Here is a 55,459-nt window from a genome sequence, read left to right as displayed (position 1 = left end):
TCGGCCGGCGACCCGACGGCGAGCGACCCGGCCTCTCCCGCGGCGCCGGGATCCGGGAAGGGCAACTCCGGGAAGGGACGGGGGGCCGGCAAGGGGGGAAGGTAGGCGGGGACGCTCGCCGACTCCTGCCCGGCGGCCGAAAACCAACCCTTGTCCGAGGTCGACGCGAGCCGCCCCCCGCCGGCACGTCCGTGATCGCTCAGGGCAGCGTCCAGATCTGGGTGGTGACGACGTAGAAGACCGCGACCCAGAACGCCATCAGCACGGCGACGACGCCGAGGCCGACGAGGTTGGTCCGCGCCGCCGGCTCGTCCGGTGGGGGCCGCAGCCACCGCCCCAGGAGCCGGTTCACGTAGTGCGGCATGGTGAGGAAGCTCATCAGGAAGCTCGACAACAGGTTGCCCACGAGCAGCCCGAGCCAGAACGGCATGCCCAGCGGCGACAGGGCCAGCGTCAGCAGCACGACGGTCGGGTACAGGCCGACCCAGACCGCGACGGACGTCTTCGTCTCCGAGGGCGGCGGAGATTCCCTGCCGCTCTCGTCGAAGGCGAACCAGCTGCCGAACGAGTTGTCGATCGTGTGGAGTCTGAAGTCGTTGAACTTCGCGCCTTCGGAGAGCAGCTCCTGCCGCCTCGATGACGTCAGCCAGGCGTCGAGGTGCTCGGCGCTGTCGAATCGGTACATGGTGGTCCAGTCGGCCTGGACCCCCTCGACCGGACGGAACAGCTCGGTCCCGCGGAATCCCTCGAACTTCCCCTCCTCCTGGCTCATACGACGCTGCCAGGCGAGGAACTCGTCCACCTGGCCGGGATCGACGCGGTGGGTGATCACGACCGTCACCAGCGGATCCGTCGGCCGGCCGCCGCCGGTGACGACCTGCTGCGTGCCGGGGCCGTCCAGATAGGTGTCGCCGACCTCCAGGAGGCGCTGTCTGGTCGCGCTGTCGATCCACGTCTGAAGGTGGGCCACCGAGTCGAACCGGTAGACGACGACCCATTCGGGTTGCAGGTCCGTCGGCCGGGACACCTCGACGCCGAGATACCCGGCGTAGTCGGCGGCGGCGGCGTTGACGTCCTCCTGCCATGACTCGTATTCCTGTTCGAGTCCGGGCAGTACCTTCTGGCCGATGATCGCCGTCGCCGCCGCGCCCTCGTGCTGTTCGGTGCTCATGAGCCCGGGCCCGTCGACACCGACTGCTTCTCGACGAGCCGGCTGTAGATCCGCTCCGGAGTCAGCGGCAGCGAGCGGAAGCGGACGCCGGTGGCGTCATGCAGGGCGTTCGCCAGCGCCGGGGCCACCGGGTTGATGCAGCACTCCGCCATTCCCTTCGACCGCAGGGGGCCGACGGAATCCGTCGAGGCCACCAGAAGCACGTCGGTGCGCGGAACGTCGGCGTAGGTGGGGATGCGGTAGTTGCGCAGGTTCGGGTTCACCATGACGCCGTCCGCGTCGACGTGGTGGTTCTCGGTCAGCGCGAACCCGATGCCCTGGGCGACCCCGCCCTCCACCTGTCCGCGCACCTGAGCGGGGTTGACGATCGCGCCGGCGTCGGCCGCCTGGACGCTGTGCAGGATGCGGATCTCGCCCGTCACCCGGTGCACGGCGATCCGGAAGCCCTGGGTGTTGGAGGTGACGCTGCGGGGCGAGCCGTAGGCCTTGCGGGCGGCGGTGAACCGGATTCCGCGCGCCCGGGCCGATGCGACCAGCTCGGCCAGCGGCACCCGCCGGTCGCCGCAGAGGACGTCCTCCTCGCCCATCGAGCACAGCACGGGATGGACGCCCGTGTACGCGGCGGCGTACTCCAGGATGCGGTCGCGTACGGCGTCGGCCGCCCGGAGCACCGCGTTGCCCGACACGAACAGCCCCGCACTCGCGAAGGCGCCCGTGTCGAAGCCCGTGCGGTCGGTGTCGGACTGCACCAGCCGGATGCGCGCCGGTGTCGTACCGAGCTGGCCGGCCGCGATCTGGACGTGTGCGGTCGACGTGCCCTCGCCGAACTCGACCGTGCCGACGGCCAGTTCGTACACGAGGTCGTCGCCGAGCGTGACGTAGGCCTCGGAGATGTGCTCGGTCGGCGGCGCTGTCTCATGCAGGGAACTCGCCACGCCGGTCCCGACGAGCCACTCGGGGCCGGGGGGAGCCTGGCCCGCGGTCCGGGCCAGGGCCTCGCCCACCCGGTCGATGCACTTCGCGAGGGAGTCCTCGGTGAACGACACGTCGTCGGGGCCGTCGTGCAGGGCGACGAGCGGGTCGCCCGGGCGCACGATGTTCCGGCGGCGCAGCTCGAGCGGATCGAGGTGCAGGGCGCGCGCCAGCTCGTCCATCGCCGACTCCACGGCGAACGCCGGCTGGGTCATCCCGTAGCCGCGCAGCGCGCCGCTCGGAACGGTGTTGGTGTAGACGGAGTACGCGTCGTACTTCTTGTGGGGGCAGCGGTAGATCATGACGGCCGCGCCGCCCGCGTACAGCGTCTCGCCGCCGTGGTTGCCGTAGGCGCCCGTGTTCGACACATTGCGGACCTGGAACGCCGTGAGGGTGCCGTCGGCCTTCGCGCCGAGCTTGACCGTCAGCGTCATCGGGTGCCGTGGCGAGGCCGTGGTGAACTCCTCCTCGCGGGTGTACTCGAAGCAGACGGGACGCCCGGTGTCCAGAGCGGCGAGCGCGGCGAGGTCCTCCGAGATCACCTCCTGCTTGCCGCCGAAGCCGCCGCCCACGCGCTTGCAGAACACCCGAAGCTGGTCGGGGCGCAGGGCGAACAGATAGGCGAGTTTGACCTTCGCGATCGACGGGGACTGCGAGCTGGTGCGGACGTTGAGGCGCCCGTTCTCCAGCCAGGCGATCGAGCCGTGCGTCTCCAGATGCGCGTGCTGTACCCGGGGCGAGGAGTACGTGCCCTCGTGGATCACGTCGGCCTCGGCGAACCCCGCGTCCACGTCGCCGATGTGCGAGTGGACCTCCAGCAGCACGTTGTGGACGGGGTCCCGGACGAACGGATCGTCCGTGCGGTGGAGTTGTGGCGCCCCCTCTGCCATCGCGGCTTCGGCGTCGAACACGGCCGGCAGCACCTCGTACTCCACGACGACCTTCCGGCAGCCCTCCTCCGCCGCCCCGACCGTGTCGGCCAGCACCGCGACGACGCGCTGTCCGACGAAGCGGACCGTGTCGTCGAGGATGAAGGTGTCGTCGGGGTCGACGAGATGGTCGGTGTGGATCGCGGTGGTGAAGCGTTTGCGCGGCACGTCCTGCCAGGTGTAGACGCGCCGCACGCCGGGGACCGCCAGGGCGGCGCTCTTGTCCACGGACACGATCCGGGCGTGCGCGTGCGGCGAGTGCAGCACCTTGAGGTGCAGCATGCCGTCGAGGCGGGTGTCCATCGTGAACTCGGCGCGGCCGGTCACCACATCGTCGGCCGCGGGCGCGCCGACGCTTGTCCCGACGGCCTTTCCCGGCGCGGCGCCCTCGACGCCCACGACGCCCCGCACGGCGTCCTCGATCGCCCGATAGCCGGTGCAGCGGCAGAGGTTGCCTTTCAGCGACCGGGGCAGGTCCGCCCGCTGCGCGGCGGTGAACGTCGCCGACGTCATGATCATCCCGGCGGTGCAGAAACCGCACTGGAACCCCGGGGCGTCGCGGAACCCGCGTTGCACCGGATGCAGGTCGCCGGGTGCTCCGAGGCCCTCGATCGTCGTGACCTCGTGGTCGTCCGCGCGGAAGGCGGGGGTGATGCAGCTGTGCACGGGGTCGCCGTCCAGCCACACCGTGCAGGCGCCGCAGTCGCCCGCGTCGCAGCCCTTCTTGACGCCGTAGTGGCCGAGCGAGCGCAGGAAGGTGCGCAGACACTGCCCGGGCGCCGGTTCTTCTGAGAAGCTCCTGCCGTTCACCAGGAAACTCATGTCAGGTCCCCAACCTTGAGTTCGCGACGAATCTCTTCGGCGAAGTGCCTTGTCAGGTGGCGACGGTGGTCGGGGGTCCCGTTGGGATCGGCGAACCAGAGGCCGGGCGGGACGGCGTCGACGCGCCGGCGCAGGGTGCGGGCGTCGGGCGCGCTGTCGAAGGCGAAGCGCACCGGGCGGGTGGTGCCGGCCGTGACCGTGAGCAGCAGGTCGTTGCTGCCCGGTGTCCGGGTGCCGATGAGGAACACCGTCGAACGGCCGAGCCGGGTCAGCGCGAAGCGGCGGTGTGCGCTGCGCTTGCGCAGTGCGTGGGCCGGGATGCCGACGCGGCGCAGGATCTCCCCGGGAGCGAGCGCGTTGCGGTGGTCCCCGGTGACGAAGTCGACGGCGTCCACGATGCGCGTCGACCCGTCGGGAGCCCAGAGTTCGTAGCGGGCCTCCAGCGCGACCGTCAGTGTGATCATCGGGCCGGCGGGCAGGGACATGCAGATGTTGCCGCCGACGGTGGCCGAGTTCCAGACCTTGAAGGAGGACAGGAAGGCCTCGCAGCTCGCCGTGATGAGGGGGCCCGCGATCCAGTCGCGCGGGGGCGCGTAGGCGTACAGGTCGCGGACGGTGCAGGTGGCGCCGATCTCCAGGCCCGCGTCGGTGGCGACCAGGGGTTCCCAGCCCAGCGCGGTCAGATCGACCAGTCGGCGCAGCTGAGGCTGCTCGGTGGAGAAGAGCCACGTTCCGCCGGCGAGCCAGGCGTCGCCCTCGCGCCAGTCCCGGCCCGGTCTGTCGGACGACGGGTGCCGGACGACTTCGGTGATCGTGTTCAGGTCCATGTTCGGGAGCCGATCTCTGAACTGCGCCCTTCTCCAGCGTAGTCCCGGCGGCCGAAAACCGACTCTTGATCTCACCCCCTACGGCACTAACAATGCGCATGACAAAACCGTGCATGACAAGTCAGTGGCGACCGGAAGATCTCCGGTCGCCTTGTCGTAAGAGGGGACCCCCCACATGAGAAAGCCTCTCGTCGCCGCGTTCTTCGCCCTGGCCATCGCCGGGGCGGGCGCGGCACCCGCGGTCGCCGCGCCGATGACCACCTCGCCCGCGGTCCAGACCTCCGCGATCTCGGCCGAGGCGGACACCAAGGCCGCCGCGCCGACGCTCCAGGCCGTCACCCTCGCCGGGACCGTGGCGCTCAGCAACTGTTCCGGCTCGGTCATCCGCTTCCCGAACTCGCTGGCCACCGACCCGGCGCTGGTGCTCTCCAACGGCCACTGCCTGACGACCGGCTTCCCGGAGCCGGGCGAGGTGCTCGTCAACCAGGCGTCCAGCCGCACCTTCGGCCTGCTCAACGCCTCCGGCACCCGCGTCGCGACCCTCAGGGCCAGCAAGCTCGCCTACGGGACGATGACCGACACGGACGTCTCGATCTACCAGCTCACCAGCACCTACGCGGCGATCCAGAGCTCCTACGGAATCTCCGCGCTGACCGTGCAGGACACCCACCCGACCGCCGGCACCGCCATCACCGTGGCCTCCGGCTACTGGAAGACGCTCTACAACTGCAGCATCGACGGGTTCGCGTACCGCCTGAAGGAGGGCGACTGGACCTGGAAGGACTCGGTCCGTTACACCTCCGCCTGCCAGACCATCGGCGGCACCTCCGGCTCGCCGGTGATCGACCAGGCCACCGGCAAGGTCGTCGCCGTCAACAACACCGGCAACGAGGACGGTGAGACCTGCACGCTGAACAACCCGTGCGAGGTCGACGCGAGCGGCAACATCACCGTCCGCGAGGGCATCAACTACGCCCAGGAGATCTACCAGATCCCGGCCTGCTTCACGACCGGCAACCAGCTCGACCTGAACGCGAGCGCCTGCACCCTGCCCAAGCCGTAACGCGGGGCTGCTCTTCACGGGCGGGGCGTTCCGTCACACGGGACTGCGACGGACCGCCCGCCCCGCCAGCGCGTCCGTGCGGCGGCCGTTCTCGATGACGAACCGGCCGTCGACGAGGACGTGCGGGATGCCCGTCGGCAGGGTGCGCGGCTGCTCGAAGGTGGAGCCCGCCGCGACCGTCGCCGGGTCGAAGAGGACCAGGTCGGCGCGGTAGCCCTCGCGGACCAGGCCCCGGTCGGGCAGCCGCAGCCGGGCCGCCGGGCGCGAGGTGAGACGGGCGACGCAGTCCTCCAGGGACAGGACGCCCAACTCCCGTACGTACCGGCCGAGATACCGCGGGAATGTGCCGTACGCCCGTGGGTGCGGCTTCGCGCCCTGGAGGATGCCGTCCGAGCCGCCCGTGTGGACGCGGTGCCGCATGATCGTCCGGACGTTCTCCTCGTGGCCCACGTGCTGGAGGACCGAGGGGGCGAGCCGGTCGTCGAGGAGCAGCCGACGGGCCGTCGTCCAGGGCGTCTCGCCGCGCGCGGCCGCCGACTCCCGGACGGTACGGCCGACGTACTCCCCGAGCGCCGGGTCGCCCACGCCCGAGATCTCGATCGTCTCCCAGTCCACCGGCACCCCGTGACAGCCGTCCGCGCCGACGACCTCCATGTGGTGGCGGACGCGCTCGGCGGTGTCCTCGTCGGCGAGCCGCTTCAGGACCTCCGCCGGGCCGCCCTCGCTCGCCCAACTCGGCAGCAGGGCCGCGAGAGTCGTGCTGCCGGGGGTGTAGGGGTAGGTGTCGAGGCTGATGTCGGCGCCCGCGTCCAACGCCTCGTCCAGCAGGGCCAGCAGCTCGGGCGCCCGGCCCTTGTTCTCGCCGAAGTTCATGGTGGCGTGGGCGAGATGGAGCGGGCAGCCCGCCTTGCGGGTCAGCTCGACCATCTCCGCGTACGCCTCCAGCGCACCGGCGCCGTAACTGCGGTGGTGGGGGCAGTAGTAGCCGCCGTAGGACGCCACCACCCGGCACAGTTCGGTGAGTTCGGCGTCCTGCGCGTACATGCCGGGCGTGTACGTCAGTCCGGACGACAGTCCGACCGCGCCCTGCTCCAGCCCCTCCGCGACCAGTTGCCGCATCCGGTCCAGTTCCCGGGGCGTGGCCGGGCGGTCCTCCCAGCCGACGGCGAGGGCGCGGACCGTGCCCTGCGGGATCAGGTAGGCGGCGTTGACGGCGATCCCGCGGTCCAGCCGGTCCAGGTACTCGCCCACCGACCGCCAGTCGAAGTCGACGTCGTCGCCGGAGCCGTTCCAGCCGGCTATGGCCGAGCGGACCTCTGCCAGCGTCCGGTCGTCGACCGGGGCGTACGACAGGCCGTCCTGGCCCAGGACCTCCAGGGTCACGCCCTGCGCGGCCTTCGCGCTGTGGTCGGGGTCGCGCAGGAGCGCGAGGTCGCTGTGCGCGTGCATGTCGATGAAGCCGGGGGAGAGGACGAGCCCCTCCGCGTCCAACTCCCGGCGTGCCTTGGGGCGTTGACACCCTGCCGCGGCCGCCTCCTGCACGATTGCCGTGATCCGGCCGCCGTCCACGACCACATCGGCGCGGTACGAGGGCGCGCCCGAGCCGTCGACGACGTCCGCGTCCCGGACGACGAGTTCTTCCATGACCGGCCTCCAGCGGTGAGAAGTGCGACTAGAAGAACGTGCGGAGGTAGTCGACGACCGTGCCGTCCGCCTCGGCCAGCGGGATCAGCGGCCACTTGTCGAAGGACGTGCACGGGTGGGACAGGCCCAGGCCGACCCAGTCGCCGACCTCGACGTCCGCCTCGGCGGTGGTGCGCAGCCAGGCGTGCTGGTCGGACAGCCCGGTCACCGAGACGCCGGTCGCGGGGCGTTCCGTGCCGTCGCGGCGGATCGCCTGGGCGAAGGGCAGGTCGAGGTCGTAGGCGGCGTCCCGCTTGCCCGCGTTGAGGAACGCCTGCTCGGGGGAGGGGCGGGAGACGACCTGGGCCCACAGCCGGAACGCGGGCTCCAGCGCGCCCTCCTCGGGCACCCGGTTGAACGGTGTGAGCTTGCGGTAGTGGCCGTCGTCGTGCGAGACGTACGCACCCGAGCGCAGCAACTTCAGGACGGGCAGGGAGAGTTCGGGGATCTCGGCGAAGACGTCGGCGACCGCGTCGAACCAGGCGCTGCCGCCCGCGCTGACCACGATCTCCTCGAGGCCCGCGAACCGTCCCGCCTTGTCGAAGTCGACGGCGAGGGCGACCAGGCGGCGCAGCCACGCGTGCACCCGCTCCGGGTCGGCCTGCGGGACCTCGCCCTCGTAGCCCGCGACCCCGGCCAGCCGCAGCGTCGTCGTGGCCGCCACCGCGTCCGCGACCGTCGCGCATTCCGCCTCCGTGCGCACGCCGGTGCGGGCGCCCTCGCCCGCCGCCAGTTCGACGACGACGTCCAGCGGGCGGCCCGCGCCGCGCAGGGCGGTGTCCATCAGCTCGACCCCGCGCACCGAGTCGACGTAACAGACGAAGCGGAAGCCGGCGTCGGCGTCGAGCTGCGCGGAGATCCAGCGCAGGGCGGCCGGGTCCACCAGCTCGTTGGCGAGGAAGACCCGCTGGACGCCGTACGCCCGGGCCACCCGCACCTGGTGCGGGACGGCGAGGGTGATGCCCCAGGCGCCGCGGTCGGTCTGGCGCCGGAAGAGCTGCGGGGCCATGGAGGTCTTGCCGTGCGGGGCGAAGGCGAGCCCGTGCCGCGTCGCGTAGGTCTCCAGAAGGTCGAGGTTGTGCTCCAGGCGCTCGGCGGAGAGGGCCAGCACCGGGGTCGCGAAGCCGCCGGTGAAGAGGTTGCGGCGCTGGGCGGCCAGCTCGCCGACGGTGAGGCCGTCGGCGTCCGGCGGGAGGCCCTTGAAGCGGTGGTCGACCCGTTCCTCGGCCAGTCGGGCCAGCGCCTCGAGTCCCTCGGTGCTCATGGAACCTCCCTGATCAGGAGCGTTGCGATATCTGCAACGTCCATTGCGTATGTCGCTTACTGCTGTCTAACATCTCCGCCAACACCGGGTCAACGAAAGCCTCCCCCAGCCTTCGGCCGGGGGGACCCCCATCTCGCTTCGCTCGCCCGCACCGACACAGGAGCCACGACGATCGTGACCGCCACCGGACCCCGCAGGGCCCCCGACGCTTCTGACGTCGTGGACGTCGTGGACGCGGTGGACGTCGTAGACGTGGTCGCGCTCGGCGAGTCCATGGTCACCTTCCTGCCCACCCGGCCGGGCCGCCTCGCCGACGTGCCGTCCTTCGACCGGGCCATCGGCGGCGCGGAGTCCAACGTGGCCTGCGCGCTGGCGGCCGCCGGACACCCGGTGCGCTGGGTCAGCCGGGTCGGCGCGGACGGCTTCGGCGACCACCTCGTCGAGGCCATCGGCTCCTACGGCGTCGACATCGCCTCCGTACGGCGCGATCCCGCCCGCCCGACCGGCGTCTACTTCCGCACCGCCGGCGACCGGGCCACCGACGCGCACGAGGTCGCCTACTACCGCGCCGGGTCCGCCGCCTCCGCGATGTCCGTCGACACCGTCGACCTCGACGCCGTGCGCGCAGGCCGCGTGCTGCACCTGACCGGCATCACCGCGGCCCTCTCCGACGACTGCCTGGGCCTGCTCCGGGAACTGACGGCCCACCGCCCCGGACGCCCGCTGATCTCCTTCGACGTCAACCACCGCGCCGGCCTCTGGCGCACCGCCGACGGCGCCCGCGTGCTCCTGGAACTCGCCCGCGCCGCCGACCTCGTCTTCGTCGGGGAGGACGAGGCGGAGGAGACCTGGGGCATCACGGGCGGCCCGGCGGCGATCAGAGAGACCCTGCCGGAACCGCGCGTACTGGTGGTCAAACAGGGGGCGCGGGGCGCGACGACGTTCGAGGACGACGGCGGCGGCGACGGCGGTGGCGGCGCTCGAGTCGGCGGGGCTCCGCCCGCGCCCGGCCGTGGCGGTCGCGGCGGGCGCGGCGCGTTCGGGCCCGGTCGGGCCGACCGGCTCCGCCTCGTGCCCGCTCTGCCCACGGGGGCCGGGCGGTCGACGGTCACCTTCGTGCCCGCCCCGGCCGTTCAGGTCAGCGCGGCGGTGGGGGCCGGGGACGCCTTCGCCGCCGGGTTTCTCTCCGCGACGCTGCGCGGGCTGCCGGCGCGGGCGCGGTTGCGGCACGGGCATCTCATGGCCGCCGCCGCCCTCACCGCCCCCGGCGACCTCGCCGTGCCCCCGACGCGCGAGCACGCGGACCGGCTGGCCGACCTCGACGACCCGTCGTGGGAGACACTTCGACTCGGCCCCGGCTGGACACAGGCCGCGGCCCCGGAGGAGGTACACACCCCATGAGCCAGACCGTCGACCGCGCCCTGAGCATCCTGCCGCTGCTCGCCGAAGGCCCCGCCGACCTGGGACAGGTCGCCGACCGCCTCGGCGTGCACAAATCGACGGCCCTGCGGCTGCTGCGCACCCTGCACGAACACGGCCTCGTCTACCGCCAGTCCGACCAGCGCTACCGCCTCGGCGCGCGCCTCTTCGCCCTCGCCCAGGAGGCGATGGAGAACCTCGACATCCGCGAGATCGCCCACCCCCACCTCGTCCGCCTGAACGAGACCTGCGGGCACACCGTCCACCTCGCCGTGTACGAGGAGGGCGAGGTCCTCTACATCGACAAGGTGGAGAGCCGCTACCCGGTGCGCATGTACTCGCGGATCGGCAAACCCGTCGCCATCACGGTCGCCGCCGTCGCCAAACTGCTCCTCGCCGACCTGCCCGAGCCTGAGCGGCGCGCGGTCGCCGAGAAGCTCGAATACCCCCTCTACACGGCCCGTTCGACCCCCAACGCCCCGGCTTTCGTGCGGGAGTTGGAGAAGGTGCGCGAGCAGGGCTGGGCCACCGACCTCGGCGGCCACGAGGAGTCCATCAACTGTGTCGCCGCGCCGATCAGGGGCTCGGACGGCCGGGTGGTCGCCGCGATGTCGGTCTCCGCGCCGAACGTCGTCGTCACCGCCGACGAACTCCTCACCCTGCTTCCGCTGGTCCGCCGCGCGGCGGACGCCATCAGCGGGGAGTACTCCGGAAGAACGCCCGTCAAGGACAGCCAGTGATGGACAGCCAGTGATGGACAGCCAGTGAAGGACAGCCAGTGACCGAGAAGATCGCCCTCACCCCCAAGACCCACACCACCCCGCCCGCGAAGTTCTCGCACGGCGTGCGCAAGGGCAACATCCTCCAGGTCGCGGGCCAGGTCGGCTTCCTGCCCGCCGAGGAGGGCAAGCCCCCCACGCCCGCCGGTCCCAGCCTGCGCGAGCAGACCCTCCAGACCCTCGCCAACGTCAAGGCGATCCTCGAGGAGGGCGGCGCGAGCTGGGACGACGTGATGATGATCCGCGTCTATCTGACCGACGTCGACCACTTCGCCGAGATGAACGGCATCTACAACGCCTACTTCGAGGAGCAGGGCCTCACCGCGCCTCCGGCCGCCCGCACGACGGTCTACGTCGGCCTCCCCGCCGGGCTCCTCATCGAGATCGACGCACTCGCCGTCCTCGGCTGACACCCGCCCCCCGGATTCCCGCACGACGTGAACGGCACGGCACCCCACGGGGTGCCGTGCCGCGCTCCCCCCTGCCCGAAAGCTGTATGCGCCCACGCAGAGGACCCCCATGTCCCTTCCGCTCGCCGCCTCCGCCCCAGCCGAGACCCCACCTCACACCGGAGGCCTGCTTCTTCTCATCGACGGCACCGCGGGCCTCCTGACGGTCGCCGCCATCGGCATCGCGCTCCTCCTCTTCCTGATCATCAAGGTCCGGCTTCAGCCCTTCGTGGCGCTCCTGGCCGTCTCCATAACCGTCGGCCTGCTCGCGGGACTCTCGGTCACCGAACTCTTCGGCACGGTCCAGCGCTCGGACGCCGTGTCCACGATCGAGTCCGGGATGGGCGGCATCCTGGGCCATGTCGCGATCATCATCGGCCTCGGCACCATGCTCGGGGCGATCCTCGAAGTCAGCGGCGGGGCCGAGGTGTTGGCGTCCCGGCTGCTCGGTCTCTTCGGGGAGAAGCGCGAACCCCTCGCCATGGGCCTCACCGGCCTGATCTTCGGCATCCCGGTCTTCTTCGACGTCGGCATCTTCGTCCTCGCGCCGATCGTGTACGCGGCGGCGAAGCGCTCCGGCAAGTCGATCCTGCTCTACTGCCTCCCGCTGCTCGCCGGCCTGTCGATGACCCACGCGTTCCTGCCCCCGCACCCGGGCCCGGTGGCCGCGGCCGGCCTGCTCCACGTGGACCTCGGCTGGGTCATCCTGATGGGCGTCGTCTGCGGCATCCCGGCGGTGCTCGCCGCGTGGGCGTTCTCCGCCTGGGTCGGCAAGCGCCTCTTCGTCGCCGTGCCGCAGGACATGGTGGAGGCCGCCGCCGAGGCCAGGCTCGCGGTGGTCGACGAGCAGCGCGAGCAGGGTGTGGAGCCGCGGGAGGACCCGGTGCCGCTGGGCACGGTCCTCGGCATCATCGGCACCCCGCTGGTGCTGATCCTCGCCGCGACGTTCTCCTCGATCGCCCTGGACCCCTCCACGGGCCGCTCGGTCATCGAGTTCTTCGGCCACCCCTTCGTGGCCCTCACGATCGCCCTGTTCCTGGCGTACTACCTGTTGGGCATCCGGCGCGGCTGGTCCCGCAAGTCCCTGGAGACGGTGTCCACGGCCTCGTTGAAGCCGGTCGGCAACATCCTGCTGGTGGTCGGCGCGGGCGGGATCTTCGGCGCGGTCCTGAAGGCGAGCGGGGTGGCACAGGCGCTTTCGGACACCTTCAACGACGTCGGCCTCCCGGTGATCGTGCTCTCCTACCTGATCTCGGTGGTCCTGCGGGTCGCCCAGGGCTCGGCGACGGTCGCGATCGTGACGACGGCGGGCATCGTCGCCCCCCTCCTCGCCGGGGGCGACCACTCACAGGCCTTCGTCGCCCTGGTCATCATGGCCATCTCGGCGGGCTCCATCTTCGCCTCGCACGTCAACGACGGCGGCTTCTGGATGGTGGCCAAGTACTTCGGGATCAGCGAGCGCGACACTCTCAAGACGTGGACCGTGCTGGAGACGGTGCTGTCGGTCGTCGGGTTCGTGATGGCGGCCGGATTGAGCCTCTTCGTGTAGGTCTCCGGTAACGAAGTAGGGGCTGGCTGTGTCCGGCACAGGATCTTCGACCATACTGCCCGCTGTGGAGCAGCGCATAGGTTCGAGCAGCCAGCCCCTGGAGGGCGCCGGATTCGACCCGGCATTCATCCCCGGGCTCACGTCGCCCGTGACCGCGGAGCCGGAGGACGTGAAGCCGGCCGAGGACGACGGGGACGAGGGAGTCGAGGCGGACGCCGACGCCGTCGAGCCCGAGGCCGAGGAGTCGGAGCCGGACGCGTCCGACGACTCCGACGCGTCCGACGACTCGGAGGAGTCCGTCGAGGGTCCCGTCTTCGAGGCGTCCGACCGCCGGGCGCGGATCGCCGCCGACGCCAAGGGCGTCCGGCTCCGCCTCGACGAGGAGGAGTGCGAGTTCCGCTGGGACGAGATCGGCGCGATCGAGACGGAGTCGCCGCGCTTCGGCAAGCGGTTCACCATCACCGTGCACACCCCTGACCGCCGCTGGTACCCGATCGAGATCGAGGCGACGGCCAGGGCCCGCTTCAGCGAGTGGGAAAAGCAGTTGGACGACGTCCTCGACGCCTACTTCGAAGAAGGCGACGCCGAGGACGAAGCGGTCGAGGACGAAGCGGTCGAGGTCAAGGACGCCGACTAACTGCAGTACTGGGTCGCCTTGCCGATCGACCTGTACATGCAGTCCGCGTTCTCGAGAAGCTGCAACACAGCGTCCCGGTTACGGGAGGTCTCCCGCTCGATGACCTCGTCGGGCGGGTAGAACCCACCTCCCGCGCTGGACGACGGGTACATCTCGAAGGTGTACGAGAAGATCTTCTGCGTACCCCAGAGGTAGTCGTCGATCGACCCGTCCGTGATGTACAGGTCGCTGGCCTGCTCGGCGGTGTACCCGTTGCTCGCGGCCATCTTCTGTCCGACGGCCTTGAACGCGGCGTTGTCGTCCACGGTCATCCCGGTCGCCGTGTCGGCTGTGGTGTATCCGAACGGCCACAGCACCAGCTGGCTGTAGGTGTGGAAGTCGATCCCGGCGGTGATCTGCTGCTTCCCGCCGACGATCCGGCTGCGCACGAAGTCGGCGACGACCTTCACCTCGGGGGCGGACTCGGCGGACGTGCCCCGGTAGGTCTCGGAGGACGTGGACCCCGAGGAGCCGCCGCAGCAGCCGAACTTGTAGTTCCAGTTCCGGTTGAGGTCCGTGCCGACGTACGAGGAACCGGAGTTGGGCTGCCGGTTCTTGCGCCAGGAGCGGTAGGAGCCGGTGGCGACGTCGTACTCGCCGCCGTCCGGGTTGAGGTCGGGGACGATCCAGATCTCGCGGCCGTCGACCATGTTGGTGACGCGCGAGTCGGAGCCGTAGCCGGCGCCCAGCTCGCGGATCAGGTACAGGGCCATCTCCACGGTGAGGTGCTCGCGGGCGTGCTGGTGGTGGGTGAACAGCACCTCCGGCTCGGCCTCGTCGGTGGCCACGTTGTCGCTGATCTTGATGGCCACGATGTCCCGGCCCTGGTACGACTTGCCGATGACCCGCTTGCTCATGATGCCGGGGTAGGCGGCGATGCGCTGGTCGATCTCCGTCGTCATCTCGGCGTAGTTGTGGTAGCGCGAGTCGGCGGAGGGGAAGTCGAAGAGCCGTACCTCGCCCTCGGCGACCCGGTTCGGCGCCGAGCCCAGAGGTGAGACCTCGTACCCCTGAGAGCGCAGCTTCTTGATCTGCTCCGCGCGGCCGGAGACCACGACGCTCTCCTCGTCGGCCTCGTCGACGCTCACGCCGGACGCGGCGATCGCGGTGCGCAGTTGCGGGGTGCTGTGGGCGAGGTGGATCTCGTACTGGCGGATGTCGTCGGCGGAGGGCGCGGCTTTCGGGGCGCTGCCCGCGGCCGCGTCGGTGACCGTCGCCGAGACCGGCGCCGCGAGGGCGAGGGCCAGCAGGGCGGCGAGCACGGCGGTCCGCCTGCCGCTTCGGGCCCCGGTCGCGCCGGGACTGCCTGAGCCTGAGCCGCGAATGCGAAGTCGCATGAACGCTCCTGGTGGGGAGTCGGGTTGTGGGGGGCTGTGCGCTTGCTGTGCGGCGGTGCGGGTGCCGCTCATCGTCGATGTATGGCATGAGCAGGTCAAGAGACGACAAAGCGTCTGGGTGGCTGGAATCATGTGGAATCGGCGCCCGACCGGCCGCGCAGTGTAGTCGTGGCGACGACTCCCGAAGCGATCCCACGCGAAGTGCACCCACGCGGGTGAGGCGAGTGTGCATATATGTACGCCTCGGGGAAAGCTGGGGATTCGCGACGACGACCAAGGACTGTTCATGGGCGGATCAGCGCCGCGCAGGGACGGTCACCTGCCGGTGGAGACGACCAGCTTCGTCGACCGGCGGAGCGAACTGGCGGCGGGCCGCGAGCTGTTGGCCAGGGCCCGACTGGTCACCCTGACCGGCCCCGGCGGCGTCGGCAAGACCCGGCTGGCCGGCCGGATCGCGACCCGCGTGGAACGGGCCTTCCCCGACGGCGTCCGCTTCGTGCACCTCTCCGGCCTGCACGACCCGACCCTGGTCCCGCTCGCCGTGGCCGACGCGCTCGACCTGCACGACCACTCGGAACGCCCCGCGCTGGACGCCCTGGTGGAGCAGCTCACGGACCGCCGGGTGCTCCTGGTCATGGACAACTGCGAACACCTGCTGGCCTCCTGCGCGAAACTGGCCGGCGCCCTGCTGCGGGGCACGACCGGCGTCCGCGTCCTCGCCACCAGCCGCCACCGTCTCGGCCTGACCGAGGAACACCTGATGGACGTACGACCGCTGCCGGTCCCGGACCCGGACGGCGACCTCACCGTCGCCGACGGCTACCCCGCCCTCGCCCTCTTCGCCGACCGGGCCGCCGCGGTCGCCCCCGGCTTCCGCCTCACCGCGGCCAACCGCGCCTCGGTGGCCCGCCTCTGCCGACGCCTGGACGGCCTCCCCCTCGCCATCGAACTCGCCGCGGTCCGCATGCGCGTCCTGGACCTCCCCCAGCTCCTGACCCGCCTGGACGACCGCTACCGCCTCCTCACCACCGGCAGCCCCACGGTCCCGCCCCGCCACCAGACCCTGCGCGCGGCCATCGACTGGAGCTACGAACTCTGCGACGCAACTGAACAACTGACCTGGTCCCGGCTGTCCGTCCTCCCCGGCACCTTCGACCTGGAGACGGCCGAGGCGGTGTGCGCGGGGGAGGGACACCTGGAAGGCGGTGACGTCCTGGACGCCGTCGCCGGTCTGCTCGACAAGTCCGTCCTGTGCCGGGAGACCGGCCCGACGGGCGGCGCACGCTACCGCCTCCTCGACACCCTCCGGCAGTACGGCCTGGAGCGCCTGCGGGAACGCCCAGGCGAGGAGCACCGGGCCCTGGTCCGGCACCGGGACCGGATGCAGCGACAGGCCGCCGCCGCCGAGCGCGACTGGTTCGGCCCCGCGCAGCCGGACATCGTCGCCCACCTGCGCGCCGACCAGGACAACCTGCGCAGCGCCCTCGACTTCAGCCTCACCACCCCCGGCGAGTCCCACGCGGGCCTGCGGCTCGCCGGCACCCTCTGGTTCCACTGGCACGCCTGCGGAGCCCCCCGGGAGGGCCGCTACTGGCTGGACCGCGCCCTGGAGGCCAACCCCGACCCCACCCCCGAACGCGCCCGCGCCCTGTGGGTGGCGGGCCTCCTCGCCGGCTGCCCGGAGGACCTCACCCGGGGCCGCCGCCGCGCGCAGCAGGCCCGCGAGCTGGCCGAGACCCTCGGCGACCAGGCGGAAGCGGCCCACGCCGACTACGTCGTGGGCGTCATCCGGCTCTTCAGCGACGACCTCACCGGCGCGCTCGACCACTTCCGCGTCGGCGCCGCCCGCGGCCGGGTCCCCGGCCAGCACCTCAGCCTCGTCGGCCTCGACCGGGTCGAACTGGCCTGCGCCCTCGCCTACCTGGGCCGCGCCGACGAGGCCATCGAGGTCTGCGAGGCGACCCGGCGGCTGTGCGCGGAGCACGGGGAGCGGTGGGTGCTGTCGTACGTGGAGCGCATCCTCGCCCTGGCCCACAGCGTGCGCGGCGACTGGGAGCGGGCCCAGCGGCACGGCAGGGAGGCGATACGCCTCAAGCACGCGGTCCACGACGTGCTGGGCATGGGCCTCACGCTCGACCTGCTGGCCCGGATCGCCACGGCCCGCGGCGCCCACGAACACGCGGCGGTCCTCCTCGGCGGCGCCGACCGCGCCTGGGCGGACGTCGACCGCGACCGCTGGGGCTCGGCCTGCCTCAACTCCACCCGGCGCGGCAGCGAGGAGCGCGTGCGGGCGGCGATCGGACGCGCCGCGTTCCGCCGGGCGTACGAACGCGGGGCCGCCCTCACGCTCGGGGACGTGGTCGCCCTCGAACTGGAGGAGACGGCGCCCGTGCCGGCCCCCGCCGAGGACCCGCCCGCCGCCCCCGGCGTCCGGCTCACCCGCCGGGAGGCCCAGGTCGCCGAACTCGTCGCCGAGGGGCTCGCCAACCAGCAGATCGCCGACCGGCTGGTGATCGCCCGCCGCACCGCCGAAGGGCACGTCGAACGCATCCTCAGCAAGCTCGGCTTCAGCAACCGCAGCCAGATCGCCTCCTGGGTGACCGCCCAACGCTGACACCCAGGCGAGTCGCCTCCACCCGACCGCTCGACCGATGGGGACCCATGACCGCTCAGCCCGCCGCCACCCCGGGGACTTTCGACCACCGCATGTCCGTCTCCGCCACGGACGAGGGGTTCGTCGCCGCCGTCCTCCCCTTCCTCGCCGAGGGCCTGGCCGCCGCCGAGGAGCCGCCGCCCGTCGCCATCGTCGCCCCCGACAAACTGGACCTCCTGCGCGACGCCCTCGGCGCGGACGCCGCGCACGTCGGCCTCGTCCCGCACACCGACTGGTACACCGGCTCGGCCGCCAACGCCATCGCACGGGCGGCCGGCCACCTCGCCGCGCACGCCGGTCCCGGCGGCCGGCTCCACCTCCTGATGGAGCCGGTGTGGAACGGCCGGGCCGGCCGCTCCCCGCGCGAGAGCGCCGAGTGGATCCGCTACGAGGCCCTCGCCAACCTCCTCTTCGCGCCGACGGCGACCACCGCGATGTGCGTGTACGACACCCGTACCGCGGGCTCCGTCCTCATCGAGGCGGCCCGTCGCGCCCACCCCGACAGCGGCGTCTACGCGGACCCCCTGCGGGTGGCCGCGGAGCTGGACGCCGTGCCGCTGCCCCCGACCCCCGCCGACGCCCACCGCCTCGCCGACCCCGCCCCGGACGCCGTCCGCTCCTGGGCGGCCGGCCGTGGACTGGGCGCGGCGGACGCGGAGTTGTTCGCCACGGCCGTCGCGGAGGCGGCCTCCCTCGGACCGGTCACCGGGGCCCTGCTGTGGGGCGAGGCGCCCGGCTGCGTCTGCGAACTGCTCCTGGCCCGCCGCCTCGACGACCCCCTGGCCGGCTTCGTCCCGCCGCCGTCGCCCGAGGCGGCGCCCGGCCAGGGCCTGTGGTTCGCCCGCCAGGTGTGCGCCTACGTCGACGTCCGGGACGCCTACGCGGGCGCCGACGGCCGGCTCGACGCCGTCGTAGGCACGACCGTACGACTGCAGTACGCGTAGGCGTGGTCCGGGCCGCTCGACGGGTACGGAATCGGGTAGTCCTCCCCGTACGTGGACGGCCCGGGGGAGGACATCCTGAACCCATGCTGCGACTTTCCGGGGGAACCGGCCCCCTCCCGGACCCCCACCCCCAGTACGCCGCCTACCCCCAGCCGCCGATAGGGGCAGGCCATTCGAGCGTCGAGTACGAGCCCCGGCCCTCCGCCGTCCGCGAGGCCCGCGCCCAGGTGCGCAGGCAGCTGGAGGGCTGGGGGCTGGCGGACCGTGCGGAGTTGGTGGACACGGCCGAGCTGCTCGTCAGCGAACTCGCCACCAACGCCCTGCTGCACTGCGCGAGCAGCTTCCGCCTCACGCTGAGCGCCGCGCACGGCGTCCTGCGCTGCGAGGTGACCGACGCCGGCCGCCGCGTCCCGCAGGTGCTGCAGGCGGGCGGTGCGGAGAGCGGCCGGGGGATGTTCCTGGTGGACGCGCTCGCCCGGCGCTGGAGCTGCCACCAGGACGGGGCGGGCAAGACCGTCTGGTTCGAACTCGGCACCTGCGGCGGCGACGGCTGCGAGCGGCGCGAGGCGGCGAGCCGGCAGGTGGTTTGAGGGGGGTGTGATCACATCGGGTGGAGATCGCGCACGCCCCCTTGCCGGACCGGCGTCTTTGGGCTTTCTTGACCTTCATGGCGGACACCACGGGAAACCCCACGGACACCGAGGCTCCATCCGACATCGACAACTCCTCCCACAACTCCTCCCACAACCCCTCCCCCCGCAAGGCGAGTTGGAAGTACATCGGCCCGGGCATCGTCGTCGCCGCGACCGGCGTCGGCGCCGGCGACCTGGTCGCCACCCTCATCGCGGGCAGCAACTTCGGCTACACCCTCCTCTGGGCGGCGATCGTCGGCTGCCTGGTCAAGATCTCCCTCGCCGAGGCGGCCGGCCGCTGGCACCTCTCCACCGGCCGCACCCTCTTCGACGGCTGGGCGAGCCTCGGCCGCTGGACGACGTGGTTCTTCGTCGTCTACGTGGTCGTCTGGGGCTTCGTCTACGGCGCGGCGGCGATGTCGTCGAGCGCGCTGCCGCTCCAGGCGCTGTTCCCGGACGTGATGGACCTCAAGGCGTGGGCCGTCGCCTGCGGGCTGGTGGGCCTGGTGTTCGTCTGGTTCAACAAGTACGCCGTCTTCGAGAAGGTCATGACCGTCCTGGTGGGCGTCATGTTCGTGGTGACGGTGTATCTGGCGATCCGCGTCACCCCGAACCTGGGCGACGCCTTCGCGGGCCTGCTGCCGGTCCTGCCGGACGAGAAGGACTCCGTCCTCAACACCCTCGGCCTGATCGGCGGCGTCGGCGGCACCATCACGCTCGCCGCGTACGGCTACTGGGTCAACGCCAAGGGCTGGACGAACACCGGCTGGATGAAGGTCATGCGGCTCGACAACCGGGTCGCGTACATCACCACCGGCATCTTCGTCGTCGCCATGCTCTTCGTCGGCGCGGAGCTGCTGCACTCCGCGAACGTGGCGATCGCGAGCGGCGACAAGGGGCTCATCCAGCTGAGCGACATCCTGGCGGCGGAGTACGGCACGGCGACGGCCAAGTTCTTCCTCATCGGCTTCTTCGCCACCTCCTTCACCTCCCTGATCGGCGTCTGGCACGGCGTGAGTCTGATGTTCGCCGACTTCGTGGCCCGCTTCCGCGGCCAGGGCGGCGCGGGCGGGAAGGAGGTCGCCTCCGGCGAGCGGGAGCGCTCCTGGCCGTTCCGGGCGTACCTGCTCTGGCTGACGTTCCCGCCGATCGTGCTGCTCTTCCAGGGCGAGCCGTTCCGCCTGATCATCCTGTACGGCGTGCTCGGCGCGGCCTTCCTGCCGTTCCTGGCGGGCACCCTGCTGTGGCTGCTCAACTCCTCCCGCACACCGCGCGAGTGGCGCAACGGGCCGCTGAGCAACGCGATGCTGGCGCTGGCGGGGCTGTTGTTCCTGGTGCTGTGCCTGAAGCAGATCTGGGACCAGCCGTGGTCGGAGTTCTTCTGACGCGCCCCCGCACCCGCAGAACTGCTTGAGAAACTCAAGCTTGATTAAGTCAAGCTTGAGTTTGGCAATCACCTCTCCTAAGGGCTGTCCCGTAATCCCTGGTGGATCAGCGCGCGGCGTCAGATGCGGTGCATCGCAAGGCGGAGGCACGTCCGCATACTGGATGTATTCGGGCGTTCCGACAACGCGGCGAGGTGCCGTAGCTGTCGTCGCGCGCCCGCCAGGGATTGCGGGACAGCCCTTAGGCTGCTGATCCCCTAGGAGAGGTGGCAGGCCGTGGCTGTGACCGTGCTGGACGACAAGACCGCGCTCGTGCTGATCGACCTTCAGGCCGGCACGCTCGCCGCCCCCACCAAGCCCTACCCGGCGGCGGACGTGGTGGCCCGGGCCGCCGAGCTCGCCGACGCCTTCCGCGCCGCCGGCGCCCCCGTCGTCCTGGTCCGGATGACGACCTCGCCCGACGGCGCCGACGCGACGCCCGGCCGCAGCGAGGCGGCCCGACTGGCCGGCGGCCGCTCCCGCGCCTACGACCTGGGCCCGATCGCCGAACCGCTCACCGGTCACGACGAGGACATCCTGGTGGCCAAGCGGAACTGGGGCGCCTTCCACGGCACCGACCTCGACATCCGGCTGCGTCGCCGGGGCGTCACCCAGATCGTCCTGGGCGGCATCGCGACCAGCCTCGGCGTCGAGTCCACCGCCCGCGCCGCTCACGAGCACGGCTACCACGTCACGTTCGCGACCGACGCGATGACCGACATCAGCGAGGACGCGCACCGGCACAGCGTGTCGTACCTCTTCCCGCTGATCGGCGAGCCGGGGACGACGAAGGAGATCCTCGCGCTGCTGGCCGACCGCTGACGGACGGGCCGTCGGTCGCCGACCCGTCAGCGACACCGGCTCTCAGCCGCCGAGCACGTCCCACTGCGAGTTGAGCGCGATCTTCCGCAACTGGGCCATGGTCAGGGCGGGTTCCGGACGGGTCGCGGCCGTCGACCGGCTCCCGGAGTCGAACGCGCTGATCACCGCGCGCCTGCCGTCCTTGCGCATCGTGTCCACGACGACGTGGACGAACCCCTACCGGCCGCGGTCGGCGGCGATCTTCAGGCTGTCCGTGAGGGTCATGCCCAGGACGGAGAGCATCCACCGGACCGGGGCGCCCGGGTCGGTCCGGGACGACGCGGCGACCGGGTGCGGCTTCGTGTCCTTCTTCAGCTTGTCCGTGAGGGTCATGCCCAGAGCGGGGAGCATCCGCTGGACCTGGACGCCCGGGTCGATCTGGGACGACGAGGCGGCCGAGTGCGGCTTCGTGTCCTTCTTCAGCTTGTCCGTGAGGGTCATGTTCGTCTCGGGGATGGCGGCGATGATCCGGCGCCACTCGCCGGCCACGGCGAGCGCCTTCAGCTGGGCGGTGGTCAGCGGCGGTTCGGGACGGCTGACCGGCTCGCCCTTCTCCGCCGGCGCGTTCCACTCCAGGACGCTCACATGCTGCCCGGCCGGGGTGACCAGGTCCGCGCCCCACGCCTTGGTGTCCTCACGGCGGTCGGGATACTCGTAGCCCTGGTAGACGGTGATCGCGGACCCGTCGGGCAGCAGCTCGGTCTTACAGCTGTCGAGGCCCGAATCCGGACCGTCCGGGCACGGCGTCACCCTGGCGGACGGATCGATGCCCCCCGCGTCCGCGGTGAGCCGGTCCAGCCCCACCGAGATGGCCGCTTCGCCCTTGCCGTCGTCGAACACGCCCGAGGCGAGCGGCGGCAGCTCCCCGCCCGTGCCGCGCGCCTCCGTCTTGCTGAACTTCCCCTGGGGGAGCAGCTTCTGGAGCGTGCGGACGACGTAGTCGGCGGAGAACGACGGCTGCGCGGGGGCGCGACTGCCGGTCGCGGCGACGGTGGACTGCTCCGGGGTGCCGTCGGCACCGCCCCACGGCACCAGCAGCGCCCCGCTCACCCCCACGAGGGCGAGGCCTGCCGCGCTCCCCGCGACCGCGGCCCTGCGCCGCAGCCGCAGCCGGTGTCCCCGGGCCTGACCGGCGGCCGCGAGCGCGGCGCCCGGGTTGCCGAAGGTGCCGCCGGTGTCGTGCAGGGCGGCGGAGAGCTGCTCCTCGAAGGTATCGCTGTGTTGGTCGACGGGCATGGTGATCACCGTTTCCGCAAGGGGGTCGAAGTGATGGGTCGAAGTGATGGGCGAAGGCGAGGGGGAGCGGAAGCCGAACCGGCCGAACCGGCAGTCGTGCGGGGAGGCTCAGGGGCGGGCGTACTCGCCGATGTCCTCGCCCAGCAGTTCCCGCAGCCGTCCGAGGGCCCGCGTGCACCGCGTCCGCACGGCCGCCGAGCTGGCGTTCATCGCGCCGGCGGTCTCCTCGATCGAGCGGTCCTCCCAGTACCGCAGGACCACCACGGCCCGGTCCTTGGCGGGCAGCCGCCCGAGGGCCTGCAGCAGCGTCATTCTCAACGGCGTGTCGGTGCCGCCGCCGTCGGCCACGTCCGGGAACGTGTCGACGGCCCGCTCGCGGCTGCTGCGTCGGCGCTGGTGGGCGAGGAAGGTGCGGGTGAGGACGGTCTGCGCGTACCCGGCCGGGTTCTCGACCCGGGACACCCGGCCCCAGCGGACGTACAGTCTGCCGAGGGTCTCCTGGACCAGATCCTCGGCGAGATGCGTGTCCCCGGCGGTGAGCAGACACGCCGACCGGTAGAGGTGCCCGGTACGCGCCGCCGCGAACTCGGCGTACTCGTCCGCGCGGACCTGCCTCATGAGTGTTCCCCCTGCGTCGGTTGCCGTGCTGTCCTCACCTCATTAATGCGGCGGGGGGCGCGGAATGTTTCAGGGGAGCCTTCCAGGGGACCGAAAGCGGGCGCACAGAGGCGGCCGGGTAGGTTGCGGCTGTGACAGACCAGCCGCCTACCCCGCCGCCTCCGCCGGGCTTCGGCCCGCCCCCGCCCCAGTACGCCCCGCAGGCGGGCCCGCCGCAGCCCGGACCGGAGTTCCTGGCGGTCGACAAGCACAACTCGGTCGTCGTCGACGCGTCGGGCGTCGCCTTCGAGATGTACGACATCACCGTCGACTTCCCCTGGGTCGAGATCCGCAGCGCGCACTACAAGGCGAGCCCCAACGGCAAGGCCCTCATGGTCGCCGTGGTGCACCTGGACGGCAGGGTCTACGAGTGCGTGGTCACGGCGAAGCCACGAGAGCGCTTGCAGGGTTGGTTCGCACAGCTGGCATGGGTGCTGGGGTACTACCGGCCGGCGGGGTAGTCGTCCCGTCGCCTCAGAGCAGGTGGTCGGCCTTGCCTGCCTTGATGTCGAGGATCATCGTGCGGAGCGCTTCGCGGGAGTCGGTGAGGTAGGAGTCCTCAGCACCGGCTATGGCGATGTAGGCATTGCCGGTGGGGTCGGTGCCGAGGCGGAAACAGCTGGCTCCCTCGCCGCAGAAGGGCTCCTCCCACGTGATGTCGTCCATCTGACGTCTCCTCACAGGCTGTTGGCGATGTCCCGGACGAAGTCGCGTGATGCCTCGGGCGAGAGGGCGATGCCCTCCATCCAGTCCAGGTGCGTACGGTACTTGGCCAACTGTGCCTCCCCGCCCAGGAATTCCGGCCCGTGGGTGCTGTCGACCTGGACGGTGTCCAACTGGGGCACCGGACCCTCCAGGAAGTTGAAGGTCTGCCCCGAGCCGGGAAACGTGCCGGCGGCGAACGGAATGACCAGCAGACGCACGGCTGGACGCTCGGACGCGCTCAGCAGTCTCTCCAGCTGAGCGCGGGCCACCTTGCGCCCGCCGAACTGCATGCGCACCGCGGCCTCGTGCACGACGGCGACGTATTCGGGCGGGTCCGCCCCCTCCAGCACCTGCTGTCGCTCGACGCGGTACGCCAGCCGCAGTGCGGTCTCGTGCTCGGGAAGCGGCGGCAGCACGGCCCGGAAGAGTTCGAGGGCATGGTCGCTGGTCTGCAACAGCCCCGGAACGTGGGCGACGTGGACGGTCCGCATGCGCGTCGCGTACGCCTCGAACTCGGCGATGTCCAGCAGTCCGGCGGACAGGGAGCCCCGATAGCGTTCCCACCATCCACGGCCGTTGGGCCGCGCCATGCTGACGAGCGCTTCGACGTACACCGGGTCCGAGCAGTCGCAGTTGCACGCGAGGGTGCGCAGTCGTTCCGGGCTGATGGTACGGATGCCCGTCTCGATGTTGGAGATCTTCGCGCGGTCGAGGCCCAGCAGTCCGGCGGCCTGGTCGACCGTTATCCCCGCCGCCGTCCGCATCCTGCGCAGCTCACTGCCCAGACGCTTCTGACGCTCGGTGGGTGTCGTCCTCGGGGGCATGCCGTTCCTTTCCGTGCGGTTCGTCAGCAGTCTGCCGCCAATCGGTTCCGACTGGCCACGATCGGGTCAATTTCGCGGACTGCGTGGTAATTGACCCGGTTGCCACCCTACATTGAGTGACGTAACCGCTACGCACCGGCAGTCGGCAGTGCACCGCGCGAGCCTGCCCGCACGCTCCTTTCTTGGGAGGGACAGGGCCCGCGCCAGGGAGGCGAGCCACCGACTGCGCAGGCGAACGACGGCCGTGACGACGAACGACAAGGACCCCCCATGCCCTACTCCCACTCCCGCTGTCCCCTCGCCCCCGTCTACCCCGCGGACTTCACCGCCCCCGTCCCCGAGACGCTCGCCTACAGCCTCACGCTCCCCGCCGCCCTGGCGAGCCCCGCCCTCGCGAGGGCGACCACGCGCGAGCTCCTCAAGGCGCACGGACTGCACGACATGCTGGACCCGGCGCTCCAGGCGGTCGGTGAACTCACCGCGGTGGCGGCCCAGTTCACGGAGTCGCCGAACTTCTATGTCTCCCTCCGCTTCCGGGCCGACACTCTGCGGGTCATCGTGTACGACAGCCACCCCCGCCACACGCAGCCCCACCTCGCCGCGGAGTGCGACACCCGCCGCCGCGCGGCCCTGCGGGTCCTGGCCTGCGTCTGCCGTTCCTGCGACGGCAGTTGGGGTTTCGGCGAGGCCCACGAACCCGGCGGCGGGACCCGGATGTGGGCGCGGCTGCCGAGGGCGAGCGCGGCGGTGTACGGCACGGGGAGCCCGCACGGCGCCCCGGCCCTGGCCGTCTGATCCGCCCGCGGCCGTCCTGCGGCGAGGCGTGCCCCGCGCGCGCTCGCCGCAGGACGCCGACCCCGCCCGGTGTGGGGTGCGGCGGGCGAGAGGGCTGGTTCAGACCAATCCGGTTGTCAAGGGGTCCGTTTGTGGAGGGTCGGTGTGCGTAACCTGCCCCGTTTTGCTGTGAGTTGCGCGAAGAACAGTTGCTTACCGGCTACGGAAAGCTGTTCTCCGGCCACAGGGGCGTGGATACAGTGCTGAGGTAGTCACGCAATGAAGTCACCTCGGTGCGCCGGAGTTACGCCGGTGGGCCGGACCGCGGGAATCGGGGGAGCTGCGCGTGCCAACAGCCATTGCCGTGACCGGAGCAGACCTCGCGCTGCCGCCACAGGACGAACGCACCCTGCCCGCAGCCGTCCTCGCCGACCTCGACCGCCAGCCGCTCGAACGGTCCCTCGCCGCCGTCCAGACGCTTCTCGACCAGTACGGGCACCTGATCGTCCTGTACTCCCGGGCCGTGCCCGCCGTCGTGGAGCAGCGACTGCACACCATCCGCTCCCTCCTGGAGAGCGACCGCATCGCACTGTTCCGGCCCGACCTCCCGCCGCTCGGCGTGGCCGTCCTCGCCCGCCAGTTGCGTCAGCTGGCCTCCTGCGACCTCGGGCCCGGCGTCCTCGCCTCCGCGGGCCGGCTGCTCACCCACTACATCCACGCGGGCGCGCTCCTCGGCTCGGTCGCGCGCCTCGACCGCGTTCCCGTCGTCGGCCTGAAGTCGCATGCCCGGTCGTGGGTCCCGGGCGCCCAGTTCGGCGTGCTCGCCCACCCACAGCCGCAGTTGATCAGGGCGACCCCCGAAACCGTGCTGCCCGGCCCGGAGTTCGGCACCTGGCTGCTCGTCGCCCGCGGACAGCTCCAGTCCGACTGGGTGACCGACGCCCTCGCCCCCGCCTGGAAGGTGCAGGGGCTGCGGGAGACCACACTGCCCGCCGAGTCCGCCGACTGGTGGGGCACCGGCAAGGCCATCGAGTTCTGCGCCTACCTGCCCGACCTGTCGGTCCTCTACCAACTGGTCGCCTCGGTCCGGCAGAGCGTCTGCCACTGGTGCGGCATCGACGTCATCGGCGACCGCTGCGTCTTCTGCTCCGCGACCCCGCCGGCCGCCTCCGAGCTCACCGCCCGATCCGCCCGCGCGCTCACCGCGGGCGGCTGAACCGCCCCGAGCACCCCGTCCCAGGCCCCCGTTCCGTCCGCTCGACCCGACCCCCAACGAGGTTGTACCGGCTCATGAACTCCCGTCAGCGCCGCGGCGTGATTCTCCTGCTCCTGTCGGTGGTGTGCGCCCTCGGCGCGTTCGCCGGCGTCCTCTCCGTCATCGACGACGTGAAGTCCAAGGTCGGCCCCGAGGTCACCGCGTACGAGCTGCGCTCCGACGTGGCGCCCTACACCACCCTGAGCGTGGGCCAGTTCAAGAAGATCGAGATGCCGAAGCGCTGGCTGTCCGAGAACGCCGTCACCGACCTCGCCGCCATCAACGGCAAGATCGCCGTGACGACGCTCAAGAAGGGCTCCCTGCTCCAGAGCGACATGATCGTCGACCAGCCCGCGCTCCAGCCGGGCCAGCAGGAGGTCGCCATCATGATCGACGCGGCCACCGGCGTGGCCGGCAAGATCACTCCGGGGTCGTCGGTCAACGTCTACGCCACCTTCGAGGGCGCCCGCGCCACCGACCCCGACCAGTCGAAGATCATCGTGACGAACGCCCGGGTCCTCGACGTCGGCGAGCTGACCGCCCTCGAACCGGACGCGAACAACCGCGGTCAGTCGGTCACCGACGCGGTCCCCATCACCTTCGCGCTGTCCACTCTCGACGCCCAGCGCATCACGTACGCGGAGTCCTTCGCCAAGCGCGTCCGCCTCGCCCTCGTCGCACCCGGCGGCGACATCCCGGTCCCCGACCAGGACCGCACGTACGAACTCGCCACGGACAAGTGAGAGGCCGCCGCCCATGCCCACGAGGATCCTCCCGGCCGTCGGCGACGCGGACGCGGTCCGTTCCCTCACCACCCTGCTCAGCCAGCTCCCGGACGCCGAACCGGTCGCCCCCGTCTCCGACTCCACCCAGCTCGTGGACACCCTCGCCCGGCTCGCCGCCGAGTCGGTCGACGAACTCCCCGAGGTCGTCGTCGTCCACGAACGCATCGGCCCCGTACCGGCGTTGGAACTCGTCCGCGAGGTCGCCCTGCGCTTTCCCGCGGTGGGCGTCATCCTCGTCACCACCGACGTCGGCCCCGGCCTGTTCGCCGCCGCCATGGACTCCGGCGCCCGCGGCCTGGTCACCCTGCCGCTGAGCTACGAGGAGCTCGCGGGCAGAGTCCAGGCCGTCGCCCAGTGGTCGGTCGGCGTCCGACGCCATCTCGGCCACGGCGGGGACGTGTTCACCGGCGTCGGCGGCACAGTCGTCACCGTCAGCGGTGCGAAGGGCGGCGTCGGCGCGACCCTCACGGCCGTCCAACTCGCCCTGGCCGCCCAGGCGTCCGGCCGCTCCACCGCCCTCGTCGACCTCGACCTCCAGGCCGGCGACATCGCCTCCTACCTGGACGTCCAGTTCCGCCGTTCGGTCGTCGACCTCGCCGCCATCGCCGACCTCTCGCCCCGCATCCTCGCCGAGGCCGTCTTCCGCCACGACACCGGCGTGGCCCTGCTGCTCGCCCCCGGCGAGGGCGAACGCGGCGAGGAGGTCACCGACCGCGCCGCCCGCCAGATCCTCTCCGCCCTGCGCGCCCGCTACGAGGTCGTCGTCGTCGACTGCGGCGCCCAGCTGAGCGGCGCGGGCGCGGCCGCCGTCGAACTCGCCGACCGCGCGCTGCTCGTCACCACCCCCGACGTGGTCGCCGTCCGCGGCGCCAAGCGCACCGTCCGCATGTGGGACCGGCTCCAGATCCGCAAGGCCGAGGAGACGACCGTCGTCGTCAACCGGCACACCCGCGGCACCGAGATCCAGCCCCCGCTCATCCAGAAGATCACCGGCACGGCCATCGCCGCGACCACGGTCCCCGCCAACTTCCGGGAACTCCAGGCCGCCGTCGACGCCGGCCGCGTCCACGCCCTCGACGGCAAGGGCGCCGTCCGCCAGGCCCTGTGGGCGCTCGCGGCGGAGCTGGAGCTCGTCAAGGCGCCGGAGACCGCGCCGGCGCGCCGGGGCGGCGGCCGGGCGCGCGCCGCGGACCGGAGCGCGGTCGGGTTCCGGCGGCGGAAGGAGTGACGCCATGAGGAGACCGTGGGGGCGCGACCGGGGCCAGGTCACCATCGAGTTCCTCGGCATGACACCGCTGATCATCGTGACCCTGGTGGTGGTGTGGCAGTTCGTCCTTGTGGGGTACACGTTCACGCTCGCGGGGAATGCTGCCGACGAGGCGGTGCGGGCCGCGGCGGCCGCGCCCCCGGGGGAGCGGCAGGCCGCGTGCCAACAGGCGGGCCTGTCCAAGCTGGGCAGCGCGTGGAAGGGGAACGCCGAGGTGAACTGCGGCGGCACCGGCTATGTCACGGCCGACGTCACCCTCCACGTCCCCGTCCTCTTCCCCGGCCTGATCGACTTCCCGTTCCCGGTGCACGGCCATGCCGGAGCCGTCGAGGAAGAGGACGGCGACTGAGATGGCGGACGGACGCCGGGCGCGCCGCGGGCGCACCCGTGACCGCGACCGGGGCCAGGTGGCCCTGGAGTACCTGGGTTTCCTCCCCCTGCTCCTGCTGGTCGCGCTGGCCGCCGTCCAGCTCGGCCTGATCGCGTACGCGGCGCAGCAGGCGGGCACGGCGGCCCGTACGGGGGCGCGCAGCGCGTCGCTGCGGGAGAACTTCGGCGCCGACTGCGCGAACGCGGTCAGCAGCTGGCTCGAGGCGGGCTGCGTGAGCGCCGAACTGGGCGACGAGGTCCGGGTCACCTCCACCGTCACCATCCCGTCCGTCATTCCCGGCATCGACTTCGGCACGGCCAGCAAGACGGCCGTCATGCCGGTGGACCACTGAAAGGCGGCGCAGTCATGAGTCTGCGGGCACGCATCACCTCCCCCGAGGAGAACGGCGGCCGGGGCGAGGACGGCCACCTGGTCTCCTCCTACCGGACCAAGCTGCTGGAGGAGATCGACCTCGCCGAGATGAGCTCGCTGGCGGCGGCCGAGCGCCGGGCCCGGCTGGAACGGGTGCTGGGGCACATCATCAGCCGCGAGGGCCCGGTGCTGTCGACCACCGAACGCGCCCAGCTGATCCGCCGGGTCGTCGACGAGGCACTGGGCCTCGGCATCCTGGAGCCGCTGCTCGAAGACGCGTCGATCACCGAGATCATGGTGAACGGCCCGGACTCGATCTTCGTCGAGCGCGGCGGCCGGGTCGAGCAGCTCCCCCTCCGCTTCGCGTCGAACGACCAGCTGATGCAGACGATCGAACGCATCGTCTCGACCGTCAACCGGCGGGTGGACGAGACGAACCCGATGGTCGACGCCCGCCTCCCCTCGGGCGAGCGCGTCAACGTGATCATCCCCCCGCTGTCGTTGACCGGCCCCACCCTCACCATCCGCCGCTTCCCCCGCTCCTTCACCCTGCACGAGCTGGTCGGCTTCGGCTCGCTGGACGAACAGATGCTGTACCTGCTGGCGGGCCTGGTGCAGGCGAAGTTCAACGTGATCGTCTCCGGCGCGACCGGCACCGGCAAGACGACGCTGCTGAACGCGCTCTCCGGCCTGATCCCGGAGGGCGAACGCATCATCACCATCGAGGACTCGGCGGAACTCCAGCTCCAGCAGTCCCACGTGATCCGCCTGGAGTCCCGCCCGCCGAACGTGGAGGGCAACGGCCGCATCACCATCCGCGACCTGGTCCGCAACTCCCTGCGGATGCGGCCGGACCGGATCGTGGTCGGCGAGGTGCGCGGCGGCGAGTCCCTCGACATGCTCCAGGCGATGTCCACCGGCCACGACGGCTCCCTGGCCACCGTCCACGCAAACAGCGCCGAGGACGCCCTGATGCGCCTGCAGACCCTCGCCTCGATGTCCGACGTCGAGATCCCCTTCGTCGCCCTCCACGACCAGATCAACAGCGCGGTGGACGTCGTCGTCCAGCTCACCCGGTTCGCCGACGGCGCCCGCCGGATCACCGAGATAGCCCTGCTCGACAGCCACGGCGGAGAGCCGTACCGGCTGGCGACGATCGCCCGCTTCAACGCCCGGCCGATGGCCGCCGACGGCCGCATCCACGGCGACTTCGAGTACTTCCCCCTCCCGCGCCGCACGGCGGACCGCCTCTACATGGCGAGCCAGCCGATCCCCCAGGCTTTCGGGGTGGCGCGCACGGCACACGAACTGACGACACGGGAAGCCCGGTGACGCCGATGGACCTCGACACCCTGACCACCCTCACCACCGGCGTGACCGTCCTGACCTGCGCCCTGGCCGTCGCCGGTCTGCACGCCTACGGCAGGGGCCGCGCCCAGCGGGCCGAGCTGATCGAACGCCTCTCCTACACCGGCCGGCTCCCCGGCACCGGCCGCCGACGCCGCTTCCGCGGCCTGGACCGCCGACTGCGCGGCACGAAGTCGGGCCGCGACCTGGAGCTGAGGCTCGCGGCGACGGGCCTGGACGTGTCGCCCGGCGAGTTCCTCGTCCACATGCTGGCGACGGTGGCCGGCCTGTGGCTGATCGGCGACGCCGTCCTCGCCCCGTTCTTCGGCCCCATCGCCGGCCTCCTGGGCGTCTGGGCGGCCTGGCAGTTCCTCAACTGGCAACGCCAGAAACGCATCGAGCGGTTCATCAACCAACTCCCCGAACTGGCCCGCATCCTGGCCAACGCCACCCACGCGGGCCTGGCGCTGCGCACCGCCATCGGCATGGCGGCGGAGGAGCTGGAGGCCCCCGCGGGCGAGGAACTGGCCAAGGTCGCCAACCAGTTGACGGTCGGCCACTCCATGGACGACGCCCTGGGCGAACTCGCCGACCGCCTCCCCTCCCGTGAACTCGTCGTCCTCGTCACCACATTGGTCCTCTCCAACCGGGCCGGCGGCCAGGTCGTCGGCGCCCTGCGGAACCTGACGGAGACACTGGAGGAACGCAAGGAGACCCGGCGCGAGGTCCGCACCCAGCTGGCGCAGGTGAATCTGACCTCCTACGCGGTGCCCGTACTGGGGGTCGGGGCGTTGTTCCTCATGAACAGCGTCGAGGGCGGCACGCTGGACCGTATGACGGGCTCGCCCGTCGGCCAGGCCTGCGTGATCATCGCGTTCGGCCTGTACGCGGTCGGCTTCGTCCTCATCCGCCGTATGTCCCGCATCGACGTCTGAGCGACCTGGGGAGGAGAGGGACGCCATGGAGTACCTGCTCGCACTGGCCGTGGGGCTGAGCGTCTGGGGCATGTTCGCCGGCATCCGCATGTACCGGGCCGACGTGAAACTGCCCAGCGACCTCCAACTGGCCCTGGAGGTCGGCTCGACCCGCACCAGCGCGGTCGGCTCGGTCGTCGACCGGATGGGCATGCGGTACGCACCCGCCGTGCTGCGCCTGATGGGCCCCAAACAGGTCACCCGCTACCGCCGCAGGATCGACCTCGCGGGCAACCCGGGCGGCCTGACGATAGACCGCTACGCCGCCCGGCGCGCCGTCTACGGCGCGATCGGCGCGATCGGCGCGCTGGCCGCCCTGCTCCAGGGCAGCTACTTCATCGCCCTCCTCATGCTCGCCTTCGGCCTGTTCTGGTCCGAGGTCGGCATCTGGTCCGCGATCCGCATCCGCAAGGACGCCATCGAACGGACCCTGCCGGACTTCCTCGACGTCCTCGCCGTGGTCGTCAGCGCGGGCCTCGGCTTCCGGCAGGCCCTCGACCGGGTCGCCTCCAAGTACGAGGGCCCCTGGGCGGACGAGATCCGCATCACGCTCCGTCAGATGGACCTCGGCGTGAGCCGCCGCGAGGCCTTCCAGGAACTGCGCCGCCGCAACGACTCCGAGCAGGTCGCCATGTTCGTCACGGCGCTCCAGCAGGGCGAGGAACTCGGCGCGCCGATCGTCGACACGCTCGTCGCGATCGCCAAGGACATGCGCCGCACGGACGCGCAGAACGCCCGCCGCAAGGCGGCCCGAGCGGTCCCCAAGGCCACGCTGATGATCACGACGTTCATGGTCCCGGCGACGATGCTCCTCCTCGGCGCGGGGATGCTGCTCGGCTCCGGTACGGACTTCAGCTCGATCACGGGCGAGTAGGCAGGCGGGCGAGCGGGATGACGGCCATGACGACCATGACGACGCCGGGCACGGCAGGGCGCGGCGAAGCACTGAGGCGGCGCGTGCGGCTGCTGGGCGTGCGGGGTGTGCGGGGCCTGAGGGGTTTGCGGGGCCTGAGGGGTTTGCCGGGCCGCCGCGCGCAGGCCCCCACCACGCCCATACCGCTCCAGGTCAACGCCCTCCAGGCGATGTGCCGCCAGGTCTTCGGCTTCCGCCTCGCCATGATCGCCGTCGCCGCCCCGTCCGCCCTGCTGAACGCGGCCCCGGGCCTGGGCGTCCGCCTGGTGGGCGCGGCCGTGGTCGTCACCTTCATGGGCTCCTACGTCCTCTTCCGGGACTGGGAACGCTTCGGCCCCCTGCTGCTGCGCCACCCCGCGCTCCTGGTCGCGGACACCGTCTTCGGCACCCTGCTGCTGATCTCGGCGGGCCCGGACACCACGCTCGCCTACGTCAGCGTCTGCACCCCCCTCCTCGCCGGCATCGTCTACGGCTGGCGGGGCGCCGCCTGCTTCGCCTCCTTCCAGTCGCTGATCCTGCTGCTGGTGCACGCGACCCTCGGGCGGGATCCCGGCGCGAGCCTCGCCGAACGGTTGCTGCTGCCGGGCCTGTGCGTCATCACCGGCGCGATGGGCTCGTCGCTGCGGGGCCTCATGCTCCGCTTCGGCGCGGCCACCCTGGCCCTGACCACCGTCAAGGCCCGACTGGCCGTCACCGAGGCGGTCGCCGCCGAACGCGCCCGGCTGGCCCGCGAGATGCACGACTCCGTCGCCAAGACCCTGCACGGCGTGGCCCTCGCCGCGGACGCCCTCGCCCGCTCGGCCGCCTCGCCCGACATGGACCCGGCCCGGGTGCGGCAACACGCCGAACTGGTCGCGCGGGCCGCGCGCCGCGCCGCCGCCGAGTCCCGCGAACTCCTCACCGACCTGCGCCGGGAGTCCGATCCGGCGCCCGGAGTCGACGTCCTGCCCGAACTGGCGGCCAGCACCAGCGACTTCGCACGGCGCACCGGCCTGCCGGTCACCTACCACCCCTCCGGCGACCGGACGACCCTCCCCGTCCCGCCCGCGGTCGCCCGCCAACTCCTCACGATCACCTCGGAGGCCCTGGAGAACGCCCACCGCCACGCCGCCCCGACGCACGTCGAGGTGCGGGCGGCCGTGCACGGCGAGCTCCTCACCCTCAGCGTCCACGACGACGGCCGGGGCCTCCCACCCGACACCACCCTCGAACGACTGCGCCGCACCGGCCACTTCGGCCTGGTCGGCATGGTCGAGCGGGCCGCCTCGGTCGGCGCCCGCATCCACATCGGCCACGGCCACGACTCCCGGGGCACCGAGGTGCGCCTGGAACTCCCGCTCGCCGCACTCACCCCGTGCCCCGCCCCGTGCTCCACCCCGTCAAGAAAGGAGGCCGCCTGATGCCGGACGGCGCTGTGCAGCCGCTCTTCCCCCCACCACCCCGGCCGGCCCCCGTGCGCGTGGTGGTCGCCGACGACAACCCGGTCGTCCGCGCGGGCCTGACCGCCCTTCTCTCCGGCCGGGACGACATCACGGTCGTCGCGGAGGCCGCGGACGGTCGCGAGGCCTACGAGGTCACCCTCGACCACCGCCCCGACGTCGTGCTCCTGGACGTCCGCATGCCCGGCGTGGACGGCCTCTCCGCCCTTCCCCACCTCGCGCGGATCGCCCAGGTCGTGATGCTGACCTACAGCCACGAGGCGGAGATCGTCCGGGCGGCCCTGCGCGGCGGGGCCGGCGGCTATCTGGTCCACGGCGAGTTCACCGTGGAGGAACTGGTCTCGGCGGTACGGGACATCACCCGAGGCCGCGCCCACTTCACCCCGACGGCGGCGACGGCGCTCCTCGCGCACATCCAGTCCGATGCGAATGCACACGCCGAACCGGACCCAACACCCCTATTTTCCCCGACATCACCGGAACCGCTTTCGCAGTTGCAACCGACTGTGGGACAGTTGACGCCTGTACATAGGGCGGGGTTCCAACTCAGCGTGAGGGAGGCGGAGATCATGGACTTCATCGCGTCGGGCATGAACAACCAGCAGATCGCCGCCACCTGCTTCATCAGCGAGAAGACCGTCAAGAACCACATCAACCGCATCTTCGCCAAGCTGCACAGCAGCAGCCGCTCCGAGGCGGCCGCCAAGTGGCTGGGCACGGCGGTGACGTCATGACGCCGCGTCGAACCCCTCCCTGGGCCCGGAATTGGGCCCAGGGACCCTCGGCCGAACCGCCGCCCCCGTCGTACGGTGCCCCTCACGCCACGAACGGAGGGGAACGCCATGAGCGACCTGCTGCTGAAGACCGCCGTCGCGGCCAGGGTCCGGGTGAGCGGCTGGACGAACACCACAGTGCGGGCGGTACGCCGCCGCACCGCCGACGACAAGGGACAGACCGCGGTCGAGTACCTGGGCATCATCGCGGTGGTGGTGGCGATCGTGGTACTGATCGCGAACACGAACCTGGGCCAGACGATCGTCGACAAGCTCACCACCCAGATCGGCAAGGTCGCCCCCTGACCCGATCTGCCCGGTACAGAGATGCAGGGCAGGCCTTCCCCATCTACATCACGGTGGTGGCGGGCCTGCTCTTTCTCGCGTTCGCGTACTTCGCGGTCGGCCAGGCCGCGGTCAACCGCAACGGAGCCCAGACCGCGGCAGACGCAGCGGCGCTGGCAGCGGCGCAGGAGACCCGGGACCAACTTGCCGACCTGTGGATCCTGGCCGTCCTCGACCCGACGAAGTGGCAGGACATCTTCAACGGCGTCGGAGCGACCGACAACCCGTGCTGGCGGGCCTATGATCTCGCCGCACAGAACGAAGCCAGCGTGGACGCGTGTGTGCCGGACGGCCTCCGCTTCAGCGTCGACGTCCAGGCGAACAAGTCGGCGGGGGACTCCGTAATCCCCATCACGAGCACCACCTGGGCCCACGCTTCCGCTACAGCCGTGATCGAGTCCCTGTGCACGTTCGACCTGCCGGCCCCCGTGCCGCCGCGTCTCACCTGCAAGGACGGGAAGACATGGGATCTGGACCCGACGGATCTCGATGATCTGCCCGGGCCCGAGGACCTCTTCGACGTCCACCTGGCCGACTGAACGAGCGAACGACGAGTGAAGAAGGAGGCACAGCGATGAGCATGCGGTTCACTGCGAAGGCCCGCAGGGGAACGGTCGCGCTGGCAGTCGCAGCCGGGCTGGCCCTCGGCTCGACCGCCTGCGGTGGCGGCGGTGGCGGCGACGACAAGAAGCCGCAGTCCACGGCATCGTCCTCCAAGACCAGTGGATCGCAGCCGAACACGCAGGAAGAGCAGTCCGACGAGCCGTTGGCCGAGCTGAAGGGCCCGAGCGGGCTGCTGCTTCAGATCACCTCCGCCGTACGCGACTCCGGCGGCTTCGTCACTGTGAACGCCGCGCTGAAGAACGACAGCGGCACGATGGTCACGATCCCGTCCGCACTGAGCGGCAACGAAACCGAGATCATCAACAACGGACGATCTCTCGGCGGAGCCACCCTCGTCGACTCCAAGAGCAAGAAGCGGTACTACGTCCTGCGCGACACGGAGGGCCGGCCGTTGACCACGACCGGGTTCTCCACCCTCAAGGCCGGTGAATCCATCGACGTCTTCCTCCAGTTCCCGGCCCCGCCCGCCGGTTCCACGGACGTCACCTTCCAACTCCCGCTGTTCCCCAGCGGGGTCATCAAGATCTCCGGGTGAGGCGGTCATGACCCCACGTCTTGCTCTGGCGGTGGCCACAGCCACCCTCGTGATCGTCGGCACCGCTCCCGCCGCGCACGCCGACACCACCCCCAGCGTGCCCCCCGGCACCGAGCCCACCGCCACCGCTCCCGTCGAGGTGGACCCGAACGACCCCGATCTCAAGCTCCCCGAGGGCGGCACCCTGGCGGAGCCCAAGGTGCTGGACATCAAGCAGGTCGTCGAGGACGAGACCGGTGACGAGCGGCGGGAGGACACCAACGCGGACGTGACGTTCGCCCTCCAGGCCGAGGTGCTCTTCGGCAAGGACAGCGCGAGCCTCGGCGCGGCGGCGAAAGCGCGGATCGGCACGATCGCCGCGGAGATCAAGAAGCAGAACACCACTCTGGTCCGCGTCTTCGGGTTCACGGACAACCTGGGCTCCTCCGCCCACGGCGACGTCCTGTCGAAACAGCGGGCGGACGCCGTGCAGGCGGAGCTCGCGGGCGAGCTGAACAACCCGAACATCACCTTCGAGGTGCGCGGTTACGGCGAGCAGTACCCCATCTCGGACAACTCGACCGAGGCCGGCCGCAAGAAGAACCGCCGGGTGGAGGTCACGTTCCCGCGGACGGAGGGCTGACCCGGATCTCGACCCGTGCCCCCGCCCGCACCCCCCACCCCTGCATCGCCCCCGCCGCGGCCTCCAGCACATGCCGGGACCGCAGCCGGGGCAGCCCCAGCCGTCCCGGCCGCATGGTGCGTACGGCGATGACCGTCAGCCGTCGGTCGAGATAGGCCACGTCGATCGGCATGCGCATCCGGAACGTGTGCACACTGCCGGCCGGGGTCAGCAGCATCGCCCCGTCCACGGAGTCCCGCCCGAGCAGTCCCTTCGTCCGGGCCCGGTAGGAGGCGGCGACCTCCAGCGGAACCCGCGGGCCGTCACCGCCGCCCACGACCAGTTCTCCTCGCCCGTCCAGCCAGCGCGCCATCCCCGTCTCCCCTCGACCGCGTCGTTACCCTCTGCACGGTAGCGAGCCGGGACACGAAGGGTGGCCGTCGTATGGGGAAGATCGTCCTGATGATGTCGATGTCCCTGGACGGCTATATCGAGGGCCCGGGCCACGACATCTCCTGGCATCGAGTCGACGACGAGGTGCACCGGTACGTCAACGACAGGGTCCGGGAGCTGGGCGCCATGCTCCTCGGCCGTACCACCCACGACCTGATGGCCGACTTCTGGCCGACCGCCGACGCCGACCCGGCCGCCCCCGCCTCGGTGGCCGACTTCGCCGCCATCTGGCGCGGGAAACCGAAGTTCGTCTACTCGCGGACGCTGGAGCACGCGACGGGGAACACGACGATCGTCCGGGACGTGGTTCCCGAGGAGGTGCAGGCCCTCAAGGAGAAGGTGGGCGGCGACCTCGGCCTCGGCGGCGCCGAACTCGGCGCGGCCTTCCTCCGCCAGGACCTGGTCGACGAACTCCGCGTCTACGTCCACCCGGTGCTCGTCGGCGGCGGCACACCCCTGTTCCCGCACACCGCCCCGCCCGCCACGACCGCGCTCCACCTCGCCGGGTCCCGCACCTTCGGCAACGGGGTCGTGGGGCTGCACTACGAGCGCCCCGAGTAGGACGGTTCCTGGGTGCGGCCGGCGTCGCGAAAATCAGCGGCGGCCGCCGCGTCCCCTCTGCCACGCTCACCGTATGGACGTCTTCGAGAGCCTCCTCGCGGAAGGCGGGGCCGTGCCCACCGACGGGTGGGACTTCTCCTGGTTCGAGGGGCGGGCCAGCGAGGCGCGGCCCTCCTGGGGGTACGCCCTGTCGCTGGCCGGGCGGCTGGCCGACGCGAGCGCCGCGCTCGACGTGCAGACCGGGGGAGGCGAGGTCCTGGACTTCGCCCTCGGCCGGGCCGCCCCCGAGGCGCCCGTCCTCACCGTCGCGACGGAGGGCTGGCCGGCGAACGTCGCCAAGGCCACCGCCCTGCTCCGCCCGCGCGGCATCGCGGTCGTCGCGTCCCCCGAGGAGGGCCCGCTGCCGTTCGCGGACGCCGCCTTCGACCTGGTGAGCAGCAGGCATCCGGTCCGGCCCCTCTGGGGCGAGATCGCGCGCGTCCTCCAGCCCGGCGGGACGTACTTCGCCCAGCACGTCGGTCCCCGCAGCGTCTTCGAACTCGTCGAGTACTTCCTCGGTCCGCAGCCGGCGGCGGTGAACAGCGCACGCCACCCCGACCGCGAGCGCGCCGACGCCGAGCGGGCCGGCCTGGAGATCGTCGACCTGCGGGCGCAACGGCTCCGCGTCGAGTTCCACGACATCGCCGCCGTCGTCCACTTCCTGCGCAAGGTGGTGTGGATGGTGCCCGGCTTCACGGTGGAGACCTACCGGACCCGACTGCGCGCCCTGCACGAGCGGATCGAGGCCGACGGCCCCTTCGTCGCGCACAGCACCCGCCAACTCGTCGAGGCGCGCCGCCCGTAGGTCGTCCGCAGGTCCTCCGCAGGCCGTCCGCAGGCCGTCCGAGGAGCACCGCCGGGGAATTGGCCAGGAACCGCCCCTGCCCTTCCGGGCGCCGGGACGACCGTGTGACGCGGGCGTTCGCGTCAAGCCGGCGTTCGTGGCTGCGTTAGCCCGTCGGAGGGACGGATGGACATGTGACCGACCCTGGCTCAAGTCGCTCCAAAACCTCTGCTTCCCTCGGCAATCGGGTGCATTGCCCTGCGAATCCGCTGTGTTCCGGCCATGAACCACCCATGAACAACGCCTGAAACGGCCACCGAGGCGTCGTCGGGCGACTCCGGAGAGTAGTTGTGGCGTGCCGATGCGCGCAGCATCACTTACGAAGGGTTATGGTGGAAACCCCCCCTCGGGCCGGTCCGTCTCCCCCCCCCACGGACCGGCCCGTTTTTTTGTCCCGCACCGCCCGCGGCTCCCGTGTGACCGGTCCGAGTCCTGCGCGGTAGGCTGCGCCTCGCGGGGACCGCACCGTACGGAGGGGCTGACAATCACGTGAACCTGCGCGACAAGCTGCGCGGCCTTCTGGTCAGGCTGTACGCACGCCGGGTGGAAGGTCACCTGGACCACGCTCAGGTGCCCAAGCACATCGGCGTCATCATGGACGGCAACCGGCGCTGGGCCAAGGCCGCGGGTTCCACCACGGAGCACGGCCACCGGGCCGGCGCCGACAAGATCGAGGAGTTCCTCGGCTGGTGCACCGAGACGGACGTCGAGGTCGTCACCCTCTGGCTGCTGTCGACGGACAACCTCGACCGCGCCAAGGAAGAACTCGTTCCGCTCCTCGGCATCATCGAGGACGTTGTGCGCACCCTCGCCGCCGACGGCCGCTGGCGGGTCCACCACGTCGGCAACCCCGACATCCTCCCCTCCCATGTGCAGGCCGCACTGAAGGAGGCCGAGGACGCCACCGTCGATGTCGACGGAATACTGGTCAACGTCGCCATCGGCTACGGCGGCCGGCAGGAGATCGCCGACGCCGTGCGCTCGATGATCGTGGACGCGGCGGACAAGGGCACCTCGATGGAGGACCTCGCCGAGTCCGTCAGCGTCGATCTGATCGGCCGCCACCTCTACACCGGCGCCCAGCCCGACCCCGACCTGGTGATCCGCACCAGCGGCGAGCAGCGGTTGTCCGGCTTCATGCTGTGGCAGACCGCCCATGCGGAGTACTACTTCTGCGAGGTCTTCTGGCCGGCCTTCCGCAAGGTCGACTTCCTGCGCGCACTGCGCGACTACGCGGCCCGGCACCGCCGTTACGGCGGCTGAGGCACCCCCTCGCGGCACCCCGCTTGGGGCGGAAGTAACAAGGAGTTCACCGGGGCGCCGTCATATGCCCTGGCATGGCGGCGCATGTTCGAGGGCATAAGCCAAGCAGGTCGACGCCCGAACCACGGGTGTCGGATCTCAGCGGGCGGCACGGGGCCGTCCGCCCGGGAGGCCCTTTGCACCAGCCCGACCGTGCGGTCACGGCACGGAACAAGCAGCGGGGGGGCCGGTTCTCGGCCCGTGCAAGCGGGCCGTCGACCGGTCCAGCTCCACTCCGTCGCTCCCCGACCTCATCCGAGGGGGTACGTCCTTCCGTGGTGACCAGCACAAAGCGCCGTATGCCAGACCGGCGCACCTATGTTCTCGACACCAGCGTCCTGCTGGCCGACCCGAACGCCATGACCCGCTTCGAGGAGCACGAAGTCGTGCTTCCCATCGTCGTGGTCACGGAACTGGAGGCCAAGAGGCACCATCCCGAACTCGGCTACTTCGCCCGGCAGGCGCTGCGCCTGCTCGACGACTACCGGGTGAAGTTCGGTCGCCTGGACGCCCCCATTCCGATCGGCGAACTGGGCGGGACCATCCGTGTCGAGCTCAACCACTCGGACCCCAGCGTCCTGCCGTCCGGCTACCGCCTGGGGGACAACGACTCCCGCATCCTCGCGGTCGCCCGAAATCTGCAGGCCGAGGGGTTCGACGTCACCGTCGTGTCGAAGGACCTGCCGCTCAGGATCAAGGCGTCCTCGGTCGGTCTCCTCGCCGAGGAGTACCGCGCCGAGCTCGCCATCACGGGCTCCTCCGGCTGGACCGGAATGTCCGAACTGACCCTGTCCGGTGAACAGGTGGACATCCTCTTCGAGGAGGGGCGCATCCATGTGCCCGAGGCCGCCGACCTTCCCGTGCACACCGGTCTGACCATCCAGTCGGAGCGCGGCAAGGCCCTGGGCCGGGTCACCGCCGACGGCAACGTCCGCCTGGTGCGCGGCGACCGGGAGGCCTTCGGCATCAAGGGCCGCAGCGCCGAGCAGCGCATCGCGCTCGATCTGCTGCTCGACCCGGACGTCGGGATCCTGTCGATGGGCGGCCGGGCCGGCACCGGCAAGTCCGCGCTCGCGCTCTGCGCGGGTCTGGAAGCGGTCCTGGAGCGCCGCCAGCACCAGAAGGTGATGGTCTTCCGGCCGCTGTATGCGGTGGGCGGGCAGGAGCTGGGCTATCTGCCCGGTTCCGAGGCCGACAAGATGGGCCCGTGGGCGCAGGCGGTCTTCGACACGCTGTCCGCGGTCACCAGCCGCGAGGTCATCGAGGAGGTCACCGCGCGCGGCATGCTGGAGGTCCTGCCTCTGACGCACATCCGGGGCCGTTCCCTCCACGACGCCTTCGTGATCGTCGACGAGGCGCAGTCGCTCGAACGGAATGTGCTGCTCACCGTTCTGTCCCGGATCGGCGCGAATTCCCGGGTCGTGCTGACCCACGATGTGGCGCAAAGGGACAATCTGCGCGTCGGCCGTTATGACGGAGTGGTCGCCGTCGTCGAGAAACTGAAGGGGCATCCGCTCTTCGCGCACGTGACTCTGAACCGGTCCGAGAGGTCCCAGATCGCGGCGCTTGTGACCGAAATGCTGGAGGACGGGCAGATCTGAATGCCCTGCCCCAATTGACGGGGATCGGGTGTGCGTTGGCGCCGTCCGACAAAGGCTGTGAGCCTAGTCGGGCGGCGTCGGCGTGTGTGAGGGTTTCGCGAAATCCCGAGGCTCCCCACGGATGTGACCTTTCACACGTAACTCGGAATTGCCTTGCGCGGTTTGGTTACGGCAGAGTCTCAGTTCCGTCAGGCCCCGCATACGACACAGTTGTACCCCTGGGGGTACCTCCCACCCTTTTAGAGCAGTGGGGGAGGTGCAGCGCCACTTGAGTACCACCTCAAACTCCATACCGACCGTCGTATGCCGCCCACGCACCACGGGCGCTCCCTCTCGGGGGAGTCGTCCACCGGGCCCGCGTCTCCTGTGACCCCGCAGTTCGGAGACCAGCGTCAAGGGGCACGATTGCGTCCGCCAGGGTCACCGAAGCGGGCGATGCTGGAAGGAAACCGTGTGAGCCGGATCTCGGTCCGGGGATTCGCAGTGGCCTCGGCCACGGCGGTCACCGCTGTCGGAAGCGTCGTCGGTGTTGCCTCGGGCAGTGTCGCGCAGCCCAACGACGCAGAGGCGACGGCGGGCGACGCGACGCTCCTCGCCGACATACCCGTGGGCCAGCAGGCCCAGGTGCAGACGGCGTCCCTCGCGCAGCAGGCCGACGTACAGGCCATCGCCGCGGACGAGGGTGCGAAGAAGGACGCCGAGGAGTCGGCCCGCAAGGCCGCCGCCAAGACGGCCGTCGCGAAGAAGGAGGCCGCCGAGAAGGCGGCCAAGGACCGCGCGGAGGCCAAGGCCAAGGCCAGCCGCAGCGCGGGCGACTTCCCGATCCAGAGCTCCTACACCACCGCGCAGATCAAGGCGATGGCGGCGCAGATGGTGCCGAGCGGTCAGTTCCAGTGCTTCAGCAACATCGTGGACCACGAGTCCAGCTGGAACCCGCAGGCCGTCAACCCCTCCTCCGGCGCCTACGGTCTCTTCCAGGCGCTGCCCGCGGGCAAGTACGCGTCGGCCGGCTCCGACTGGCGGACCAACCCGGCCACCCAGATCAAGTGGGGCCTCAACTACATGGACAGCCGCTACGGCAGCCCGTGCGAGGCGTGGTCCTTCTGGCAGGCCAACCACTGGTACTAGGCCGTACGGCCGTCGGCCGTTCGTTCCCTTCATCTGATGACCAGCAGGCCTGACGACCGCAGACCTGACGACCAGCAGAAGGAATCCGTGTGAGCCCGATATCGGCCCGGGGATTCGCCGTTGCCTCGGCCACCGCTGTCACCGCCGTGGGCGCCGTCATGGGCGTCGCCCAGGGCGGCGTCGCGCAGCCTCTCGACGACGCCGAGGCGACAGCAGGCGAATCCACCCTCCTCGCCGACTTACCTGTAGGCCAGCAGGCCCAGGTGCAGTCCGCCACGCTGACGCACCAGGCCGACGTCCAGGCCATCGCCGCCGACACCACCGCCAGGAAGTCGGCGGAGGAATCGGCCCGCAAGCAGGCGGCCAAGGACGCGGTGGCCAAGCAGAAGGCCGCCCAGGCCGCAGCCGACAAGGCCAAGGCGGCCGAGGAAGCCGCCGCCAAGGCGGCCGAGAACGAAGTCGAGTCGACCTCCGCCTCCGGAAGCTTCCCCCAGCAGGCGTCGTACACCGTCGCCGAGGTCAAGGCCATCGCCCGGCAGATCATTCCGAGCGGTCAGTTCCAGTGCTTCAGCAACATCGTGAACCACGAGTCCACCTGGAACTACCAGGCCGTCAACCCCTCTTCCGGCGCGTACGGCCTCGTCCAGGCCTATCCCGGCTCGAAGATGTCGTCCGCGGGCGCCGACTGGCGGACCAACCCGGCCACCCAGATCAAGTGGGGCCTGAACTACATGAACGGCCGCTACGGCAGTCCCTGCGACGCCTGGGCCTTCTGGCAGGCCAACGGCTCGTACTGACGGGTCGTCCGGCACCCTCGCGCTCAACCCTGTGCAGCCCCTCCCCGTCTTAGGGGGAGGGGCTTTCGCCCTGTACGGTCGGTACGGCCGTGACCGACGACTCCAGGGGGAGTGGTGGGGAGAGACGGGGGAAGAGGTCGGATCATGTCGCGAGTGCCAGGGTGGCTCGGCCGGCTCGGCACCAGGCTGAGCGAGGTGGGCGAGCGGCTCGACGAGCGGCGCGCGGAGGTGGAGCGGGAGACCTCCGCCGAGCTGAACCCGAAGCCGCCGCCGACGCGACCCGAGGACGCCGCGGTGTCCGCGGACCCCGGGGGGTACGCGAACTCCGGGGGGTACGCCGAGGAGTTCCCGGAGGGGCCCCCGCCGCCCGCCCCGCGTCCCGACCCCGCACAGGTGGTGCCGTGGGGCGTCCGGGTCGCCGCCGAGGCGGGCTGGCGGCTGCTGGTGCTCGCCGGGACGGTCTGGATCCTGATCAAGGTGATCAGCGCGGTCCAACTGGTCGTCATGGCCTTCGTGGTCGCCCTGCTCCTCACCGCGCTCCTCGAACCGACCGTGGCCCGGCTCAAGCGGGTCGGCGTCCCCGGCGGGGCCGCCACCGCGCTGACGGCGATCCTCGGGTTCGTCGTCATCGGCCTCATGGGCTGGTTCGTGACCTGGCAGGTCATGGCGAACATCGACGACCTCTCCGACCAGGTCCAGGACGGCATCGACGACCTGCGCCGCTGGCTGCTCAACAGCCCCTTCCACGTCACCGACAAGCAGATCAACGGCATCGCCGAGAACCTGCGCGACGCGATCGGCGACAACACCGACTCGATCACCTCGGCCGGCCTGGAGGGCGTCACGGTCGTCGTCGAGGCGCTGACCGGCATCCTCCTGGCCTTCTTCTCGACCCTCTTCCTCCTCTACGACGGCAAGCGCATCTGGGAGTGGACGCTCAAGCTGGTCCCGGCCGCGGCCCGGCCGGGCGTGGCGGGCGCGGGCCCGCGGGCCTGGGCGACGCTCACCGCCTATGTGCGCGGCACGGTGATAGTCGCGCTGATCGACGCGATCTTCATCGGCCTCGGCATCTACTTCCTCGACGTGCCGATGGCCGTCCCGCTCGCCGTCTTCATCTTCCTGTTCTCCTTCATCCCGCTCGTCGGCGCGGTCGCGTCCGGCGCGCTGGCGGTCGTCGTCGCACTGGTCACCCAGGGCGTGTTCACCGCGGTGATGACCCTGGCGGTCGTGCTGGCCGTCCAGCAGATCGAGGGCCACATCCTCCAGCCGTTCATCCTCGGTCGCGCGGTACGCGTCCATCCGCTGGCGGTGGTCCTGTCGGTCGCCGCGGGCGGCATGGTCGCGGGCATCGGCGGTGCGATCGTGGCGGTGCCCCTGGTGGCCGTCACGAACACGGTGGTGGGCTATCTGCACGCCTACTCCCGGGAACAGGCCCTGCGGCACTCGCCGCGCCCCAGGGGAGCGACGGCGTCGGACGTGGCGCCGGTGACCGCCGGTCCGGCGACTCCGGCGGGTTCGGCGCCTGCGGACGCGGCGTCAAATGAGCACTGAACACAGCAAATTGAATTCTCCGAAAGGCTGCTGAGCGCTCAACTTCCGTCAGTCGGAGATCAGCTGAGGGCAGCTCGGAAATCCCCCGCTGGAATATGCGCCCGGGCTGATACACATTCCCTCCTCAGCGCTACGCGTCAGGCGTATGTGCGAGAGGTCCAAGGGGAGTGATGTCGGGCTACGAGCTGCTGGCACGCGACCTTGCCGCGTGCAGCCGGGAGGGCTTCACCGGGGAACTGCGCGTGTTCGGCGCGCCCGGCGGCGCCTTCCATCTGTACGGCGGGCTGGTCGTCGCGGTCGAGTCGCCGGGCGCGCCCGCGCCGGAGGCGCTGCTGCTGCGGTCGGGGAGGATCGGCGGCGAGGAGTGGGCCGGGCTGGTGCGCGAGTCGGGCGGCGCGCGCTGGCCGGCCGCCGGGCTGATCGCCCACGGCTACGCGGGGGCCGCCCAGCTCCGGGTGGTCTGCGCGATGGCCCTCCAGGACGCCGCGTTCGCGGTCGTCGCGGGCAGTGTCGACGGCTGCGAGCGCGGTCCGGCCGCCGGACCGCCGCCCGCCGCGGTCGCCGTCGGCGAACCGCCCACCCGGCTGCTCCAGGAGGCGTCGCGCAAGCTGGCCGCGCTGCTGGCGCTGCCGTGCCCGGTGCGCCCGGACCGGGAGCGGCCCGCGCCCGCCTCCCTCTCCTGCGCGGCCGCCCGGCTCGGCGCGTTGCAGCGCGAGCTGCTCGCCCACGCGGACGGCCGGCGCACCGCCCGCGACCTCGCCTTCCGTACCGGGCGCGGGGTCTACACCGTCACCGTGGAGGTGGCCCGGATGCTGGGCGAGGGGCTGCTGGAGTGCGTGGACGCGCCCCGCCCGATCCCGGTCCGGCTGCCGCCCGACGGACACGGCGTACGCCCCCGGGAACCGGGGCCGCCCTCGCTCCCGCCGCAGCGGCCGGTTCCGGAGGAGGCGACGGCCCTGCCCCGCCGTCGGCCCGGGGCCAGCGGCATCAACGAAGCGCTCACGCCGGAACAGGACGACACCGGCAACGGCACCGGCTGGAAGGAGTTCTTCCGCCTGCGGAATTCACCGGCGAAATAGCGGTCCCACACGGATCCCCTCCACATGGATCCCCCCTCCACATGGATCCCCCCACATAGATCCCCTCCCACATGTATTCCCTCTACATGGATCTCGCCCTGCACGGACGCCCCCACGCGAAACCCCCAAAGAAAACAGACGGTCATATGCGATCAGAATCAGGGGAGTTGCCTTCATGGACCACAAAGCCCTCGCGCGGGAGATGCGCGGCCTGCGCGAGCAGGTGACCGGCATCACCGACACCGCGGTGGCGGCGGCCGACGGACTGCTCATAGCCGCCGACACCGCCGACTCCATCGACCCGGAGGGCCTCGCCGCCCTCGCCGCGGCCGGCCTCGGCCTCGCCCGCCGCACCGCCGAGGCGACCTCCCGCGGGGCCCTGCACCGCACGGTGGCCTACGGCAGCCACGGCTGCGCCGCGTTCTACGCGGTCGGCGACACCGCGCTGATGGTCGTGCTCGGCGACGAGGGCATGGACGTGGAGCGCCTGCACACGGCGACCCAGCCGGCCCTGCGCCGCATCGACCTGATCCTCACGGAGAAGACCGGAGTCTGAAGGGATGGCGACGAAGCGTATGACCCCAGGTTTCTCCGACCAGGTGATGGGTCTGGTCAAGTCACTGCGAACGGATGCCCCCGACTGCGTCGCGTCCGGCGTGGTCGACATGTCGACCGGCATGCTGCTCTCCTACGAGACCGTCGACAACCATCCGCCCGAGGTCCTGGACCTGCTGGCGGGCGCCACGCTCGACCTCTTCCAGGGCCGAACGGTCGTGATGATCGAGGACGTCTTCAAGGAGCGCCGTGGGGTCCAGAGCGAGAACCACTTCTTCCAGGAGATCCTCGTCAACAGCGAGAACCTCACCCACCTGTTCGTGCGGATGACCGAGCAGCAGGACGTCGTCGCGGTGGTCGTCTGCCGCAAGTCCGTCAACGTCGGCATGCTGTTCGCGCAGGTGCGGAGGGTGGTGCGGGAGTACCGGCTGTGAACGGCGAAGGGCCCCTCGCCGGTGCGAGGGGCCCTTCGGGGTCGGCTCGGCCGTTGCTCGGCCGCTACTCCGTGCGCAGACCGTCCGGCCGCATCAGCCGCATCAGCGGCGGCAGGCTCAGCAGCGTCACCACCAGGACGACCGCCGCGCCGATGCCGGTCATCGACAGCACGCTGGCCCAGTCGACGGCGACCGGAGTGTCCGTCATCTTCAGCAGGATCGTGCCCAGCGTGAGCCCGACGACCAGGGCCAGCGCCAGGCCCAGCGTGATCGGGATCGCCGTCTGCCACAGCACCGACAGGCTCAGCGTGCGCCGCCGGGTGCCGAAGGCGACCAGGGACGACAGCAGCTTGCGGCGCTCGCGCAACTGCTCCAGCTGCGACACCAGCAGACTCGCCCCGATCAGCAGCAGCACCGCGGCGGAGCCGACGAGCAGACCGGTGCGCAGGGAGGTGAACCGGGCGGCCTCCCGGCTGGACGCCCACATCATCGGGTCGGCCATCGGGTCCACCTGCGCCGCGGTGTTGCGGACGTGGTCGTAGGCGTCGGGCACGGACTTGTCGATCGAGAGGTACAGCTGGCCGGAGAGGATCGCCTCGGCGCCCTTGGGCAGCGCGCCCGGCGTCATCAGGAAGCCGCTGCGCTGGTTGCCGGTCGGGTCGTCGATCGAGTGGGCCTGCATGATGCCCGCCGGGACGGTCCAGACGACCTCCTCGCCGCGTTGGGAGTAGGAGGACGACGCTATGTACAGCTTCTTGCCGGGCTCGTTCATCTTCGCCGAGTCCCTGGAGTACCCGTCGTAGCCGTCGAGGAAGAAGATGTCGCCGTCCTTGCAGGAGGGCAGCTCCGCCACCTCGCGCAGGGTCGTGCAGTCGCCCACGGCCAGCGCGTCGGACAGGGTCTGGCTCTGCTCGTTCTTCCAGGTGGCGTCGCCGAGGTACTCCTCCCACAGCGCCGTGACCTTGCGGACGCCCTTGGTCTCCTGGAACGCCTTGACGGTCGCGGCCATGGGAGCGCCCTGCGGCACCTGCACCTGCATCTGCGCCCGCCGGACGTCCTGGTTGGTCGTCACCCGGCTGTAGTCGCTGTCCACTCCGGTGAACAGCATCTGGAGCGCGATCGCCGCGGCCACCGCAACGGCGATGCCGTTGACCATCCGGGCCGCCGTGCCGCTGCTCAGCTGCAGCCGCCGTACCGCCAGTTGCCAGGCGACGCCGCCGGAGCCGAGCCGGGCGACGACCGCCTCCACCAGCCAGGGCAGCAGTGCGGTGACCCCGATGAGGAGCAGCAGGACGCCGCCGACCACCAGGTACTGGTTGAAGTCGCCGTTCTCGCGGCCCTGGCCGATCATCGGGTAGAGCATCGCGAGGCCGGCCACCGGCAGCAGCAGCCGCCACCACAGCCGACGCCGGGCGGGCTTCGCCGTGCGCACCACGCCGAGCGGTTCGATCACCACACCGCGCAGCGAGAAGAGGGTGACGAGGACGGCGGACGTCGGCACCGCCACGGCGACCAGCGCGGCCAGTGCGGGCGAGGGGTTGAGATAGCTGGGCCACACGCTGATGCCGAGCATCTCGACGGAGCCCGCCACCTGTCGTCCGACCAGGAAGAAGCCGGTGCCGATGATCAGGCCGAGCAGTGCGCCGCCCATCGCCTCGCCCGCCGCGATGCGTCGGGTCATCCGGCCGTCGGCGCCCACCAGGCGCAGCGCGGCCAGCCTGCGGTCGCGCCGCTCGCCGCCGAACCGCACGGCCGCCGCGATGAACACGGCCACCGGCATCAGCAGCATCACGATCACCACGATGTTCAGCAGCACCAGCACCGGGTCGGTGGCCTCGGGCGTCGGATTCGGGTCCCCGAACTTCGTCAGCCGGGACACGCCGAAGCCGTTGATGCGCGGAGCGAGTCCGGAGGCGCCCGCGTAGTAGGCGAGTTCGTGCGAGCCGATGAGCCCGCTCTCCCCGATGCTCCCGGCGATCCGGTACGGCAGCCGCTCCCGCAGCAGCCCTGCCCCGTCGGAGGCGAGCAGCGTCTTCAGGGCGGGTGAGACCAGCATCTCGCCCTCGGCCGGGTAGGCGTTCACGCCGGGCGGCAGCGGGGCGTGCGCTCCCTCGGGCTCCACCAGCCGGCCGCGTATGTCCTTCTCGCGGAACGTCGTGTCGGCGTGGGCGATCAGCACGGTGTCGTCGGCCTTCGGCACCGGCTTTTCCGTGAACGAGTAGTCCATCCGGGCCTGTTCGCGTTCGTGCCGCACCGCGAGGGCGTTCGGCAGCGCGGTCGACAGCAGCAGCAGCGCCACGCCGAGGCCGACGCCGAGCGCCGTCAGCACGGCCCGGACCCATCCCTCCCGCCCGCCTCCGAAGGCGAACCGGAGTCCCATCCCCAGGTCCTGAGCCCACTGGCGCACGTTCATACGACGCGCTCCATGTCGCGCGACTTGCCGTCCCGTACGACGATCTCCCGGTCGGAGTACGCGGCGACCCGCGCCTCGTGCGTCACGAGCACCACGGCCGCGTTGGCCGACCGGGCGGCCTCGGTGAGCAGTTCCATCACGCGCTCGCCGTTGAGCGAGTCCAGCGCGCCGGTCGGCTCGTCGGCGAAGACGACCCGCGGGCTGGTGACGAGCGAACGCGCCACGGCCACCCGCTGCCCCTGACCGCCGGAGACCTCGCCGGGCCGCTTCTTGCCGAGGTCGTCGACCTCGAGGCGCTCCATCCAGCTCAGCGCGGTGCGCTCGGCCTGCTTGCGCGGGGTGCCGTTCAGCCGCAGCGGAAGCGCGACGTTCTCCACGCAGGTCAACTCCGGCACCAACTGGCCGAACTGGAACACGAACCCGAACTCCGAGCGCCGCAGCTGACTGCGCTCGGCGTCGGTCATCGTCGCGAGCTCACGGTCGCCGTACCGGATCGAGCCCGAGTCGGGCGTCACGATGCCGGCGAGACAGTGCAGCAGCGTCGACTTGCCGGACCCGGACGGGCCCATCACGGCGACGACCTCGCCGGCGTGGATGGAGAACTCGGCGCCGTCGAGCGCCATCGTCGGGCCGTACGCCTTCTTCAGGTCCTCGGCGACGAGCAGGGATCCCCCGGGAGCGTTCATGCGTTGACCGCCGCCTTCAGCTTGTCGAGGCGCGCGGCGGCGAGCTCCAGCCAGCGCAGGTCGGCCTCGAGGTGGAACAGAGCATGGTCGCAGATCAGCTGGTCGGCCAGATCGCCCTTGCGCTTGCGGTCGGTGAGGATGCGCATGCTGCGCAGGTGCTCGGACCGCTGCGTGTCGAGGATGTCGGCCGCGTCGCGATGCGTCAGCAGCGCGAGGACGATCTTCGTGTAGAGCGTGGACTGCAGATACGGCTCGGGCTTCTCGGGCGTGGCGAGCCACTGCGCGACGTCGGTGATGCCGGCGTCGGTGATCGCGTACCGCTTGCGCTCGGGTCCGCCGCCGGCCTCGATGCCGTCGACCTCGACGAGCCCGTTCTTCAGCAGACGCGACATCGTCGAGTAGACCTGGCCGTAGTGCAGCGGCCGGTCGTGACCGAACTTCTCGTCGAAGGCCCGCTTGAGGTCGTAACCGTGGCGGGGCCCGGACTCCAGGAGTCCCAGGAGGGTGTGACCGATGGACATGGGGAGGACTGTACATGCGGTGTATACCCGGCGTGTATACGTGCCGTGTGCGGGTGGCGACGGGGGGTGGAGGCAGGTCGGGAGTGCGCAGGTGGGGGCCGATTGTCACTGTTCGGGAACAGCGCTCGGGGCCGTCAGGGCGACGGTGGTCCGGAGGCGGAGTCCCCGGGGGGCCGCCCGCGGCGGGGGATGGGTCCCGCCTCGCCGGGCAGCCGTCCAGCGTCCTTCAGGGCCTTGCGCAACAGGAACTCGATCTGAGCGTTCGCCGACCGCAGCTCGTCCGAGGCCCAGCGGGCCAACGCGTCGTAGACCAGCGGGTCGAGCCGCAGCAGCACCTGCTTGCGCTGCTGCTGCGGCCGGCGCCGAGGGGCCTGGCCCTCTTCGGGTGAGGTCACTGGTAGAGCGTCCCGGTGTTCAGCACCGGCTGAGGCGCCCGGTCCCCGCACAGCACCACCATCAGGTTGGACACCATCGCCGCCTTGCGCTCGTCGTCCAGCTCCACGAAGCCCTGTTCGGCGATCCGGTTGAGCGCCGCCTCGACCATGCCCACGGCGCCGTCCACGATCTCCCGGCGGGCCGCGACCACCGCACCCGCCTGCTGCCGCTGGAGCATCGCCGAGGCGATCTCGGGAGCGTAGGCGAGGTGGGTGAAGCGGGACTCGATGATCCGCACGCCGGCCGCCTGCACGCGCGCGTGCAGTTCTATCGCGAGCTTCTCGGTGATTTCCTCGGCGTTGCCGCGCAGCGAGAGCCCGTCCTCGTCGTGCGAGTCGTAGGGGTACTCGATGGCGATGTGCCGGACGGCCGCCTCGGTCTGGGTGGCGACGAACTCCAGGAAGTCGTCCACCTCGAAGGAGGCCTGTGCGGTGTCGTGCACGTTCCACACCACGACCGCGGCGAGCTCGATCGGGTTGCCGTAGGCGTCGTTGACCTTGAGGACGGCCGTCTCGTGATTGCGGACCCGGGTGGAGATCTTCTCGCGGGAGGTGAAGGGGTTCACCCAGCGCAGGCCGTCCTCGCGGATGGTGCCCCGGTAGCGGCCGAAGAGCTGCACCACGCGGGCCTCGCCGGGCGACACCGTGTTCAGTCCGCACATCGCGAGGAACGCGGCGAGGGCGACCAGGATGCCGCCGGTGATCAGCGCGGCCTTGAGGCCGGCCGCGGCCGCCATGCTGCCCGCGGCGATCACCCCGCCGCCGGCCAGCAGCCCGGCCAGGCCGAGCGCCAGGGCGAGTCCGCCGCCCACGCTGTGCGCGGGGAACTCCTGCACGCTCGGGTCGGGCATCTGCGGCGCGTCGACGGCCTCGGTCGTGGCGTCGGCGACGTCTTCGGCGGTGACTGTCGGGTCGTGTGCGGACATAGCGGGGTCCCCGTCTCTGTTCATCAGCTGATTCAGTAATCAGCTGCCTAGCTAAGTGATATCACTTTAGCGCGTGATGGCAACCCTGTGCGCCTCTCGTACGTCGAATCGGTGGGGACGTTCCACCGGTTCCACGGTGCGGGGTGCTGATTCTCACGCCCTCCGAAGGCCGGATCGAGAGCGCTCCGTCATAGAGAGCGGTGTTAGCTTTCTGAGCTGACCTGCCCCTGCCCTTGGGCACTGGTGTGACTGCCGAGTAGGAAGCGGAGCGAGCGGACTCATGGGACGAGCGGAAGAGAGACGAGCGCGACAGCGCGGTGGCCGCCGCGCGGCGCCCAGGAACCGCTCGACGGAGCCGGAGACGCCGCCCTCGACGCCGGAGTCGGCCTCGGGCGCCGCCACAGCCACCGCCACCGCCACGGACGCCCCTGAGGCCGGAGGCCGCGCGGCGGCCCGCAGAGGCGCGAAGAAGGGCGGCAGAGGCGTCAAGGGCGGCAAGGGCAAGGCCGGCAAGAAGGACAAGAGCCTGATACGCAGGATCTTCACCTGGAAGAAGATCCTCGGCACGTTCCTCGGTCTGACCGTGGCCGTCATCGGCGCCTTCGTCTGGCTGTACGTCAGCACGCCCATCCCCAAGGGCAATCCCGACGCCGACCTGCAGAGCAACGTCTACAAGTTCGGCAACGGCACGTTGCTCGCCCGCGACGGCGACGTCAACCGGGAGAACGTCGACCTCGCGTCGGTCCCCAAGCCGGTGCAGCACACCTTCGTCGCCGCCGAGAACAAGACCTTCTACAACGACGCCGGCGTCGACCTCAAGGGCACCGCCCGCGGTGTGCTCAACACGCTCATGGGCAAGGGCGCGCAGGGCGGTTCGACGATCACCCAGCAGTACGTCAAGAACTACTACCTGACGCAGGAACAGACCGTCTCGCGCAAGCTGAAGGAACTGGTCATCTCCCTGAAGCTGGACCGGGAGGAGTCCAAGGACTACATCCTGGCCGGCTACATCAACACCAGCTACTACGGCCGCGGCGCCTACGGCATCCAGGCCGCCGCCCAGGCCTACTACCGCGTCGACGCCGACAAGCTCAGCGTCGAGCAGGGCGCCTACCTCGCCGCGCTGCTCCAGGCCCCCAGCCAGTACGACTGGGCCGTCGCCTCCGACACCGGCAAGCGCCTGGTCAAGACCCGCTGGAACTACGTCCTCGACAACATGGTCGAGATGGACTGGCTCGACAAGAGCAAGCGCGACGCCATGACGTTCCCGGAGCCCAAGGAGCCCAAGGCGGCGCCCGGCAAGGAGGGCCAGGTCGGCTACCTGGTCGACGCGGCCAACGCCGAGCTTGCCAACCAGCTGGTCGCCCAGGGCATCGCCGACGACTACGAGTCGGCCGCGGCCCTGGTCAGCAAGGGCGGCTGGAACATCGAGCTGAACATCGACAAGGCCAAGCAGAAGGCGCTGGAGACGTCCGTCAAGGACCAGCTGACCAGCAAGCTCGACAAGAAGAAGCGCTCGGTCGACGGCGACGTCCAGGCCGGCGCGGTGTCCGTGAACCCGAAGACGGGCGCGGTCGAGGCGATGTACGGCGGCACGAGCTACACCGAGCACTACATCAACAACGCCACCCGCACCGACTACCAGCCCGCCTCCACCTTCAAGCCGGTGATCCTCGCCGCGGCCTTCGACGAGAACGCCAAGACCCAGGACGACGACCCGATCACCGCCAACACCATCTACGACGGCACCAGCAAGCGCCCGGTGGTCGGCAGCGACATCGGCTTCGCCCCGGAGAACGAGGACGACCAGAACTACGGCGACGTCACCGTCCAGACGGCGTTGAACCAGTCCATCAACTCCGTGTTCGCGCAGATGGGCGTCGACGTCGGGATGGCCAACGTGCTGAAGGTCGCGAGCGACCTCGGCATGGACACCGAGGATCTGAAGGCCGTGCCCGCCCAGACCCTGGGCACCATGGGCGCGAGCCCGCTCCAGATGGCCGGCGTCTACGCCACCCTCGACAACCACGGCAAGAAGGTCACCCCGGCGATCATCAAGTCGGCGGAGAACAGCGCCTACCCGTCGTTCAAGCACACCGAGGCCATCGGGGAGCAGGTCATCGACCGGGAGGCCGCCGACTCGGTCACCTCGATCCTCACCGGCGTGGTCGACGACGGTACGGCCAAGAAGTCCGTACGGGACAACCCGCTGCGCAAGGGCCAGAAGGTGGCCGGCAAGACCGGAACCTCCGACAACAACAAGTCGGCCTGGTTCACCGGCTACACCCCTGACCTGGTGACCTCGGTCGGCCTCTTCGGCGAGAGCGCCAAGACCCACGCCCAGGTCCCGCTGACCGGCGCGACCGGTCTGATCAGCGCGGGCGGCGGCCGCATCAACGGCGGTGGCTACCCGGCGCAGATCTGGGCGGCGTACACCTTCGGCGTCTCCACCAAGGTCACCAAGTTCGACCTGGAGACCGACCAGGGCGCGGCGGTCCAGACGGCGTCCCCGTCGCCGTCCTCGTCCCCGTCCCCGAGTTCGTCGCCGTCGCCGTCCCCGTCCCCGAGTTCGTCGCCGTCCCCGTCGCCGAAGCCGAGTTCGTCGCCGTCCTCGTCTCCGAAGCCGAGTTCGTCCCCGTCCAACACACCGACGGGTGGCACGCCGACGGGACCGGGCACGGACGACCCGTCGACCGGAACACCGGATCCTGACAATCCGCTCTTCAACCAGTAGCGGCCGTCGGCGGCAGAGACAGCAGAGAGGGGGGCCGGTGATTTTGAGGGGGCCCTGTATGGTAGCGTACTACCCCAGGCGCAGCAACGGGTGAGCTAGAAACAGAACACCAATGCGGTGGTGAGGGGCGGGGGGCCCCCGAGTTAGGGAG

Annotated in this window: 56 protein-coding genes (1 of these 56 cut by a window edge); 39 read left to right on the top strand and 17 right to left on the bottom strand. The window is 71.1% G+C overall.

Going from position 1 to position 55,459, the window contains the following annotated elements; translation table 11 throughout:
• Positions 1 to 105, top strand: partial view of a hypothetical protein gene (locus AB0J04_RS09530; RefSeq protein WP_363167777.1) — the 3' end only. 516 nt of this gene lie to the left of the window's left edge; the window shows 105 of its 621 coding nt (coding positions 517-621); its start codon lies off the left edge, out of view; the stop codon is at positions 103 to 105.
• A gap of 94 nt (positions 106 to 199) precedes the next feature.
• Here AB0J04_RS09530 and AB0J04_RS09525 read toward each other — a convergent pair whose 3' ends face one another.
• The 3 genes from AB0J04_RS09525 to AB0J04_RS09515 are packed head-to-tail and all read right to left on the bottom strand — an operon-like array spanning position 200 to position 4,721.
• Positions 200 to 1,171: an antibiotic biosynthesis monooxygenase gene (locus AB0J04_RS09525; RefSeq protein ID WP_363167776.1), complete on the bottom strand. Its 972-nt coding sequence runs from the start codon at positions 1,169 to 1,171 to the stop codon at positions 200 to 202.
• On the bottom strand, positions 1,168 to 3,894 hold the full coding sequence (locus AB0J04_RS09520) for a molybdopterin cofactor-binding domain-containing protein (RefSeq protein ID WP_363167775.1): 2,727 nt from the start codon (positions 3,892 to 3,894) through the stop codon (positions 1,168 to 1,170). Before AB0J04_RS09520 ends, AB0J04_RS09525 begins: the two co-directional genes overlap by 4 nt.
• The gene (locus tag AB0J04_RS09515; RefSeq protein WP_363167774.1) at positions 3,891 to 4,721 is read right to left on the bottom strand and encodes an FAD binding domain-containing protein; all 831 of its coding nucleotides are present in this window, start codon (positions 4,719 to 4,721) and stop codon (positions 3,891 to 3,893) included. The genes AB0J04_RS09520 and AB0J04_RS09515 overlap by 4 nt, the downstream gene beginning before the upstream one ends.
• A gap of 175 nt (positions 4,722 to 4,896) precedes the next feature.
• On the opposite strand from AB0J04_RS09515, the gene AB0J04_RS09510 reads away from it, so the two are divergent.
• Positions 4,897 to 5,784, top strand: a complete 888-nt coding sequence (locus tag AB0J04_RS09510; RefSeq protein ID WP_363167773.1) for a serine protease — start codon at positions 4,897 to 4,899, stop codon at positions 5,782 to 5,784.
• A 33-nt stretch (positions 5,785 to 5,817) separates the two neighbouring features.
• On the opposite strand, the gene AB0J04_RS09505 is transcribed toward AB0J04_RS09510, so the two are convergent.
• Complete coding sequence (locus AB0J04_RS09505) at positions 5,818 to 7,428, bottom strand: D-aminoacylase (RefSeq protein WP_363167772.1); 1,611 nt, start codon at positions 7,426 to 7,428, stop codon at positions 5,818 to 5,820.
• A 28-nt stretch (positions 7,429 to 7,456) separates the two neighbouring features.
• A complete protein-coding gene (locus AB0J04_RS09500) occupies positions 7,457 to 8,731 on the bottom strand; it encodes an amino acid deaminase (RefSeq protein ID WP_363167771.1) in 1,275 nt (424 codons plus the stop codon).
• A gap of 219 nt (positions 8,732 to 8,950) precedes the next feature.
• Here AB0J04_RS09500 and AB0J04_RS09495 point away from each other — a divergent pair, with 219 nt between their 5' ends.
• The 5 genes from AB0J04_RS09495 (at position 8,951) to AB0J04_RS09475 (ending at position 13,564) form a co-directional block, all read left to right on the top strand.
• A complete protein-coding gene (locus tag AB0J04_RS09495; RefSeq protein WP_363167790.1) occupies positions 8,951 to 10,132 on the top strand; it encodes a sugar kinase in 1,182 nt (393 codons plus the stop codon).
• The gene (locus AB0J04_RS09490; protein WP_363167770.1) at positions 10,129 to 10,890 is read left to right on the top strand and encodes an IclR family transcriptional regulator; all 762 of its coding nucleotides are present in this window, start codon (positions 10,129 to 10,131) and stop codon (positions 10,888 to 10,890) included. The genes AB0J04_RS09495 and AB0J04_RS09490 overlap by 4 nt, the downstream gene beginning before the upstream one ends.
• A 38-nt stretch (positions 10,891 to 10,928) precedes the next feature.
• Positions 10,929 to 11,339, top strand: coding sequence for a RidA family protein (locus AB0J04_RS09485; protein ID WP_363167769.1), 411 nt, complete (start codon positions 10,929 to 10,931; stop codon positions 11,337 to 11,339).
• Between the two features lie 109 nt (positions 11,340 to 11,448).
• Positions 11,449 to 12,927 carry a gluconate:H+ symporter gene (locus AB0J04_RS09480; protein WP_363167768.1) on the top strand — a complete coding sequence of 493 codons (1,479 nt, stop codon included), beginning with the start codon at positions 11,449 to 11,451 and terminating at the stop codon, positions 12,925 to 12,927.
• 64 nt (positions 12,928 to 12,991) lie between these two features.
• On the top strand, positions 12,992 to 13,564 hold the full coding sequence (locus AB0J04_RS09475; protein ID WP_363167767.1) for a hypothetical protein: 573 nt from the start codon (positions 12,992 to 12,994) through the stop codon (positions 13,562 to 13,564).
• Here the strand turns inward: AB0J04_RS09475 and AB0J04_RS09470 are convergent.
• Positions 13,561 to 14,940, bottom strand: coding sequence for a M14 family metallopeptidase (locus tag AB0J04_RS09470; protein ID WP_363167766.1), 1,380 nt, complete (start codon positions 14,938 to 14,940; stop codon positions 13,561 to 13,563). The two genes, AB0J04_RS09475 and AB0J04_RS09470, sit on opposite strands and share 4 nt — an antisense overlap.
• A 286-nt stretch (positions 14,941 to 15,226) precedes the next feature.
• On the opposite strand from AB0J04_RS09470, the gene AB0J04_RS09465 reads away from it, so the two are divergent.
• The 5 genes from AB0J04_RS09465 to AB0J04_RS09445 all read left to right on the top strand — a co-directional run bounded on the left by AB0J04_RS09465 (position 15,227) and on the right by AB0J04_RS09445 (position 21,415).
• Positions 15,227 to 17,554 carry a LuxR C-terminal-related transcriptional regulator gene (locus AB0J04_RS09465; RefSeq protein WP_363167765.1) on the top strand — a complete coding sequence of 776 codons (2,328 nt, stop codon included), beginning with the start codon at positions 15,227 to 15,229 and terminating at the stop codon, positions 17,552 to 17,554.
• Between the two features lie 47 nt (positions 17,555 to 17,601).
• On the top strand, positions 17,602 to 18,537 hold the full coding sequence (locus AB0J04_RS09460) for an MEDS domain-containing protein (RefSeq protein WP_363167764.1): 936 nt from the start codon (positions 17,602 to 17,604) through the stop codon (positions 18,535 to 18,537).
• Between the two features lie 83 nt (positions 18,538 to 18,620).
• A complete protein-coding gene (locus AB0J04_RS09455) occupies positions 18,621 to 19,127 on the top strand; it encodes an ATP-binding protein (protein WP_363167763.1) in 507 nt (168 codons plus the stop codon).
• Between the two features lie 77 nt (positions 19,128 to 19,204).
• Positions 19,205 to 20,554 carry an Nramp family divalent metal transporter gene (locus AB0J04_RS09450; protein ID WP_363167762.1) on the top strand — a complete coding sequence of 450 codons (1,350 nt, stop codon included), beginning with the start codon at positions 19,205 to 19,207 and terminating at the stop codon, positions 20,552 to 20,554.
• 276 nt (positions 20,555 to 20,830) lie between these two features.
• A complete protein-coding gene (locus AB0J04_RS09445) occupies positions 20,831 to 21,415 on the top strand; it encodes an isochorismatase family protein (protein WP_363167761.1) in 585 nt (194 codons plus the stop codon).
• Positions 21,416 to 21,457: 42 nt separating this feature from the next.
• On the opposite strand, the gene AB0J04_RS09440 is transcribed toward AB0J04_RS09445, so the two are convergent.
• The 3 genes from AB0J04_RS09440 to AB0J04_RS09430 all read right to left on the bottom strand — a co-directional run bounded on the left by AB0J04_RS09440 (position 21,458) and on the right by AB0J04_RS09430 (position 23,308).
• Positions 21,458 to 21,613, bottom strand: a complete 156-nt coding sequence (locus tag AB0J04_RS09440; protein WP_363167760.1) for a hypothetical protein — start codon at positions 21,611 to 21,613, stop codon at positions 21,458 to 21,460.
• A gap of 18 nt (positions 21,614 to 21,631) precedes the next feature.
• A complete protein-coding gene (locus AB0J04_RS09435) occupies positions 21,632 to 22,690 on the bottom strand; it encodes a hypothetical protein (RefSeq protein WP_363167759.1) in 1,059 nt (352 codons plus the stop codon).
• Positions 22,691 to 22,798: 108 nt separating this feature from the next.
• Positions 22,799 to 23,308: a SigE family RNA polymerase sigma factor gene (locus AB0J04_RS09430; RefSeq protein WP_351910039.1), complete on the bottom strand. Its 510-nt coding sequence runs from the start codon at positions 23,306 to 23,308 to the stop codon at positions 22,799 to 22,801.
• A 131-nt stretch (positions 23,309 to 23,439) separates the two neighbouring features.
• On the opposite strand from AB0J04_RS09430, the gene AB0J04_RS09425 reads away from it, so the two are divergent.
• A complete protein-coding gene (locus tag AB0J04_RS09425; protein ID WP_363167758.1) occupies positions 23,440 to 23,808 on the top strand; it encodes a hypothetical protein in 369 nt (122 codons plus the stop codon).
• Positions 23,809 to 23,821: 13 nt separating this feature from the next.
• On the opposite strand, the gene AB0J04_RS09420 is transcribed toward AB0J04_RS09425, so the two are convergent.
• Positions 23,822 to 24,013, bottom strand: coding sequence for a hypothetical protein (locus AB0J04_RS09420; RefSeq protein ID WP_363167757.1), 192 nt, complete (start codon positions 24,011 to 24,013; stop codon positions 23,822 to 23,824).
• Positions 24,014 to 24,024: 11 nt separating this feature from the next.
• A complete protein-coding gene (locus tag AB0J04_RS09415; RefSeq protein ID WP_363167756.1) occupies positions 24,025 to 24,876 on the bottom strand; it encodes a helix-turn-helix transcriptional regulator in 852 nt (283 codons plus the stop codon).
• Between the two features lie 270 nt (positions 24,877 to 25,146).
• Between AB0J04_RS09415 and AB0J04_RS09410 the strand changes: the two genes are divergently transcribed.
• The 15 genes from AB0J04_RS09410 to AB0J04_RS09340 all read left to right on the top strand — a co-directional run bounded on the left by AB0J04_RS09410 (position 25,147) and on the right by AB0J04_RS09340 (position 37,271).
• Positions 25,147 to 25,671 (top strand): ATP-binding protein, encoded by a 525-nt coding sequence (locus tag AB0J04_RS09410; protein ID WP_363167755.1) that lies wholly within the window; start codon positions 25,147 to 25,149, stop codon positions 25,669 to 25,671.
• 325 nt (positions 25,672 to 25,996) lie between these two features.
• On the top strand, positions 25,997 to 26,866 hold the full coding sequence (locus AB0J04_RS09405) for a hypothetical protein (protein ID WP_363167754.1): 870 nt from the start codon (positions 25,997 to 25,999) through the stop codon (positions 26,864 to 26,866).
• A 74-nt stretch (positions 26,867 to 26,940) separates the two neighbouring features.
• Positions 26,941 to 27,648, top strand: coding sequence for a Flp pilus assembly protein CpaB (gene cpaB / locus AB0J04_RS09400; protein ID WP_363167753.1), 708 nt, complete (start codon positions 26,941 to 26,943; stop codon positions 27,646 to 27,648).
• Positions 27,649 to 27,661: 13 nt separating this feature from the next.
• Positions 27,662 to 28,918: an AAA family ATPase gene (locus AB0J04_RS09395; protein WP_363167752.1), complete on the top strand. Its 1,257-nt coding sequence runs from the start codon at positions 27,662 to 27,664 to the stop codon at positions 28,916 to 28,918.
• Positions 28,919 to 28,922: 4 nt separating this feature from the next.
• On the top strand, positions 28,923 to 29,306 hold the full coding sequence (locus AB0J04_RS09390) for a TadE/TadG family type IV pilus assembly protein (protein ID WP_363167751.1): 384 nt from the start codon (positions 28,923 to 28,925) through the stop codon (positions 29,304 to 29,306).
• A 1-nt stretch (position 29,307) separates the two neighbouring features.
• Entirely contained in the window at positions 29,308 to 29,679 is a 372-nt protein-coding gene (locus tag AB0J04_RS09385; RefSeq protein WP_363167750.1) for a TadE/TadG family type IV pilus assembly protein, read from the top strand.
• Positions 29,680 to 29,693: 14 nt separating this feature from the next.
• Positions 29,694 to 31,031: a CpaF family protein gene (locus tag AB0J04_RS09380; RefSeq protein ID WP_363167749.1), complete on the top strand. Its 1,338-nt coding sequence runs from the start codon at positions 29,694 to 29,696 to the stop codon at positions 31,029 to 31,031.
• Between the two features lie 5 nt (positions 31,032 to 31,036).
• Positions 31,037 to 31,981, top strand: a complete 945-nt coding sequence (locus tag AB0J04_RS09375) for a type II secretion system F family protein (protein ID WP_363167748.1) — start codon at positions 31,037 to 31,039, stop codon at positions 31,979 to 31,981.
• A 25-nt stretch (positions 31,982 to 32,006) separates the two neighbouring features.
• The gene (locus tag AB0J04_RS09370; protein WP_363167747.1) at positions 32,007 to 32,894 is read left to right on the top strand and encodes a DUF5936 domain-containing protein; all 888 of its coding nucleotides are present in this window, start codon (positions 32,007 to 32,009) and stop codon (positions 32,892 to 32,894) included.
• Positions 32,895 to 33,103: 209 nt separating this feature from the next.
• Positions 33,104 to 34,333: a histidine kinase gene (locus tag AB0J04_RS09365; RefSeq protein ID WP_363167789.1), complete on the top strand. Its 1,230-nt coding sequence runs from the start codon at positions 33,104 to 33,106 to the stop codon at positions 34,331 to 34,333.
• Positions 34,333 to 35,106 (top strand): response regulator transcription factor, encoded by a 774-nt coding sequence (locus AB0J04_RS09360; RefSeq protein WP_363167746.1) that lies wholly within the window; start codon positions 34,333 to 34,335, stop codon positions 35,104 to 35,106. The genes AB0J04_RS09365 and AB0J04_RS09360 overlap by 1 nt, the downstream gene beginning before the upstream one ends.
• A 108-nt stretch (positions 35,107 to 35,214) precedes the next feature.
• The gene (locus tag AB0J04_RS09355) at positions 35,215 to 35,451 is read left to right on the top strand and encodes a Flp family type IVb pilin (RefSeq protein ID WP_363167745.1); all 237 of its coding nucleotides are present in this window, start codon (positions 35,215 to 35,217) and stop codon (positions 35,449 to 35,451) included.
• Positions 35,448 to 36,029, top strand: a complete 582-nt coding sequence (locus AB0J04_RS09350) for a pilus assembly protein TadG-related protein (protein ID WP_363167788.1) — start codon at positions 35,448 to 35,450, stop codon at positions 36,027 to 36,029. Before AB0J04_RS09355 ends, AB0J04_RS09350 begins: the two co-directional genes overlap by 4 nt.
• A gap of 35 nt (positions 36,030 to 36,064) precedes the next feature.
• The gene (locus AB0J04_RS09345; protein WP_363167744.1) at positions 36,065 to 36,649 is read left to right on the top strand and encodes a hypothetical protein; all 585 of its coding nucleotides are present in this window, start codon (positions 36,065 to 36,067) and stop codon (positions 36,647 to 36,649) included.
• Between the two features lie 7 nt (positions 36,650 to 36,656).
• The gene (locus AB0J04_RS09340; RefSeq protein WP_363167743.1) at positions 36,657 to 37,271 is read left to right on the top strand and encodes an OmpA family protein; all 615 of its coding nucleotides are present in this window, start codon (positions 36,657 to 36,659) and stop codon (positions 37,269 to 37,271) included.
• On the opposite strand, the gene AB0J04_RS09335 is transcribed toward AB0J04_RS09340, so the two are convergent.
• Complete coding sequence (locus AB0J04_RS09335; protein WP_363167742.1) at positions 37,246 to 37,623, bottom strand: DUF192 domain-containing protein; 378 nt, start codon at positions 37,621 to 37,623, stop codon at positions 37,246 to 37,248. The two genes, AB0J04_RS09340 and AB0J04_RS09335, sit on opposite strands and share 26 nt — an antisense overlap.
• A 71-nt stretch (positions 37,624 to 37,694) precedes the next feature.
• On the opposite strand from AB0J04_RS09335, the gene AB0J04_RS09330 reads away from it, so the two are divergent.
• The 10 genes from AB0J04_RS09330 (at position 37,695) to AB0J04_RS09285 (ending at position 47,594) form a co-directional block, all read left to right on the top strand.
• Complete coding sequence (locus AB0J04_RS09330; RefSeq protein ID WP_363167741.1) at positions 37,695 to 38,264, top strand: dihydrofolate reductase family protein; 570 nt, start codon at positions 37,695 to 37,697, stop codon at positions 38,262 to 38,264.
• A 73-nt stretch (positions 38,265 to 38,337) separates the two neighbouring features.
• Complete coding sequence (locus tag AB0J04_RS09325) at positions 38,338 to 39,108, top strand: methyltransferase domain-containing protein (protein WP_363167740.1); 771 nt, start codon at positions 38,338 to 38,340, stop codon at positions 39,106 to 39,108.
• Positions 39,109 to 39,636: 528 nt separating this feature from the next.
• Positions 39,637 to 40,410, top strand: coding sequence for an isoprenyl transferase (locus AB0J04_RS09320; protein WP_363167739.1), 774 nt, complete (start codon positions 39,637 to 39,639; stop codon positions 40,408 to 40,410).
• 314 nt (positions 40,411 to 40,724) lie between these two features.
• Positions 40,725 to 42,050, top strand: a complete 1,326-nt coding sequence (locus AB0J04_RS09315; RefSeq protein ID WP_351910002.1) for a PhoH family protein — start codon at positions 40,725 to 40,727, stop codon at positions 42,048 to 42,050.
• A gap of 453 nt (positions 42,051 to 42,503) precedes the next feature.
• On the top strand, positions 42,504 to 43,178 hold the full coding sequence (locus tag AB0J04_RS09310; protein WP_363167738.1) for a transglycosylase SLT domain-containing protein: 675 nt from the start codon (positions 42,504 to 42,506) through the stop codon (positions 43,176 to 43,178).
• An 89-nt stretch (positions 43,179 to 43,267) separates the two neighbouring features.
• On the top strand, positions 43,268 to 43,975 hold the full coding sequence (locus AB0J04_RS09305) for a transglycosylase SLT domain-containing protein (protein WP_363167736.1): 708 nt from the start codon (positions 43,268 to 43,270) through the stop codon (positions 43,973 to 43,975).
• A gap of 144 nt (positions 43,976 to 44,119) precedes the next feature.
• Complete coding sequence (locus tag AB0J04_RS09300) at positions 44,120 to 45,526, top strand: AI-2E family transporter (RefSeq protein WP_363167735.1); 1,407 nt, start codon at positions 44,120 to 44,122, stop codon at positions 45,524 to 45,526.
• Positions 45,527 to 45,696: 170 nt separating this feature from the next.
• The gene (locus AB0J04_RS09295) at positions 45,697 to 46,605 is read left to right on the top strand and encodes a MarR family transcriptional regulator (protein ID WP_363167734.1); all 909 of its coding nucleotides are present in this window, start codon (positions 45,697 to 45,699) and stop codon (positions 46,603 to 46,605) included.
• 175 nt (positions 46,606 to 46,780) lie between these two features.
• The gene (locus AB0J04_RS09290; RefSeq protein WP_351909992.1) at positions 46,781 to 47,161 is read left to right on the top strand and encodes a roadblock/LC7 domain-containing protein; all 381 of its coding nucleotides are present in this window, start codon (positions 46,781 to 46,783) and stop codon (positions 47,159 to 47,161) included.
• A gap of 4 nt (positions 47,162 to 47,165) precedes the next feature.
• Entirely contained in the window at positions 47,166 to 47,594 is a 429-nt protein-coding gene (locus tag AB0J04_RS09285) for a hypothetical protein (RefSeq protein ID WP_363167733.1), read from the top strand.
• A gap of 64 nt (positions 47,595 to 47,658) precedes the next feature.
• Here the strand turns inward: AB0J04_RS09285 and AB0J04_RS09280 are convergent, their stop codons facing one another.
• From AB0J04_RS09280 to AB0J04_RS09260, 5 genes are all read right to left on the bottom strand, one after another.
• On the bottom strand, positions 47,659 to 50,007 hold the full coding sequence (locus AB0J04_RS09280) for an FtsX-like permease family protein (RefSeq protein WP_363167732.1): 2,349 nt from the start codon (positions 50,005 to 50,007) through the stop codon (positions 47,659 to 47,661).
• On the bottom strand, positions 50,004 to 50,693 hold the full coding sequence (locus AB0J04_RS09275; RefSeq protein ID WP_363167731.1) for an ABC transporter ATP-binding protein: 690 nt from the start codon (positions 50,691 to 50,693) through the stop codon (positions 50,004 to 50,006). Before AB0J04_RS09275 ends, AB0J04_RS09280 begins: the two co-directional genes overlap by 4 nt.
• Positions 50,690 to 51,214, bottom strand: a complete 525-nt coding sequence (locus AB0J04_RS09270; protein WP_363167729.1) for a PadR family transcriptional regulator — start codon at positions 51,212 to 51,214, stop codon at positions 50,690 to 50,692. The genes AB0J04_RS09275 and AB0J04_RS09270 overlap by 4 nt, the downstream gene beginning before the upstream one ends.
• 134 nt (positions 51,215 to 51,348) lie before the next feature.
• Complete coding sequence (locus tag AB0J04_RS09265; RefSeq protein WP_363167728.1) at positions 51,349 to 51,609, bottom strand: hypothetical protein; 261 nt, start codon at positions 51,607 to 51,609, stop codon at positions 51,349 to 51,351.
• Entirely contained in the window at positions 51,606 to 52,574 is a 969-nt protein-coding gene (locus tag AB0J04_RS09260) for an SPFH domain-containing protein (RefSeq protein ID WP_363167727.1), read from the bottom strand. The genes AB0J04_RS09265 and AB0J04_RS09260 overlap by 4 nt, the downstream gene beginning before the upstream one ends.
• 280 nt (positions 52,575 to 52,854) lie before the next feature.
• On the opposite strand from AB0J04_RS09260, the gene AB0J04_RS09255 reads away from it, so the two are divergent.
• Positions 52,855 to 55,308, top strand: a complete 2,454-nt coding sequence (locus AB0J04_RS09255) for a transglycosylase domain-containing protein (protein ID WP_363167726.1) — start codon at positions 52,855 to 52,857, stop codon at positions 55,306 to 55,308.
• Positions 55,309 to 55,459 lie beyond the last annotated feature (151 nt).

The organism is Streptomyces sp. NPDC050263, from assembly GCF_040655955.1.
GTDB lineage: Bacteria > Actinomycetota > Actinomycetes > Streptomycetales > Streptomycetaceae > Streptomyces.
This window is presented reverse-complemented; position numbering and strand designations above follow the sequence as displayed.

Excerpts from the sequence above, each read along its gene's own strand:
- AB0J04_RS09525 (WP_363167776.1), bottom strand. The coding sequence starts at position 1,171 with ATGAGCACCGAACAGCACGAGGGCGCGGCGGCGACGGCGATCATCGGC.
- AB0J04_RS09520 (WP_363167775.1), bottom strand. The coding sequence starts at position 3,894 with ATGAGTTTCCTGGTGAACGGCAGGAGCTTCTCAGAAGAACCGGCGCCC.
- AB0J04_RS09515 (WP_363167774.1), bottom strand. The coding sequence starts at position 4,721 with ATGGACCTGAACACGATCACCGAAGTCGTCCGGCACCCGTCGTCCGAC.
- AB0J04_RS09510 (WP_363167773.1), top strand. The coding sequence starts at position 4,897 with ATGAGAAAGCCTCTCGTCGCCGCGTTCTTCGCCCTGGCCATCGCCGGG.
- AB0J04_RS09505 (WP_363167772.1), bottom strand. The coding sequence starts at position 7,428 with ATGGAAGAACTCGTCGTCCGGGACGCGGACGTCGTCGACGGCTCGGGC.
- AB0J04_RS09500 (WP_363167771.1), bottom strand. The coding sequence starts at position 8,731 with ATGAGCACCGAGGGACTCGAGGCGCTGGCCCGACTGGCCGAGGAACGG.
- AB0J04_RS09490 (WP_363167770.1), top strand. The coding sequence starts at position 10,129 with ATGAGCCAGACCGTCGACCGCGCCCTGAGCATCCTGCCGCTGCTCGCC.
- AB0J04_RS09480 (WP_363167768.1), top strand. The coding sequence starts at position 11,449 with ATGTCCCTTCCGCTCGCCGCCTCCGCCCCAGCCGAGACCCCACCTCAC.
- AB0J04_RS09470 (WP_363167766.1), bottom strand. The coding sequence starts at position 14,940 with ATGCGACTTCGCATTCGCGGCTCAGGCTCAGGCAGTCCCGGCGCGACC.
- AB0J04_RS09465 (WP_363167765.1), top strand. The coding sequence starts at position 15,227 with ATGGGCGGATCAGCGCCGCGCAGGGACGGTCACCTGCCGGTGGAGACG.
- AB0J04_RS09460 (WP_363167764.1), top strand. The coding sequence starts at position 17,602 with ATGACCGCTCAGCCCGCCGCCACCCCGGGGACTTTCGACCACCGCATG.
- AB0J04_RS09455 (WP_363167763.1), top strand. The coding sequence starts at position 18,621 with ATGCTGCGACTTTCCGGGGGAACCGGCCCCCTCCCGGACCCCCACCCC.
- AB0J04_RS09450 (WP_363167762.1), top strand. The coding sequence starts at position 19,205 with ATGGCGGACACCACGGGAAACCCCACGGACACCGAGGCTCCATCCGAC.
- AB0J04_RS09435 (WP_363167759.1), bottom strand. The coding sequence starts at position 22,690 with ATGCCCGTCGACCAACACAGCGATACCTTCGAGGAGCAGCTCTCCGCC.
- AB0J04_RS09430 (WP_351910039.1), bottom strand. The coding sequence starts at position 23,308 with ATGAGGCAGGTCCGCGCGGACGAGTACGCCGAGTTCGCGGCGGCGCGT.
- AB0J04_RS09420 (WP_363167757.1), bottom strand. The coding sequence starts at position 24,013 with ATGGACGACATCACGTGGGAGGAGCCCTTCTGCGGCGAGGGAGCCAGC.
- AB0J04_RS09415 (WP_363167756.1), bottom strand. The coding sequence starts at position 24,876 with ATGCCCCCGAGGACGACACCCACCGAGCGTCAGAAGCGTCTGGGCAGT.
- AB0J04_RS09410 (WP_363167755.1), top strand. The coding sequence starts at position 25,147 with ATGCCCTACTCCCACTCCCGCTGTCCCCTCGCCCCCGTCTACCCCGCG.
- cpaB (WP_363167753.1), top strand. The coding sequence starts at position 26,941 with ATGAACTCCCGTCAGCGCCGCGGCGTGATTCTCCTGCTCCTGTCGGTG.
- AB0J04_RS09395 (WP_363167752.1), top strand. The coding sequence starts at position 27,662 with ATGCCCACGAGGATCCTCCCGGCCGTCGGCGACGCGGACGCGGTCCGT.
- AB0J04_RS09390 (WP_363167751.1), top strand. The coding sequence starts at position 28,923 with ATGAGGAGACCGTGGGGGCGCGACCGGGGCCAGGTCACCATCGAGTTC.
- AB0J04_RS09385 (WP_363167750.1), top strand. The coding sequence starts at position 29,308 with ATGGCGGACGGACGCCGGGCGCGCCGCGGGCGCACCCGTGACCGCGAC.
- AB0J04_RS09380 (WP_363167749.1), top strand. The coding sequence starts at position 29,694 with ATGAGTCTGCGGGCACGCATCACCTCCCCCGAGGAGAACGGCGGCCGG.
- AB0J04_RS09375 (WP_363167748.1), top strand. The coding sequence starts at position 31,037 with ATGGACCTCGACACCCTGACCACCCTCACCACCGGCGTGACCGTCCTG.
- AB0J04_RS09370 (WP_363167747.1), top strand. The coding sequence starts at position 32,007 with ATGGAGTACCTGCTCGCACTGGCCGTGGGGCTGAGCGTCTGGGGCATG.
- AB0J04_RS09365 (WP_363167789.1), top strand. The coding sequence starts at position 33,104 with ATGTGCCGCCAGGTCTTCGGCTTCCGCCTCGCCATGATCGCCGTCGCC.
- AB0J04_RS09360 (WP_363167746.1), top strand. The coding sequence starts at position 34,333 with ATGCCGGACGGCGCTGTGCAGCCGCTCTTCCCCCCACCACCCCGGCCG.
- AB0J04_RS09355 (WP_363167745.1), top strand. The coding sequence starts at position 35,215 with ATGAGCGACCTGCTGCTGAAGACCGCCGTCGCGGCCAGGGTCCGGGTG.
- AB0J04_RS09345 (WP_363167744.1), top strand. The coding sequence starts at position 36,065 with ATGAGCATGCGGTTCACTGCGAAGGCCCGCAGGGGAACGGTCGCGCTG.
- AB0J04_RS09340 (WP_363167743.1), top strand. The coding sequence starts at position 36,657 with ATGACCCCACGTCTTGCTCTGGCGGTGGCCACAGCCACCCTCGTGATC.
- AB0J04_RS09335 (WP_363167742.1), bottom strand. The coding sequence starts at position 37,623 with ATGGCGCGCTGGCTGGACGGGCGAGGAGAACTGGTCGTGGGCGGCGGT.
- AB0J04_RS09330 (WP_363167741.1), top strand. The coding sequence starts at position 37,695 with ATGGGGAAGATCGTCCTGATGATGTCGATGTCCCTGGACGGCTATATC.
- AB0J04_RS09325 (WP_363167740.1), top strand. The coding sequence starts at position 38,338 with ATGGACGTCTTCGAGAGCCTCCTCGCGGAAGGCGGGGCCGTGCCCACC.
- AB0J04_RS09300 (WP_363167735.1), top strand. The coding sequence starts at position 44,120 with ATGTCGCGAGTGCCAGGGTGGCTCGGCCGGCTCGGCACCAGGCTGAGC.
- AB0J04_RS09295 (WP_363167734.1), top strand. The coding sequence starts at position 45,697 with ATGTCGGGCTACGAGCTGCTGGCACGCGACCTTGCCGCGTGCAGCCGG.
- AB0J04_RS09290 (WP_351909992.1), top strand. The coding sequence starts at position 46,781 with ATGGACCACAAAGCCCTCGCGCGGGAGATGCGCGGCCTGCGCGAGCAG.
- AB0J04_RS09285 (WP_363167733.1), top strand. The coding sequence starts at position 47,166 with ATGGCGACGAAGCGTATGACCCCAGGTTTCTCCGACCAGGTGATGGGT.
- AB0J04_RS09280 (WP_363167732.1), bottom strand. The coding sequence starts at position 50,007 with ATGAACGTGCGCCAGTGGGCTCAGGACCTGGGGATGGGACTCCGGTTC.
- AB0J04_RS09275 (WP_363167731.1), bottom strand. The coding sequence starts at position 50,693 with ATGAACGCTCCCGGGGGATCCCTGCTCGTCGCCGAGGACCTGAAGAAG.
- AB0J04_RS09270 (WP_363167729.1), bottom strand. The coding sequence starts at position 51,214 with ATGTCCATCGGTCACACCCTCCTGGGACTCCTGGAGTCCGGGCCCCGC.
- AB0J04_RS09260 (WP_363167727.1), bottom strand. The coding sequence starts at position 52,574 with ATGTCCGCACACGACCCGACAGTCACCGCCGAAGACGTCGCCGACGCC.
- AB0J04_RS09255 (WP_363167726.1), top strand. The coding sequence starts at position 52,855 with ATGGGACGAGCGGAAGAGAGACGAGCGCGACAGCGCGGTGGCCGCCGC.